The sequence below is a fragment of the Mesorhizobium sp. B2-8-3 genome, assembly GCF_006440815.1.
In the GTDB taxonomy this organism is placed as follows: domain Bacteria; phylum Pseudomonadota; class Alphaproteobacteria; order Rhizobiales; family Rhizobiaceae; genus Mesorhizobium.
Map to the genome: position 1 here is coordinate 107,461 of NZ_VFTW01000011.1, position 54,254 is coordinate 161,714.

59 protein-coding genes, 2 pseudogenes and 1 riboswitch (2 of these 62 only partly in view) are annotated in these 54,254 nt (G+C 64.1%); of the genes and pseudogenes, 34 read left to right on the forward strand and 27 right to left on the reverse strand.

From position 1 onward, the window contains the following. On the forward strand, positions 1-71 hold the 3' portion of the coding sequence (locus FJ418_RS18030) for a hypothetical protein (protein ID WP_140644856.1). The gene continues 166 nt to the left of window position 1, outside the view; the window shows 71 of its 237 coding nt (coding positions 167-237); its start codon lies beyond the left edge, outside the window; its stop codon occupies positions 69-71. Positions 72-152: 81 nt separating this feature from the next. Here FJ418_RS18030 and FJ418_RS18035 read toward each other — a convergent pair whose 3' ends face one another. Beyond that, on the reverse strand, positions 153-1,370 hold the full coding sequence (locus FJ418_RS18035) for a TadE/TadG family type IV pilus assembly protein (protein ID WP_140867806.1): 1,218 nt from the start codon (positions 1,368-1,370) through the stop codon (positions 153-155). A 281-nt stretch (positions 1,371-1,651) separates the two neighbouring features. Between FJ418_RS18035 and FJ418_RS18040 the strand changes: the two genes are divergently transcribed. The 4 genes from FJ418_RS18040 to FJ418_RS31965 all read left to right on the forward strand — a co-directional run bounded on the left by FJ418_RS18040 (position 1,652) and on the right by FJ418_RS31965 (position 5,303). Next, the gene (locus FJ418_RS18040; protein ID WP_140867816.1) at positions 1,652-2,911 is read left to right on the forward strand and encodes a pilus assembly protein TadG-related protein; all 1,260 of its coding nucleotides are present in this window, start codon (positions 1,652-1,654) and stop codon (positions 2,909-2,911) included. Positions 2,912-2,916: 5 nt separating this feature from the next. Further along, positions 2,917-3,357 (forward strand): TadE/TadG family type IV pilus assembly protein, encoded by a 441-nt coding sequence (locus FJ418_RS18045; RefSeq protein WP_140644854.1) that lies wholly within the window; start codon positions 2,917-2,919, stop codon positions 3,355-3,357. Further along, a complete protein-coding gene (locus tag FJ418_RS18050) occupies positions 3,347-3,757 on the forward strand; it encodes a TadE/TadG family type IV pilus assembly protein (RefSeq protein ID WP_140867818.1) in 411 nt (136 codons plus the stop codon). Before FJ418_RS18045 ends, FJ418_RS18050 begins: the two co-directional genes overlap by 11 nt. Positions 3,758-4,478: 721 nt before the next feature. Continuing rightward, positions 4,479-5,303, forward strand: a complete 825-nt coding sequence (locus FJ418_RS31965; RefSeq protein WP_181166983.1) for a hypothetical protein — start codon at positions 4,479-4,481, stop codon at positions 5,301-5,303. A gap of 647 nt (positions 5,304-5,950) precedes the next feature. Here the strand turns inward: FJ418_RS31965 and FJ418_RS18065 are convergent. Continuing rightward, entirely contained in the window at positions 5,951-6,493 is a 543-nt protein-coding gene (locus tag FJ418_RS18065) for a J domain-containing protein (RefSeq protein WP_140652213.1), read from the reverse strand. A gap of 510 nt (positions 6,494-7,003) precedes the next feature. Between FJ418_RS18065 and FJ418_RS18070 the strand changes: the two genes are divergently transcribed. Then, positions 7,004-7,411, forward strand: a complete 408-nt coding sequence (locus FJ418_RS18070) for a hypothetical protein (protein ID WP_095820511.1) — start codon at positions 7,004-7,006, stop codon at positions 7,409-7,411. 270 nt (positions 7,412-7,681) lie between these two features. On the opposite strand, the gene FJ418_RS18075 is transcribed toward FJ418_RS18070, so the two are convergent. Together FJ418_RS18075 and FJ418_RS18080 are read right to left on the reverse strand one after the other, a co-directional pair. Continuing rightward, a complete protein-coding gene (locus FJ418_RS18075) occupies positions 7,682-8,029 on the reverse strand; it encodes an exopolysaccharide production repressor protein (protein WP_226891896.1) in 348 nt (115 codons plus the stop codon). Between the two features lie 274 nt (positions 8,030-8,303). After that, complete coding sequence (locus tag FJ418_RS18080; protein ID WP_140867820.1) at positions 8,304-9,200, reverse strand: DUF1236 domain-containing protein; 897 nt, start codon at positions 9,198-9,200, stop codon at positions 8,304-8,306. Positions 9,201-9,449: 249 nt separating this feature from the next. On the opposite strand from FJ418_RS18080, the gene FJ418_RS18085 reads away from it, so the two are divergent. Together FJ418_RS18085 and FJ418_RS18090 are read left to right on the forward strand one after the other, a co-directional pair. Beyond that, complete coding sequence (locus tag FJ418_RS18085; RefSeq protein ID WP_140703587.1) at positions 9,450-9,749, forward strand: DUF1236 domain-containing protein; 300 nt, start codon at positions 9,450-9,452, stop codon at positions 9,747-9,749. Between the two features lie 215 nt (positions 9,750-9,964). Continuing rightward, positions 9,965-10,186, forward strand: coding sequence for a hypothetical protein (locus FJ418_RS18090; RefSeq protein ID WP_140645521.1), 222 nt, complete (start codon positions 9,965-9,967; stop codon positions 10,184-10,186). A 285-nt stretch (positions 10,187-10,471) separates the two neighbouring features. Here FJ418_RS18090 and FJ418_RS18095 read toward each other — a convergent pair whose 3' ends face one another. Continuing rightward, entirely contained in the window at positions 10,472-10,822 is a 351-nt protein-coding gene (locus tag FJ418_RS18095; RefSeq protein ID WP_140645399.1) for a DUF982 domain-containing protein, read from the reverse strand. Positions 10,823-11,035: 213 nt separating this feature from the next. Between FJ418_RS18095 and FJ418_RS18100 the strand changes: the two genes are divergently transcribed. From FJ418_RS18100 to FJ418_RS18120, 5 genes are all read left to right on the forward strand, one after another. Continuing rightward, on the forward strand, positions 11,036-11,335 hold the full coding sequence (locus FJ418_RS18100) for a DUF1236 domain-containing protein (protein WP_140645400.1): 300 nt from the start codon (positions 11,036-11,038) through the stop codon (positions 11,333-11,335). A 131-nt stretch (positions 11,336-11,466) separates the two neighbouring features. Then, entirely contained in the window at positions 11,467-11,676 is a 210-nt protein-coding gene (locus FJ418_RS18105) for a hypothetical protein (protein WP_140645401.1), read from the forward strand. A gap of 119 nt (positions 11,677-11,795) precedes the next feature. After that, entirely contained in the window at positions 11,796-12,041 is a 246-nt protein-coding gene (locus FJ418_RS18110) for a DUF2934 domain-containing protein (protein ID WP_140645402.1), read from the forward strand. A 372-nt stretch (positions 12,042-12,413) separates the two neighbouring features. Then, the gene (locus FJ418_RS18115) at positions 12,414-12,914 is read left to right on the forward strand and encodes a porin (RefSeq protein ID WP_140645403.1); all 501 of its coding nucleotides are present in this window, start codon (positions 12,414-12,416) and stop codon (positions 12,912-12,914) included. A gap of 19 nt (positions 12,915-12,933) precedes the next feature. After that, positions 12,934-13,434, forward strand: coding sequence for a porin (locus tag FJ418_RS18120; protein ID WP_181166984.1), 501 nt, complete (start codon positions 12,934-12,936; stop codon positions 13,432-13,434). A gap of 6 nt (positions 13,435-13,440) precedes the next feature. Here FJ418_RS18120 and FJ418_RS18125 read toward each other — a convergent pair whose 3' ends face one another. Both FJ418_RS18125 and FJ418_RS18130 read right to left on the reverse strand, forming a co-directional pair. After that, positions 13,441-13,650 carry a hypothetical protein gene (locus tag FJ418_RS18125; RefSeq protein WP_140854987.1) on the reverse strand — a complete coding sequence of 70 codons (210 nt, stop codon included), beginning with the start codon at positions 13,648-13,650 and terminating at the stop codon, positions 13,441-13,443. A 149-nt stretch (positions 13,651-13,799) separates the two neighbouring features. Beyond that, positions 13,800-14,144 (reverse strand): hypothetical protein, encoded by a 345-nt coding sequence (locus tag FJ418_RS18130; protein ID WP_140867823.1) that lies wholly within the window; start codon positions 14,142-14,144, stop codon positions 13,800-13,802. Between the two features lie 221 nt (positions 14,145-14,365). Then, a riboswitch (TPP riboswitch) is annotated at positions 14,366-14,478 on the forward strand. Here FJ418_RS18130 and FJ418_RS18135 point away from each other — a divergent pair. From FJ418_RS18135 to FJ418_RS18150, 4 genes are all read left to right on the forward strand, one after another. Beyond that, on the forward strand, positions 14,469-15,077 hold the full coding sequence (locus tag FJ418_RS18135; protein WP_140867825.1) for a YkoF family thiamine/hydroxymethylpyrimidine-binding protein: 609 nt from the start codon (positions 14,469-14,471) through the stop codon (positions 15,075-15,077). (Overlaps the previous riboswitch by 10 nt.) Before the next feature lie 274 nt (positions 15,078-15,351). After that, positions 15,352-16,137 (forward strand): ABC transporter permease, encoded by a 786-nt coding sequence (locus FJ418_RS18140; RefSeq protein WP_181166986.1) that lies wholly within the window; start codon positions 15,352-15,354, stop codon positions 16,135-16,137. Further along, positions 16,134-16,907: an ABC transporter ATP-binding protein gene (locus FJ418_RS18145; RefSeq protein WP_140867827.1), complete on the forward strand. Its 774-nt coding sequence runs from the start codon at positions 16,134-16,136 to the stop codon at positions 16,905-16,907. The genes FJ418_RS18140 and FJ418_RS18145 overlap by 4 nt, the downstream gene beginning before the upstream one ends. Continuing rightward, the gene (locus FJ418_RS18150) at positions 16,904-17,920 is read left to right on the forward strand and encodes an ABC transporter substrate-binding protein (protein WP_140867829.1); all 1,017 of its coding nucleotides are present in this window, start codon (positions 16,904-16,906) and stop codon (positions 17,918-17,920) included. Before FJ418_RS18145 ends, FJ418_RS18150 begins: the two co-directional genes overlap by 4 nt. Before the next feature lie 56 nt (positions 17,921-17,976). Here FJ418_RS18150 and FJ418_RS18155 read toward each other — a convergent pair whose 3' ends face one another. The 3 genes from FJ418_RS18155 to FJ418_RS18165 all read right to left on the reverse strand — a co-directional run bounded on the left by FJ418_RS18155 (position 17,977) and on the right by FJ418_RS18165 (position 24,115). Next, the gene (locus FJ418_RS18155) at positions 17,977-18,681 is read right to left on the reverse strand and encodes a hypothetical protein (protein ID WP_246683098.1); all 705 of its coding nucleotides are present in this window, start codon (positions 18,679-18,681) and stop codon (positions 17,977-17,979) included. A gap of 89 nt (positions 18,682-18,770) precedes the next feature. Beyond that, positions 18,771-23,288, reverse strand: coding sequence for a tetratricopeptide repeat protein (locus FJ418_RS18160; RefSeq protein WP_140867833.1), 4,518 nt, complete (start codon positions 23,286-23,288; stop codon positions 18,771-18,773). Positions 23,289-23,482: 194 nt separating this feature from the next. Further along, positions 23,483-24,115, reverse strand: coding sequence for a LexA family transcriptional regulator (locus tag FJ418_RS18165; RefSeq protein ID WP_140807477.1), 633 nt, complete (start codon positions 24,113-24,115; stop codon positions 23,483-23,485). A gap of 80 nt (positions 24,116-24,195) precedes the next feature. On the opposite strand from FJ418_RS18165, the gene FJ418_RS18170 reads away from it, so the two are divergent. The 5 genes from FJ418_RS18170 (at position 24,196) to FJ418_RS18190 (ending at position 26,927) form a co-directional block, all read left to right on the forward strand. Continuing rightward, entirely contained in the window at positions 24,196-24,477 is a 282-nt protein-coding gene (locus tag FJ418_RS18170; protein ID WP_140831732.1) for a hypothetical protein, read from the forward strand. Next, a complete protein-coding gene (locus FJ418_RS18175) occupies positions 24,474-24,770 on the forward strand; it encodes a hypothetical protein (protein WP_140867835.1) in 297 nt (98 codons plus the stop codon). Before FJ418_RS18170 ends, FJ418_RS18175 begins: the two co-directional genes overlap by 4 nt. 87 nt (positions 24,771-24,857) lie before the next feature. Beyond that, on the forward strand, positions 24,858-25,706 hold the full coding sequence (locus tag FJ418_RS18180) for a GcrA cell cycle regulator (RefSeq protein ID WP_140867838.1): 849 nt from the start codon (positions 24,858-24,860) through the stop codon (positions 25,704-25,706). Positions 25,707-25,983: 277 nt separating this feature from the next. Then, positions 25,984-26,580 carry a DUF6456 domain-containing protein gene (locus FJ418_RS18185; RefSeq protein WP_140867841.1) on the forward strand — a complete coding sequence of 199 codons (597 nt, stop codon included), beginning with the start codon at positions 25,984-25,986 and terminating at the stop codon, positions 26,578-26,580. A 116-nt stretch (positions 26,581-26,696) separates the two neighbouring features. Next, complete coding sequence (locus tag FJ418_RS18190) at positions 26,697-26,927, forward strand: hypothetical protein (RefSeq protein ID WP_140867844.1); 231 nt, start codon at positions 26,697-26,699, stop codon at positions 26,925-26,927. A 195-nt stretch (positions 26,928-27,122) separates the two neighbouring features. Here FJ418_RS18190 and FJ418_RS18195 read toward each other — a convergent pair whose 3' ends face one another. The 4 genes from FJ418_RS18195 to FJ418_RS18210 all read right to left on the reverse strand — a co-directional run bounded on the left by FJ418_RS18195 (position 27,123) and on the right by FJ418_RS18210 (position 29,801). Next, positions 27,123-28,397 (reverse strand): DUF763 domain-containing protein, encoded by a 1,275-nt coding sequence (locus FJ418_RS18195; protein WP_140867847.1) that lies wholly within the window; start codon positions 28,395-28,397, stop codon positions 27,123-27,125. A gap of 110 nt (positions 28,398-28,507) precedes the next feature. Continuing rightward, a complete protein-coding gene (locus FJ418_RS18200; RefSeq protein ID WP_140867850.1) occupies positions 28,508-28,837 on the reverse strand; it encodes a hypothetical protein in 330 nt (109 codons plus the stop codon). 128 nt (positions 28,838-28,965) lie between these two features. Beyond that, positions 28,966-29,310 carry a hypothetical protein gene (locus tag FJ418_RS18205; protein ID WP_140867853.1) on the reverse strand — a complete coding sequence of 115 codons (345 nt, stop codon included), beginning with the start codon at positions 29,308-29,310 and terminating at the stop codon, positions 28,966-28,968. A gap of 176 nt (positions 29,311-29,486) precedes the next feature. After that, a complete protein-coding gene (locus FJ418_RS18210; RefSeq protein ID WP_140867856.1) occupies positions 29,487-29,801 on the reverse strand; it encodes a hypothetical protein in 315 nt (104 codons plus the stop codon). Positions 29,802-30,622: 821 nt separating this feature from the next. On the opposite strand from FJ418_RS18210, the gene FJ418_RS18215 reads away from it, so the two are divergent. Further along, positions 30,623-30,976 (forward strand): cupin domain-containing protein, encoded by a 354-nt coding sequence (locus FJ418_RS18215; protein WP_140867859.1) that lies wholly within the window; start codon positions 30,623-30,625, stop codon positions 30,974-30,976. A 51-nt stretch (positions 30,977-31,027) separates the two neighbouring features. Here FJ418_RS18215 and FJ418_RS18220 read toward each other — a convergent pair whose 3' ends face one another. The 4 genes from FJ418_RS18220 to FJ418_RS18235 all read right to left on the reverse strand — a co-directional run bounded on the left by FJ418_RS18220 (position 31,028) and on the right by FJ418_RS18235 (position 34,517). Beyond that, on the reverse strand, positions 31,028-33,013 hold the full coding sequence (locus FJ418_RS18220) for an acyltransferase family protein (protein WP_140867862.1): 1,986 nt from the start codon (positions 33,011-33,013) through the stop codon (positions 31,028-31,030). A gap of 139 nt (positions 33,014-33,152) precedes the next feature. Further along, the gene (locus FJ418_RS18225) at positions 33,153-33,374 is read right to left on the reverse strand and encodes an alkylphosphonate utilization protein (RefSeq protein WP_140867865.1); all 222 of its coding nucleotides are present in this window, start codon (positions 33,372-33,374) and stop codon (positions 33,153-33,155) included. A gap of 86 nt (positions 33,375-33,460) precedes the next feature. Beyond that, positions 33,461-33,946, reverse strand: coding sequence for a RidA family protein (locus tag FJ418_RS18230; RefSeq protein WP_140867924.1), 486 nt, complete (start codon positions 33,944-33,946; stop codon positions 33,461-33,463). Positions 33,947-34,295: 349 nt separating this feature from the next. After that, the gene (locus FJ418_RS18235; protein ID WP_140652165.1) at positions 34,296-34,517 is read right to left on the reverse strand and encodes a hypothetical protein; all 222 of its coding nucleotides are present in this window, start codon (positions 34,515-34,517) and stop codon (positions 34,296-34,298) included. A 243-nt stretch (positions 34,518-34,760) separates the two neighbouring features. Between FJ418_RS18235 and FJ418_RS18240 the strand changes: the two genes are divergently transcribed. Then, positions 34,761-35,693: a hypothetical protein gene (locus FJ418_RS18240; protein WP_140867868.1), complete on the forward strand. Its 933-nt coding sequence runs from the start codon at positions 34,761-34,763 to the stop codon at positions 35,691-35,693. Between the two features lie 1,080 nt (positions 35,694-36,773). Then, positions 36,774-36,896, forward strand: a complete 123-nt coding sequence (locus FJ418_RS32575; RefSeq protein WP_263497842.1) for a hypothetical protein — start codon at positions 36,774-36,776, stop codon at positions 36,894-36,896. Between the two features lie 275 nt (positions 36,897-37,171). On the opposite strand, the gene FJ418_RS18255 is transcribed toward FJ418_RS32575, so the two are convergent. Both FJ418_RS18255 and FJ418_RS18260 read right to left on the reverse strand, forming a co-directional pair. Then, on the reverse strand, positions 37,172-37,399 hold the full coding sequence (locus FJ418_RS18255; RefSeq protein WP_140645428.1) for a hypothetical protein: 228 nt from the start codon (positions 37,397-37,399) through the stop codon (positions 37,172-37,174). 472 nt (positions 37,400-37,871) lie between these two features. Further along, positions 37,872-38,801, reverse strand: coding sequence for a LysR family transcriptional regulator (locus FJ418_RS18260; protein ID WP_140867871.1), 930 nt, complete (start codon positions 38,799-38,801; stop codon positions 37,872-37,874). A gap of 133 nt (positions 38,802-38,934) precedes the next feature. Here FJ418_RS18260 and FJ418_RS18265 point away from each other — a divergent pair, with 133 nt between their 5' ends. Continuing rightward, the gene (locus FJ418_RS18265) at positions 38,935-40,422 is read left to right on the forward strand and encodes an MFS transporter (RefSeq protein ID WP_140867874.1); all 1,488 of its coding nucleotides are present in this window, start codon (positions 38,935-38,937) and stop codon (positions 40,420-40,422) included. A 282-nt stretch (positions 40,423-40,704) separates the two neighbouring features. After that, positions 40,705-41,016, forward strand: coding sequence for a hypothetical protein (locus tag FJ418_RS18270; RefSeq protein ID WP_140710823.1), 312 nt, complete (start codon positions 40,705-40,707; stop codon positions 41,014-41,016). Positions 41,017-41,115: 99 nt separating this feature from the next. Here FJ418_RS18270 and FJ418_RS18275 read toward each other — a convergent pair whose 3' ends face one another. Beyond that, positions 41,116-41,958 (reverse strand): slipin family protein, encoded by an 843-nt coding sequence (locus FJ418_RS18275; RefSeq protein ID WP_140867877.1) that lies wholly within the window; start codon positions 41,956-41,958, stop codon positions 41,116-41,118. 177 nt (positions 41,959-42,135) lie between these two features. Between FJ418_RS18275 and FJ418_RS18280 the strand changes: the two genes are divergently transcribed. Then, positions 42,136-42,399, forward strand: a complete 264-nt coding sequence (locus tag FJ418_RS18280; RefSeq protein WP_140867880.1) for a hypothetical protein — start codon at positions 42,136-42,138, stop codon at positions 42,397-42,399. On the opposite strand, the gene FJ418_RS18285 is transcribed toward FJ418_RS18280, so the two are convergent. Next, positions 42,379-42,882, reverse strand: coding sequence for a hypothetical protein (locus FJ418_RS18285; protein ID WP_246683100.1), 504 nt, complete (start codon positions 42,880-42,882; stop codon positions 42,379-42,381). The two genes, FJ418_RS18280 and FJ418_RS18285, sit on opposite strands and share 21 nt — an antisense overlap. A gap of 104 nt (positions 42,883-42,986) precedes the next feature. Here FJ418_RS18285 and FJ418_RS32710 point away from each other — a divergent pair. From FJ418_RS32710 to FJ418_RS18305, 4 genes and pseudogenes are all read left to right on the forward strand, one after another. Beyond that, positions 42,987-43,350 (forward strand): annotated as a pseudogene (locus tag FJ418_RS32710) (zinc-binding dehydrogenase); the annotation flags it as partial. Between the two features lie 331 nt (positions 43,351-43,681). Beyond that, positions 43,682-44,641: an AraC family transcriptional regulator gene (locus tag FJ418_RS18295; RefSeq protein ID WP_140652146.1), complete on the forward strand. Its 960-nt coding sequence runs from the start codon at positions 43,682-43,684 to the stop codon at positions 44,639-44,641. Between the two features lie 354 nt (positions 44,642-44,995). After that, positions 44,996-45,691, forward strand: coding sequence for an outer membrane protein (locus tag FJ418_RS18300; protein WP_140710829.1), 696 nt, complete (start codon positions 44,996-44,998; stop codon positions 45,689-45,691). Between the two features lie 245 nt (positions 45,692-45,936). Then, on the forward strand, positions 45,937-46,767 hold the full coding sequence (locus FJ418_RS18305; protein ID WP_140645436.1) for a hypothetical protein: 831 nt from the start codon (positions 45,937-45,939) through the stop codon (positions 46,765-46,767). A gap of 58 nt (positions 46,768-46,825) precedes the next feature. Here the strand turns inward: FJ418_RS18305 and FJ418_RS18310 are convergent. The 4 genes and pseudogenes from FJ418_RS18310 to FJ418_RS18325 form a co-directional block, all read right to left on the reverse strand. Continuing rightward, positions 46,826-47,056 (reverse strand): annotated as a pseudogene (locus FJ418_RS18310) (VOC family protein); the annotation flags it as partial. 134 nt (positions 47,057-47,190) lie between these two features. After that, on the reverse strand, positions 47,191-49,488 hold the full coding sequence (locus tag FJ418_RS18315; RefSeq protein WP_140867883.1) for a xanthine dehydrogenase family protein molybdopterin-binding subunit: 2,298 nt from the start codon (positions 49,486-49,488) through the stop codon (positions 47,191-47,193). Continuing rightward, complete coding sequence (locus FJ418_RS18320; protein ID WP_140867886.1) at positions 49,485-50,468, reverse strand: xanthine dehydrogenase family protein subunit M; 984 nt, start codon at positions 50,466-50,468, stop codon at positions 49,485-49,487. The genes FJ418_RS18315 and FJ418_RS18320 overlap by 4 nt, the downstream gene beginning before the upstream one ends. Beyond that, a complete protein-coding gene (locus tag FJ418_RS18325) occupies positions 50,465-51,004 on the reverse strand; it encodes a (2Fe-2S)-binding protein (protein ID WP_140867889.1) in 540 nt (179 codons plus the stop codon). Before FJ418_RS18325 ends, FJ418_RS18320 begins: the two co-directional genes overlap by 4 nt. A 485-nt stretch (positions 51,005-51,489) precedes the next feature. Here FJ418_RS18325 and FJ418_RS18335 point away from each other — a divergent pair, with 485 nt between their 5' ends. Next, positions 51,490-52,086: a TetR/AcrR family transcriptional regulator gene (locus FJ418_RS18335; RefSeq protein ID WP_140867930.1), complete on the forward strand. Its 597-nt coding sequence runs from the start codon at positions 51,490-51,492 to the stop codon at positions 52,084-52,086. Positions 52,087-52,187: 101 nt separating this feature from the next. Next, positions 52,188-53,018, forward strand: coding sequence for an aldo/keto reductase (locus FJ418_RS18340; protein ID WP_140867895.1), 831 nt, complete (start codon positions 52,188-52,190; stop codon positions 53,016-53,018). Positions 53,019-53,107: 89 nt separating this feature from the next. Here the strand turns inward: FJ418_RS18340 and FJ418_RS18345 are convergent, their stop codons facing one another. After that, a protein-coding gene (locus FJ418_RS18345) for an alpha/beta fold hydrolase (protein ID WP_246683101.1) crosses the window boundary here: on the reverse strand, positions 53,108-54,254 show its 3' portion. Its footprint extends 449 nt past the window's final position; the window shows 1,147 of its 1,596 coding nt (coding positions 450-1,596); its start codon lies beyond the right edge, outside the window — the gene reads right to left on this strand; it ends in the stop codon at positions 53,108-53,110.

Genomic DNA, 54,254 nt, shown 5'->3' on the forward strand with positions numbered 1-54,254 from the left:
TCGCGCTCGAGCGCGGCTGCGCAGTGCTCTTCGACGAGCAGGCGGGCGCGGATATCATAGGCGAGTTGTGATCTTCCCTAGAAGCAATTCCAGGAAAGGCGCGAGCGGTTTTCCGTCCGGAATTGCGTTCAAAGGGATGACGAGATTGGCGTTCATTTCGCCAGGGTGATCATCCGTCCCGCATACATAGCGCGGTTCCCAAGCTCGGCCGTGCAATCCGATTTAACGGCGGAGCTCCCCGTCATTGCGACAGTGTCGCCGACCAGCCGCAGGCAACTGCCCTCGGCGTTCATGTCCGAATTTCCGGCATAGGTGATGGCAGCGTCCGGGGCGTAGATGAAACCGCTCACCACCGAGCCGGATCCGCCGTTCAGCGTCAGCGCCTGGGTGTTGCCGCGCGCCTGGTAGATTGTGATGCCGGCGTAGGGGCCGCTGGCCGGCGGCGACAGGTTCACCTGCTCGTTGGCGTTGATGATGAGCTGCGAGTTCTCCATCAGGAAGATCGTCACGCCCTGGCCGCTCAGGCTGCCGTTGCCGCCTGGCTTTATGGTGACGTTGCGCATGATGTAGGTGCCCGGATTGAGGGTAATATTTCCCGACAGCGTCTTGTCGCAGTAGGTACCCGGCGAAAGCGTTATTGTCTTGCCGTTCGGCACGGGCAGGCAGAGCGTGTAGGGAGGCGGAACGACGTCGGCCAGCGGATCGAACGAGGCATACTGGTTTTCCTGCGGCGCGCCGCAGGAAAGGGTGGCGCTGGGCGGCGTCAACCCTTGCGTGCCGCCGACTGTCGAGACGCAGCCAGCGCTGACGATCGCCGAGCCACCCCGGCTGACGGCGTCGGCGGCGTCCGAATTGGCCGCGATCACGCAACCGCTCATCGCCACATTGGTGGAGCCCTGCAGGCTGACCGCGCCGTCGGCATTCTGATCGAGCGCGAGCACACAGGCCTGCGCGCCAGGCTTGATCTTGACCGAGGCGGAGCGCGTCGCCGGCCAGGCCGGCATGCCGGGGACGAAGGCCGGTCGGCTGATGCTCGACGACACCGAAATGAAGTAGGCTCTCGGATCGCCGCTGGCCCCGGCCTGGAAGGCGGCGACGCTGCCCGCATATTCCTGCGCGTCGGCGGTGCTCATATTGGCCGCGAAGAAGGTCTGGCCGAGTTGCTGCACGTCGCTCGCCGACATGCTCGCCTGGTATTTCGTACCGATTGCAAGGTCGGCCGCGTCAAGCGAATTCTGCAACTGCGCGGCGTCGTCGCTGGTGCCGATCAGGTTGATGGACCCTGCCAGGGCAAGCATCAGCGGCACCATGGCCACCGCGGTCGCGACCGCGAAGTTGCCGCGCCTCGAAGCCCAGAAACGTGCAAACATGGAAGTCCGCCCTCGTCGTATATGCGAAAGTGATAGGCACGCTGTCTCTACGGGCGATTTCCAAAAAAGATAAAATGCGGAAAGTGCTAAAATATATGGTTTTACTAATGGTTACATCTTAAGTCTGAGCGTTTCTGGGGCCTTAAGTCTTAGTGTGCGCGGCGCAAGGCGGGGTGGCGGCCCGATGCAGTCCTAACAGCGCAAGTCGAGCGAAATAATTAGGCATTCGTTCATATGATAATGATGACGTAACGGCTGGGATAGCTTGGGTGCGCTCGGCCATGGCCTTTTCAGGTCGGTTCATCAGAAATCTTTTTTCTGGACTGGTCTCTCGATGCTTTTGCGAAGGCAAGGGCGGCAATGTCGCGACCATCTTCGCGCTGACCCTGCCGGTCGTCATCGGCGGCGCCGGGCTCGGCGTCGAGACCTCCTATTGGTACTATTCGAGCCTGAAGCTGCAGGCGATCGCCGACGCGGCCGCCTATGCCGGCGCGTTGGAAAAGATCGCGGGGTCCGACACCGCCACCATCACCGCCGCCGCCACGACATCGGCCGCCTCGAACGGGCTGGGCGGCGGCACCATCGTCGTCAACACCCCGCCGGCGTCCGGGCCGAACACGGCCAAGAAGGCGGTCGAGGTGATCCTCAACCAGAACCTCGACCGCATGTTCACCTCCATCTTCACGCAGACCAAGGTGCCGGAGCAGGCGAGGGCGGTGGCACTGATCACCGACGCTTCGAAGGCCTGCGTGCTGGCACTCAATCCGTCTGCCTCGCAAGCGGCGCTGTTTTCCGGCAGCACCAGCGTCAAGCTCACCGGCTGCTCGGTCATGGCGGATTCGCTCGCCAACGACGCCATCAAGGTACAGGGATCGGCCTCGCTCAGTGCCGACTGCCTGATCACGGTCGGCGGCGTCGTGCTGAACAATCCGGTGACGATGGACCCCGAGGTTTGCAAGGCTCCGATCACCCAGGCGCTGCCGGCCTCTGACCCGTTCGCCAGCCTGCCGGCGCCCGCAGCCTCTAACCAGTGTCAGCCCGTGAACAGTGGCAAGTCAGCACAAATATTGCAGCCCGGGACCTACTGCAGCGGCATGAACCTCAACGGCAATATCACGCTTTCCCCCGGTGTCTACGTCGTCCAGGGCGACTTGAAGATCAATGCGGGTGCCGTCATCCAAGGCAGCGACGTCACGATCTTCATGGCCGGCAGCAACACCATCAGCATGAACGGCAACGCCACCGTGACGCTGGCCGCCCCGACCACGGGCACCTATTCCGGCGTGCTGTTCTACGGCGACCGGACAGGGACGGCGGCGCAAAGCACTTTCAACGGCACCGCGACTTCGCTTTTGACCGGCGCAATCTATTTTCCCAGGCAGCAGGTCAATTACCTTGGCAATTTCTCGGGTAAGAACGGCTGCACCCAGGTTGTTGCCGACACCGTTCAGTGGTCGGGCAATTCGACCATCAACCAGGACTGCTCGAGCCTCGGGATGAAGGACATCCCGGCCGCCCAGTCGGTTGCGGTGGTCGAGTAGCGGCCATGCGGCTACGGGCAATCCGCTTCGGCAGGGACCGCGCCGGCATCGCCGCGGTGGAGCTCGCGCTGGTGATGCCGGTGCTGTGCGCCGCTCTTCTGGGCGTCTTGGACGGCTGGTCCTACGTCACCAGCTCGCTGGCGATGCGGGCAGGGGTGAAGACGGCCGCCAACCTTGTCATGGCAGGCGGCACCGACGACAGCGCCACCCAGGCCGCGGCGCTGGCGAGCTGGGAACACAAACCGGACGATGCGGCGATCGCGGTGAGCCGTGCCTACAAATGCGGAACGACCGTGGTCACCTCGACCACCATCTGCAGCGGGCCGAAAGTGCCCTCGGTCTTCGTCCAGATCCAGGCGTCGGGCACCTGGAAGCCGCCTTTCATCTTCGGCGTCTTCCCGCGCGACACGTCGATCGGTCATCTGCAGGTGGTCCGTGTCCGCTAAGCAAAGACGTCAAGCATTTGTCGGCGACATCTCGGGTGGCGCCGGTCTTGAGTTCGCGCTGGTTGCGCCCTTCCTCATCATGCTGCTGTTCGGCATCTTCGCCTTTGGCTGGTCGATGAACAACACCTCCAGCGTACGCTATGCGCTTGAAGCCTCCGCGCGCTCCCTGCAGCTCAACAACACGCTGACGCAGGCCGACATCCAGGCGGTCGCGACGCAGAAACTGCAGGCGCTGGGCCTGCAGAACGTGAACGTCACCATCACCACCGACCCGGCGAGCGGCGGCTTCCGCATGGCGCACGTTAACGCCAGCTACGCCTTCGTCATCAGCTTTCCTTATTTCAGCGATTATCCGATCAGCTATACCACCTCGGTGACCGTGCCGCTGGTCGGCGGCTAGAAGGTCGATCGCCGCCCAGTATCAAGCTAGAACATTAGCGATCTCTAAATCGCGTAAGTTTCGCGCCAGCCCGGAGTGCTAAACTAGGAATTTGCCTGTCATCCATATCGGGAGCGCAGCCATGACCTCTGTTGTTGGAAGCCAGCACGGCACCGGGCAAGAGTGGCGAAAGCGTTGGCCACCTTGCAAAGGCCTCGGTTTGCGAGACGGATGACAGCGAGCCGAACACGCAAGGAAAAGCCGCGTCCCGGATCGCTCGGATGGATCTGACGGTCCTTTCCCCGACCGGTTTAGGTGAACACCAGGAGCCGGGCGCCGCGGTAGCCGCGGATCAGGATGCAGGCGACACGCAAGCCTCGGATCCTTCGCTTTAGTCGCGTCGCGCCGGGCGCATTTCTGGTCGACCGGGCCCTGGTTCTCGCGCCGGGCGGACGTTCCGGGTTTGCACGGTTTCGCCCGGGCAGGAATGTCCTTGGGACCATGGTCTGGCGAGACAAGGGCCCTCATTGTTCCAAACGGCCCAAGCGCGCTCGGCCCTTTGTATTTTCGTTAAATTTCAATGTGTTAACACGCTATCTGGCGGAGATCGCCGGGCCGCGGCGGCCATGCTCTCATTTCGCGACCGCAATTGCTTAAAGTTTATCCGACGCCGTTAGGAAATTCTCATAAGAGGCTGCCTAGCGGTTGGGCCATGACGACGATTCATCTGCGGAGAAGCAAAATGACATTGCGAAAGACACTTCTGGCATCTCTTGCCATTCTGGCGCTTGCCGCGGCCCCCGCGCTTGCCGACGCTGGCGGCAATGGCGGCGGCAACGGCCATGGCGGCGGTAATGGCGGCGGCAATGGCAATGGCGGCAATGGAAACGGCGGCGGCAATGCCGGCGGCAACGGCAACGGCAACAGCGGCGCCTCGCACGGCAAGTCGGCTTCGGCTCCGGGCCACAACAAGGGCACCGACAGCGCCTCGGACGACAGCGCGTCCGACGACAGCTCGACCGACAACACGACCACGGCCGCCACGTCGAAGGAGAAGAACCTTCACGCCAAGCTCGGCCGGTTGAACTCGCTGAAGCGCAATCTGAGCGCCTACGAGCATTCCAAGAGCAAGAAATTCGCCGGCGTCCAAGCTTACGTGACTCAGGCCGCGGCGGCCAAGAACGCGCAGGCCAAGCTCGACGCCGCGAACGCCCAATTGACCACCGACCAGAGCAAACTCGCCGACCTCACTCAGCAACTCGCCGATCTCAACGCGACCGACACGACCGGCTTCACGCCCGAGCAGCAGGCCGCTCTCGATGCGCAGGTTGCCGAGGTTCAGGGGCAGATTGACGCCCAGAACACGGCAATCACCGCCGACAATCAGGCGGTCACCGATGCCCAGGCCGCGGTTGACAACGCGCCGCCTCCCACTGACGCGTCCTTGGACGCGGCCCTTGCCGAGATGGCCAACAAGCCGGTCGACGCTGACGTCACCGCCTGGGCTAAGGACACGCTGGCAGGCAAGATCGACGCGCAAGCCGCCGCCACGGCGACAACACCGTAAGGCCGGGCGAACCGACCAGAGGGTGAACGAAAAGCCGCCGGGCCCGCCCGGCGGCTTTTTTGTCGGTATGTCGCCGGCCGCGATTTCAGAAAGAAAATGGCTCGCCTCGGTCGAGACGAGCCAAAGCGGGAGCCGCACTGTTGGTGTCGGCTCCCGCTACAGGTTGCCACCTGATTTCACGAATGCTTGCTTTCCTGGGCGATGAAAAGCATGGCGCCGGCCTGGCGGAGAGGATGTTCGGGTATCGCTGACGGCTTTCGCAAAATGTCGTGTTACGATACACTTATCGTTGGGATGACAGGCCGGCAACAACTTTTGATGTTCGAACTCCAGCCACGCGGGATTGCTTCAAACAAGCCGTTGGCGGGGGCGTCCTCGTAATCACCCTCGACGGGTCGGCACCGGCCCAATGCGTCGGCACGTCAGACCTCGGTCACCTTGTATTCGGCGAAACACAACGCCAATGTAACTCTGCACTCCTCTTCTTGCCCGTCATGGTGCATGGCTTAGACACCGCCGCCCCCGGCGAGCCGAGCCCAGATATGGGGAGTTGAGAAGATGACAGTCGATTCCTCAGGGATGTAGCTGTTCCTTCATCGAGCCCGCCACTGGTTCAGGCGCCAGTCGGCGGGCTTTTGATGGTCGGCCTAACTCGCGTGATCGAGCAGGCGGGTGGCGTCGGGGCGATCCCGGCCCTGTTTGGCCCCGGCGTGATCGATGCCTTCCACGGTGATCGCGAACGTCCCGTTCTCGGTCCTGCCGATGAAGCCCTTCGCCTTGAGGTACCACAGGTGGAATTCCAGGTGCTCGCGAGGGCAGCCCGACAGGCGCTCGAGCTCGTCGTCACCGATGCCCGGATTGTTGACGTCCCGCCGGCGCCTCACATAGAGGAGCGACAGCAGATTGGCCTGGATGACGGTATCCCTCTCCATGCCGCCGCCGTCGCGGGCTCCTTCCGTGAGTTCGTGACGAAGGCCAAGATGCTCCCGGTAAAGGATGTCGTACTGAGCCCGTTTGACTGGGTCCCGCAGCGTATTATGGGCTTCCACGATCTCGCTGAAGCGCGCTTCATTGCCTGTTTCCCGATTGTCGGGGTGGTAGCGCATGGCAAAGTAGCGGAAAATCCGCTCGATGGTCTCAGAATTGGCGTTCGGGCTTATTTCCAGAAGTTCGTAGTAGTCAATGAACATGTAATCGTGCTTCCGAAATTACGGAAACCACCCCCGTCGCCAAGCATTGCTCAAATGCTGCGGACGTGCAAGGCGCATCGCCTTGCCGTGCTGCACCATCGGTTCTGGCAGAAGGATGGGACGCTGAAGCCCATGCTTTCACCCGCCGGCTGAAAAAGGGGCGACGTCCTGTCTGGTAGTGCCTTGGTTCCGATGGCCGATCGGCAAGGGCTTGCGCTGTCAAGGTCGGAAAACCCTACCGTGTCAGTCCGCTATAGCGGTGGAATAAATTCCGGGTTCTGTTACGTTAGCGCCGTTTGAAATTCAGGTGGCAACCTGGATGGGGCCGACCTCAAGCCCGGCTCCTTTTTGGCTCGCCTCGAAAGAGGCGGGCCATTTTTTTGCAAAGCCGTCGACATCTCGCGGCTTTCGCCCGAAGCCCCACTGACTTAGGTACGCCATGGCTAATATGGCTTGCAGGATGTAGACTTCGCAGAGTCGGGTTTACAGAGGCATTGGGAGGACAACAAAATGCCACGGGTATCGGAGCTTTTCTTCAAGACGGCCATCGTCTTTCTTATTCTGGGCATCGCCGCCGGGCTGCAGATGGCGATTTCGGGCGATCACGGTGCCTTTCCGGCGCATGCCCACATCAACCTTCTTGGCTGGGTCACCAGCGCCATCTTCGGCGGCTACTATGCACTCAACCCGGCCAAGGCCGAGCGCCGCATCGCGATGATCCATTACGGCCTCTATACGGTCGGCATCGTGATCATGCTGCCGGCGCTCTACTGGATGCTGGCGGCAGGCCATCCGGAGATCGAGCCGGTCGTGGCGATCGGCTCGCTGATCGTCGCCGCTGCGGTGCTGGTCTTTGGCTTCGTCGTCTTCTCGTCTTCGGAGACGGTGCGCTCGGCTTCGCCGGCCACCGCGCGTTAACTCGGCGAACCACAGGATTGCAGCCGGCTCGGACCACGGTTCCGACGGCTGCAAGCCGGCCGTTTGCGTTGCGCCGCATTGACGTCGCGAAAGCCGGCCGGCCGGCGACGATACAAATTGATGGCGCCTCGGAACTCTGGCACCGAGGCGTAGCCCGGTCCCTGCGTTCGAGCGGAGAATGCGGAGCGCCGGCTATTGTGGTGCGACGACCTCTCGAAAACGAAAAGACGGTCGGTCAGCAGCCCGGCCGCAAAGCGCCGCTCAAAGCGATTAAGGCAGCAGTTTCGGGAACAGCCACAAGATGAGAGCGTGGATGATGCCGTCGCGCTCGAACGGGCCGGGTATCTTGGCCGGTGCCGAGCTTGCGTCCGCCTTGCGTTCGTCGGTCACGCGGGTCTCGCCATGCACGAGCCAGAGCACGGCCACGAAATAGCCGGCCTGCAGAACCACTGCCGCCAGGAATGTCCAGCCGATCGCCATCCAGACAGATCCCGTGGAGGCGTAAGTCCAACCGAGGATCACCAGAAGCGTTGCCACCATTCCCACAAGAAACTGCGGAAAATACATCTGCCCATCCGAGCGCCGCGGCCACATTCGGTCGTCGACGATCTCGCCCATATCTCTACCCATCTCGACCCATGCACCTTTTCCTAGTGGACCGCAAGCTTGAACGATTTGCCGGCGGGCCCATCGCCCTTTCGTCCGATCCGATAGGGACTAGGGACGCAGGACTTCCGGTGTGACAACTGGGAATTGCGCCAAATCGTTCCCGAGGCTCAACATTCAACGCATGCCTAATGAACACGCGCAGGCGATTGCCCGTGTGTTCGGTTGTCTCTGCACGCAAAAAGGCCCGCCGCGTGGCGGGCCCTTGTCTGTCCTGCTATCCGGATCAGGTCAGGATCAGCACGATCTTGTAAGTGTCGGGGTCGACGATGACGATACGTCCGTCGGCCAGCACGAAATACTCGTAGGATTCGTAGGCAGGCACGATCTTGACGATGCGCGCCGGCAGGCGGTGCAGACGCACCTTGTGCCGCGGAACCTCGACGCCGACAGAGATGTCGAAGCTGACGTCGCGAACCGGTTCGACCCTGGTCTCGTGAATGATCTGCGTGACCTGCGTCTTCTGCTCCACCGTCACGTTGTTGATCGAGGCCGTCTTGTTCTGGTCGGTCTCGACATTGGTGTTGCCCTGGGCGTTCTGTTCGGTGTTGGTACCGGTCTTGCCCTGCGCGTTCTGCTCGGTCTGCATCTTGGTGTTGCCGCCCTGAGCGTTCTGCTCGGTGGTGGTTGTGCCGGACTTACCCTGGGCCTGCTGATCGGTCTGGGTCTTCGTCTTGTTCTGGGCATTCTCCTCGGTTGTCGTACCGGTCTTGCCCTGCGCGTTCTGCTCAGTCTGCATCTTGGTGTTGCCCTGAGCGTTTTGCTCGGTGCTAGTCCCGGTCTTGCCCTGAGCCTGCTTCTTTTTCTTCAGCTGTGTATGGTCCTGAGCATTCTGGTCGGTATTGGCGCCGGCCTGACCCTGGGCCTGCTCATCGGTCTTCATCTTGGCCGTGCCCTGGGCCTGCTCTTCGGTGTTGGCGCCGGCCTTGCCCTGAGCGTTCATCTCGGTCTTCGATTTCGTCTCGCCCTGAGCCTGCCCGCCGGCCTTGCCGCCCTTTTGACAATCGGCCGTGCCGGCCGCGCAATTGTCGCCGCCGCTCGGCTGTGCGGATTCGGTCTGCGCCATCGCGGCGCCGCAACCGACGCCGAGCGCGATCATACTTGTGATAAGCAGATGTTTCATGGGATTTCTCCTCGGAAAATTCGGTCCCTTCACTAGGAAAACCCGGCCCGAAAAGCATTGTTCCGAAATTGCCGCGCCGCGCGCCGGTGACGTTTCTTCGGACGTGCCTGTGACGTTCCCCCGAAAATGGTGTCGGCGAATTTTTTGCAGGAACAAGGCTTGTCGGCCGGCGTTACGCACATTGCCTACCGGCTGTGAAATCGCAGGCGCAGCGTGAGAGGCAATCTATCCAAATCAAGGAGAAGATCGATGAAAATGCACCTCACAACCGCAGCCGCGGGCCTGCTGCTTCTGGCCGGCATCGGCGCCGCCGCCGCCGAGGATGTTATTATCCAGCCCGAACAGGAAACGGTCATCCGCGAATATGTGCATAAGCAGCCGCTGGCGTCGGTCAAGCTTCCCGGCGTCAAGCTCAGCATCGGCAGTGTCCTTCCCGACACCGTCGAATTGCACGAGGTACCGAACGTCAAGTACCGTTACGTCGTCGTCGACAATCAGACGGTCATCGTGGATCCCGGCACGCGCAAGATCGTCCAGGTCATCCAGTAGGATCATTCGCAGCTGAGTTGACGGCCCTGCCGCCGGCTGCGGCCGGGCCGTTAACCAGTATTAATTCGTTACCATATGCTAACGGAACCTTCGTTCCGGGCCCGCGTTGCCGCTGCTGTGTTCGAAATTGCCTCATAGAGAACACAAGCATGCGCAGGATGCGGGAATCGGGCGGCGGCGAAACAGGCACGGGTTGGGGGAGGAGACTGACCAACATGTCGAAACGAGAAATCGGAACATCCCGTTCGCTCGGGATGCGTGTCGCCGATCTCAAAGCCAGGATGCGGGACGCCCGGATCACCGAGCATGAGATGAAGACCTTCCAGAAGGTCGCGGCCATCATGGGGGGCAGCGAGGGCTCCCTACGCATAGACGCGGACGATCTGATCGCCGCGTCCTTCGTCACCGAGGCCCCGGGCGAATCGGCACCGAGCTGACAGCGGCCTCCAGCCGAATCCCCGATCGATCCAGTCGACCTCCAGCCGCAAGGCGGCGGTCTGCAGGCAAACGGATGCAACGGACGTCAGGGCGCGCCCGGTTGCTCCGGGATTCGCAGGCCAAATCCTGAACTTGCGGTCAAGGCCAATGCGCACGGCGTCTTGGTGGATGGTCGTCATACGCGTTGTGAGGCGTGATCAACAGACGCTGCCGCTCCAGCGGGCGCCGCTGGCCCTGTGGGCGTCATGCCCGACGCTGCCGACCGGCCTTTGCCCAGCGAGGGACTATCCAGGCACGTGTCGGTTCTGTGCCCTGCTTTCGCGTACCCGGCTTCGCCTGATCTTTGCTTCGCGCAGCACCGCGACCGGATCGGCGCCGGTCCATTCGATTCCGGCCTTCCGCGCGAAGACCAGGAACGCCTGCCGCGCCTTGTCGAGATCGATCTCTCCGGTCCGCGCCGCCTCACAGGCGCGGAATGCGTTGGCGTAGCTATCGCCCCGCGTGGCCTGCGGCCATTCCTTGAGAAAGTTCTGCATCCCGGTGAGCGTGGCGATCTCGCGCTTGAAGCCGGCGCCCACGGCAATGGCCACGGGGGCCCGAAGTTCGATGTCGCTTCTGATGGGACCTTCTTGCATGACTGCGGCATCCTTTGATTTTCAAAGACTTGGGCAGTTTCAATGCCTTCCAATGCGGAGCCGATGCGAAGGTTCCGCCAAATCAATTAGTCGTGGCTGACGGAACAACACCCTGCCGGCGGCGTTTGCCCCGGGAGCTCCCATGTTCGACCTGCCCGTGTTTCCGCCCCGCGGAGGCCAGGCGGAGCTCAACAACGCAACAGGAGATAAACGATGAAAACCACCCTCATTCCAGCTGTCGCCGGCCTGGCTCTGATGGCCGGCATCGGCATCGCGGCCGCGGACGAGGTGATCGTCACCCCCGAGCAGCAGACCGTGGTCAGGGAATATGTCCACAAGCATCCGATCGCCTCGGTCAATGTGCTCGGCCTCGAGCTCGGCGTCGGCTCGACCGTGCCTGACACCGTCGAGCTGCAGCAGGTTCCGGACGTCCAGTACCGCTATGCGGTCGTCAATGACCATACGGTGCTGATCGATCCCGGCACGCGCCGCGTTGTTCAGGTGATCGAGTAGATTTAGTCCTGAAAGAGCCCGATCCTCTCCCCGGAGCATCGGGGAAGGATCGGGCTCTTCTCGTATCCGGGCATAAGGCCTAAGATAAACAGCGGTTTGGGAGGCAACGAAGCGCGGAAGGAGTCGTTGCCATGCATCATCCACACGTCGAATCACCTGACATTGCCCGCCAAGTCGACAGGCTGCTGGCCGAACGCGGCGATGGGCTGCTGTCGATCAAGCAGGCGGTCGCGCTGCTGCGCGAGCGCACCGGAACCGATCGTTCCGACGCCGACCTGGCCGGACTGATCGTCAAGAAGGCCGCGTATCTCGGCATCGCGGTGCTTTCCGACGAGAAGTGAGCCATCACCGGATATTGCTTCAAGATGCGTTTGCGCGCCGCGTCTACACCCAAGACGGCACGCGAAAATTCGGCTAATGTTTGGCTGGGGAACAGTCCCAAACCGTAGGAGGCGACAAAGTGACGGACGACAGGCACGAACGCATTCGCCAACGCGCGCACGAGATTTGGGAGCAGGCCGGCCGGCCTGAAGGCGCGCATATGGAGCACTGGGACCAGGCGACGGCCGAGATCGATGAGGCGGGCAGGCCGAAGAAAGCCGCCAAGAAGGCCGCTGCCGCCAAGGTCGAGAAGCCGAAGGCCGCGAAGGCGGAGAAGCCTGCTAAGGCCCCCAAGGCGCCACCCAAGTCGAAAGCCAAGGGCTGATCGCGTCCTAAAGGATTACGGGCAGTCGTCAGACCATCTGCCGCATAGTTGACCCACCGGCGACGGCGACCTGCAAAGCCGCGGCCTGCGCCAGCTGCGCGGGCCCACATCGGCGAGCCTGCCGGGCAGATCGCCCGGCATCGCTTGATATTAGAGAGTGTTAATAAGCCTCGACGTCATAGCTCCAAACCATCGGGGAATTACTGATCAGGTTGAACTGTTTACTGTAGCTGGGCTGCAATATGTGTTCAATAGATGAAATGCTCCCAGTAAAAGTCAGGCATTGAGCGGAAGGCGCAGTTGACTCCGCGCGCTCGCATGCGCCTTTTTCATGCGAGGCTTTCTCTCAACATCCAACTTCGGGGATCAGGCATGCGGGGTATCAACCGTGTCATTTCATTTGCGTTTCTAGCTGTGGCGGGCGGTCTCTCTGCGCCTTGCCAGGCGGCGCCGGTCGAGTACGTCAGGGTCTGCACGGCTTATGGCGCGCAATACTATTACAGTCCCGGCACCGCCACCTGTATCAATGCCAACACGGGCGAGACGCGCAGCTTGACGGAGGACGGTGTGGTCGACGGCAAGACGGCGTTGGCGAGCAAGGTCGACGACATTGACCGCCGCGTCCAGCGCGCCTTCGAGGGTGCATCGGTGGCCTCGGCGCTGGCCGGCCCGGACCTGGTGCAGGGCGAGCATTTCGGCGTGCGCGTCAACTGGGGCAATGCCGGTCAATCCAACGCCATGGGTGTCACCGGCGCGGCGGTTCTTGGCGAGGGCTTCATGTCTGGCGGCAACGGTCGGCTGGCCGGCGCCGCAGGCGTCGGCTTCTCCGGCAAGACGGTCGGCGGCAATGCCGGCCTGCAGTTCACCTGGTAAGCGCGACCGGGGGCAATCAATGTTCAGATATCTTCTTGCGCCGGCGATTCTCGGCGCGGCAACGCTCCTTGCGGCGCCATCCCAGGCGGCAGTCGCGTATGTCAAGATCTGCTCCGCCTATGGAGCCAATTACTACTATAGTCCGGGCACGGACACCTGCATCAATGCCCAGACTGGCGTGACCAAGAAGCAGGTCGACGACGGCAATGGCGGCGAGATGACCGAGGTCGGTAAGACGGCGCTCGCGGCCCACGTCGATGACATCGACAACCGCATCACGCGCGCCTTTGAGAACGCCTCGATCTCGGCCGCGCTCGCAGCGCCCGATCTCGTCCAGGGCGAGCATTTCGGTGTGCGCGTCAACTGGGGCAATGCCGGCTATGCCAATGCCTTCGGCATCACGGGCGCCGCGGTGCTGAGCGAGGGCTTCGACCATGGCGGCCGGCTGACCAGCACGCTCGGCATTGCCTTCTCCGGCAGCCAGGTCGGCGGCAATGTGGGGCTGCAGTTCAGCTGGTAGGGGAGGCTACCGTCTCCCCTGCTTTCCGGCGTATTGCGCGACCGCGCAAATGAGGGCCAGCGCCGCCATATCGCAGGCGGTCCGCGACGGCGACGGTCCCCTGGCGAAAAGCACCGCGTCCGCGACGGGGATCGTCAGGCCATGCTTTCTGGCGAATGACGTGACTTCGTAGGGCTGGTCGTCAGGCTGTATGCCGATGTCGATACGCTGGTCCATCAAACGAGTTCCTCCCTGGTACGCGGCTTTACCCTCCTTCGCCTGAGACGAATTTAACCACCCGCCGCTCAGCCGCGTCCACCAATTGCCAATTGTATGAAACGATGCATTTTTCGACGGGCGGCCCAAGGGTTGTAGGGGGAGCTCCCTCACCACGCATCGCTCGACCGGGCAAACCTCATGCCGGCCGCGATCATCGCGCTTTCGCATTCGCTGATCAGCCTGAGATTGCGCAGATACCGCGCCACCGTCTCCGGGAGCCAGGCGGCGCAGGCCTCGACATAGGCGCGGCCATGCACCAGCGTGCCGGTCGAAAGCCGCTCGTCCTTCTCGGCGATCACCTTCAGATATTGCCGGATGAAACGGATGTCGTCGGCGATGTCCTGGCTGGCCATGCGCCAGGCGCCGGCAACGCGTTCGCGCTCGGCGAACGGCAGTGGCGAGAGCAAACGGCGGGAGAGGTCGGCGAAAGCGCCATGGTTCGCGGTATTCAAGCAAGTCCCCTCAAGGGAAGGGAAATATCGTACTTTATGTACGAAAAACAATCAAGCCGGATTCGTACAATTTGAACGACACTGCGGTTGCGATACCGCGGTTATAAGAAATCTGCGAAAATCTTATAACCCGGCATCTCCCTTAGGGAGATGGGGCTCTTGGCCCAATTGGCCTCGCAAAAAAAACCGCTTTCCCATTCGCTCGAACAGTGCTTTAACGCGGCCATCCACAGGGGTGCTCCGTACGGTCGGGGCTGAGATGGCGGCGGCAAGCCTCCGGACCCTAAAGCTGATCTGGATAATACCAGCGGAGCGAGGCGGGCCATGTTTTCCGGCGCACAGATTTCCCTTTATCCCATGGCTGACGATTTCGTCGGCGTCATCCTCGGCGCGTTGGGCGCGCTCGATCCTTACCGCGACAGGCTGAGGATCGAGACCGACGATATCTCGACGCTGCTGGTCGGGCCGCCCGAAGTGCTTTTTCCCGCCATGCGCGACCTGCTCGTCGCGGCGGCGAAGAGCGGCAAGCACTGCGCGCTGTCGGCCGCGGTCTCGCGCGGCTGCCCCGGCGAGCCGGACGACCCGATCTGCCGCTCGGACGAGATCGGCGGCCCGGCGATTCCGCTCGAGGAGCGCAAGCGCGCCGCGCTCCGCGCCGTCGAGGCGACGCCCTCGACCGACCAGCCGGTGGCGGCGCAATTCTCGCTCTATGTGATGGGCACCGGCGACCACATGGACGAGATCTATGGCTGCATCGACTTCCTGAAAAACTCCGGCGTCTTCGACCGCTCGAAGAATTTCTGCACCAGGCTGCGCGGCGATGCCGGCGCGGTGTTCGCCACGCTCGCCGAAGCCTTCTGCCGCTTCGGCCCCGGCGCGGGCCACGTGACGCTCGACATAACGATTTCGGCGAACAGCCCGACCGCGGTTTGAGCCGCGTAGCGCTGCCGAGGTAGATGTGATGGCTGTTTCGTTCGGTTCTACGCCGCAAGAAGAGCCTTCGGCGATTGGCGAAAGCCGGGATGCCGTCCAATCTCCCCCCTTGCGGGGGAGATGCCCGGCAGGGCAGAGGGGGGTGCTGTCCCGCCAGCCTGTCAGTCGTTCGCGCCCTGTCGCGCAAGAGCTAGAAGCCGGCGTTCCTTCACACCCCCCTCTGGCCTGCCGGCCGCAAGGGGGGAGATCAGCCCTTGCTTCCGCCTTCGCCAGGATCTTCCCCGCCGCCATCGCTTTCGCTCTTCTCCTCATCGCCTGGGAGCTCTACGCCCGCCTCGGCGGCATCGCGTCCACCGTGCTCCCCGCGCCCTCGCGCGTGCTGGCGCAAGCCTGGGAGAACCGCTCGGCACTTGCCGACAACACGCTGCCCACCATCCGCGCCACGTTGGCGGGCTTTGCCTGCTCGCTCGTTGCCGCCTTCATCCTCTCGGCGCTGGTCGACTTCCTGGCCCCGTTGCGCCGGGCGCTGTTCCCGCTGCTGATCGCCAGCCAGACGTTGCCGCTGGTGGCGATCGCGCCGCTGGTGGTGCTGTGGTTCGGCTTCGGGCTGCTGCCGAAGATCCTGCTCGTGGCGCTGGTCACCTTCTTCCCGATGATGGTGGCGCTGGTCGAAGGCTATGCCGCCACGGCCAAGGAGATCAGCCAGATGCTCGCCGCGATGGGAGCAGGGCGCTGGCGCATCTTTTGGCTGGCGCGGCTGCCGTCGGCGCTGCCCTATTTCTTCGCCGGACTGCGCATCTCCATCACCTATGCCGTGGTGGGCGCCATCTTCGCCGAATATGCGGGCGCCGCGAAGGGGCTCGGCATCTACATGCTCAGCGCCAAGAACAATTTCCGCCCCGACCTGGTGCTTGCCGCCGTCGCGGTCAGCTCGGCGCTGACGCTGGCGCTGTTCGGCCTCGCCGTGCTCGTCCAGCGTCTCGCCATGCCCTGGGAAAATGCAGAGGGCGAAAGGGCGGGGCGCGACGGCGACAAGCCTGTCGGGGAGCGCCGGCCATGACCCGGCTCGAGCTCCGCGACGTGCGAAAGAACTTCGGCGCGCTCGAGGTTCTGGCCGGCGTCTCTCTCCATGTCGGCGCGGGCGAGTTCGTCTCGATCCTCGGTCCTTCCGGCGCCGGCAAGTCGACATTGTTCCAACTGCTCACCGGCGCGATCCGGGGCGAGGGCGAGATGCGCTTCGACGGCGCGCCGCTCGATGGCGCCCGCTTCGCCTTCATGCCGCAGCGCGACGCGCTGATGCCGTGGCGGCGCGTTATCGACAATGTGGCGCTGGGGCTCGAAGTCCAGGGCATGAAGCGGCGCGCGGCGCGCGAGCGCGTGGCGCCGTTGTTCGCCGAATTCGGCCTTGCCGGCTTCGAGCGCGCCTGGCCGGCCGAACTGTCCGGCGGCATGCGCCAGCGCGCCGCGCTCCTGCGCACCGTGGTGCAGCAGCGCGACATGCTTTTGCTCGACGAGCCGTTCGGCGCGCTCGACGCGCTCACCCGCGCCGCCATGCAGCGCTGGCTGGAGACGATGTGGCGAAACCATCGCTGGACGGCGCTGCTCATCACCCATGACGTGCGCGAAGCAGTGCTTCTGTCCGACCGTATCTATGTGCTTTCGGCGCGGCCCGCGCGCGTGGTGCGTGAGGTGGCCGTGCCGCTGCCGCGCCCGCGCACCGAGAGCGCGGCGCTTGCCCGCGAGGCCGCGGCGATCGAGGCCGGCATCCTCGACACGCTGCTTGGCCAGTCCGATCCGAATTTCCGACCATCCGATGGAGAATTGAAATGACCGATCTGACCCGCCGCCAGGCGCTGTTTCTGGCCGCCGGCCTGCCTCTTGCCGGGGCCGTCACGCACGCCCGTGCCGCCACCCCGCAAAAGATCACGGTCGCGCTCGACTGGACCGTCAACACCAACCACATCGGCCTGTTCGTCGCCCGCGACAAAGGCTTCTATCACGACGCCGGCCTTGACGTGGAAATCCTGCCCTATGGCGATACCGGCTCCGGCACGCTGGTAGCCAACCGTGTCGCCGATTTCGGCATTTCCGGCTCGCTCGGCCTGTTCACCCAGAAGAGTGCTGGCGCCGACCTGAAGGCCGTCTACGCCGTCGTCCAGTCGGAGACCGGCCGCGTCGTCTTCAACGCCAACCGCGCGGCGATCAAGAGCCCGAAAAATCTTGACGGCCTGACCTATGGCGGCTTCGGCAGCGCCTGGGAAAACGCGCTGCTGCGGACCATCATCCGCCATGACGGCGGCAAGGGCGATTTTTCGACCGTGACGCTGGGGACGTCCGCATACGATGCGCTGGCCAACGGCTCGGTCGATTTCACGCTCGAAGTCTCGACATGGGAAGGTGTCGAAGCGGAACTGAAAGGCCTCAAGCAGCGCAGCTTCCGCTACGCCGACTACGGCGTGCCGGACGAGCACACCACGCTGATCGTCTCCAGCAACGGCTTCCTTAGCGCCAATCCGAAAGCTGCCGCCGCTTTCGTCAAGGCGACGCGGCGCGGCTATGCCTTCGCGGTCGATCAGGCGCTGGAGGCGGGCGAACTGCTGATCGCCGCCAACAAGGACACACTCGCCAACCCGGCGCTGATCGACGCCTCGCTGAAGGCGCTGAACGACGGCCATTTCCTGAAGAGTGCCAACGGCGCCATCGGTACGATGGACAAGGCGAAGATGGAGGCGATGGGCGGGTATCTGTTTGCCTCGGGGATATTGCTCGACGGCAATGGCAAGGCGTTGACCGCGAAGCCGGATATCGAGGCGTACTTCAGCAACGAGTTTCTGGGCGCCTGAGAGTACGAAGGAACGCGGTGTCGCGCCGGAACCCGTCCGGAAATCCGGTGCGGAGCCTAATTCTCAACGATGGCGCGAAGCAGCGCGGTTTTGATGTGCCACCCGGGTTCGCCATGCAGTAACAGGGCGGCCTCATAGAATCTCGCCATGGCCGGGCACAGGCCCGGGAAGTCCTGGTTGGCGTTCGAGATAGCCTCCATCTCGGCCGACGTGCCGCCGATCTTTGTGAAAACGTCGGCGACCAGCGACCAGTCCTGATCGCTGGGCACGGCCGCCGGTAGGCCGCTTCTTTTGGCGGCGCCGAAGGCGCGGAACAGCGTGGCGCCGATCCTGTCCAGGTCAGCCAGGAAATCGTGGCCGGGCGCACTGATCGCGTCCGGCCCGTTGCGCAGGTAATTGTTGCAGGTGGCCGGTGTTTCGCGCGCCATGACATGATTGAGCATGTCGAGTTGCGCCGAAAGCGCTTCCGAAGCGTTGCTGTCGGGGGTCGTAGGTAGGAGTGGCGCATATCTATGCCTGAGATCGGCGACCGCCTGTCTGCTGATATCGCGCACTTCTGTTTGGCTTCCGGCCTGGGCCGCGGCAGTGATCTTGCGCAGCATCGCATCGTAGTCGTCCGGAAATTCGCGGGCGATAGCCTCGAATATCTGGAGATCCTGCTTCCGGATCTCGGCATCGATGTCGGCGGTGGTCAGCGTCTGGGGCGGCATCTTTACTGACTGATAGTGGTGATCTCTGCCGCTGCCGAACATCGTTGGCATCACTTTAGTCCCAACGATGCTTACGGAGACGACCGCCGCGACTTGCAACCATTTCCAAGATGACATCCGCCCGCGCTCCGACACCCTGCTCACTCTGCCCCAAGGCTCAGCACCTTCTTGCGGTCGGCTTCCGCACGCTTGCGGTCGCCCTTGGCTTCCCACACAGCGCTACGCGATTTGTATGCGCCAGCGAAATTTGGCCTTAACTTGATCGCTTGGTTGAGGTCGGCGATGGCGCCGTCATAGTCCGCTTTGCGGGCGCGGATCGTGCCGCGGCCGAAGTAACCGAAAACGTTATTGCGATCGAGTCTAAGAACCGTTTCGAAATCGCTGAATGCCCCTGTGTCTTCGTGGTGCTTCATGCGGAACATGCCCCGACCGGCATAGATCCTTGCGTTCGTTGGATCGAGACGGACGGCGTTTTCGTAATCCGCCGATGCCCCGTCATAGTCCCCCTGGTAGCTGAGGACGCGGCCGCGATCGCTGTAAGTGTCACCGATGTCGGGGCCGATAGTGATCGCCTGGCTGAAATCGGCGATGGCACGGGCATAGTCGCCCTTCGTCTCCCAAAGGATGGCGCGCGCTACATATGCGTCTCGGAAGGTGGGGAACAGGGCAATCGCTTTGCCATACTGCGCGATGGCGCCGTCATAGTCATCCCTGCCGTCCAGCACTTGTGCCTTGTTGAAAGCCGCCCTGGCTCCAGGCGGAATGCCACCCGCCGAGGTCGCCGCTCCGCTCTCGATCTTGCCTGACGTCTTTGCCTTCGCCGCCGCCGCAAGCTTGAGGCCCTTGCGGGCGAGGCTCATCTCCGGATCGAGCTTCAGCGCCTGGTCGAAATCGGCGATCGCCCGGTCATAGTCACCCTTGGCAGCGAAGGCGCCGCCGCGCCCGAAATAGGCCTGCGCGTCATTGGCGTCGAGCTCGATTGCACGGCTCAAATCGGCGATGGCGCGATCCGGTTCGTTCTTTTTGGTCCACGCGACGGAACGGCCCATGTAAGCGTCCGAGTAGTCAGGGTAGAGCCCGATGACCTTGTTGTAGTCCTCGATCGCCGCGTCGTATTTGCCTTTGTCGACAAGCGCGATGGCCCGTCCGACATAGGGCGAGGCATCTTGCGGATCGAGCGCCATCGCCTTGTTGAATTGGGCGATCGCACGATCATATTGGCCCTTGTAGTAGAAGGCGTAGCCGCGATCGACCAGAGCGTTTAGCTTCTTCGAGGATGGCGCGATCGCGTTGCCGCCGGCACCGCCTTTCTTCTGCGTGGCCATCGCTGCTTTGCGCGCGGCGGCGTAGTTTGGATTGTGCGGGTCTAGTTTGGCAGCTTGGTCGAGGTCGGCAATGGCATCGGCGTAGTTTTTGCCGTCGGCTCGCACCATGCCGCGTCCGTAGTAGCTGGCGGCGTCTTTCGGATCGATCTCGATCGCCGCTGAAAATGCCTCGATCGCTCGCTTCGGGTCTCCCGTGGCGTACCAGGCCGCTCCGGAACAGAAGAAAGCGCCGCTCGCTTTCGGGTCGAGCCTGATGGCTTTGATGCAATCGTCAAGCGCGCCGTCCGCGTCGCCCGCCGCGGCCTTGGCCAGGCCACGGCGCATGAGCGGCGCGGCCGCATCGGGAATAATGGCGATGGCCTTGTCGTAATCGGCGATCGCGCGGGTAAAATCCTTCTTGCCATCAAAGGCCCTGCCACGGCTGAAATAGGCGAGCGGGCTCTTAGGATCGATCGCGATGGCCTCTTCATAGGCCTCGATCGCTTCGTCATACTTTCCTTCGTGCAAGAGGCTGTCGCCGTTGGCCACGGCGACGAGGACGCGGGGATCACTGGTGTCGATAAGCTTCGCCAACTTCGGATCGGCAAGCGAAAGATCGTCACTCGCACCAGGCTTGACCGCAGACGGGGTTTCTGCTAGCGCAACTGCGGTGGCGCTCTGTTCGTTCGCCGTAATGTCGGAGCCGTCCGCTTTGGTCATGCCATCGGCAGGCTCTCCGCTGACGTCCGCCGCTGCCTTGCGGGCTACGGCATAGTCACCATTGCCGGGATCGAGCTTGAGCGCCTGATCGAAATCGGCGATGGCGCCGGCATAGTCTTTCCGATCCGCCCGCACCATGCCGCGCGCGTAGTAGCTGGCGTCATGCCCGGGATCGATCCCGATCGCCACCGAATAGGCGGCGATGGCGCGCCCGGTGTCGCCCTTGGCGTGCCAGGCCATGCCTTTGCAATAGTGGGCGTCGCGCGCCTTCGGGTCGAGCGTCGCTGCCCGATTGCAATCGGCAAGCGCGCCCTCGACATCGCCGGACGTCACCTTGGCGAGCCCCCGGTGAAAATACGCGGCGGCAAAATTGGGGGCAAACTGGATGACCCTGTCGAAGTCGGCGATCGCCTGGCCATAATCGCGTATGGCGGCCCTGGCCCTGCCGCGGCCGAAGTAGCCGAAGCGGTTGTCGGGTTCGAGCGCGATCACCACGTCATAGGAGCCGATCGCCTTGTCGTATTTGCCCATGTCCAGCCAGACATCGCCTTCCAGGATCGCTTGGAGCGCGCGCTGGTCTTTTGTCTCCAAGGTCTTTGCTGCCAGCGTGTCGTCCGTAGCCGCCAAATTCGGACGGACGATTTGTGGCTTTGGAGCAGCGGCCGCCGCCTTCGGCTGCTCAGGGTCCTGCGACGGTTCAGTTTTGCCCTCATCGCCGGCAGCCTGCTCGTCGCAGCTTGCCGACCGTGTGGAATCCAACTCCACGGCGCGCCGGCAATCCGCCGCCGCGCCGGCGTGGTCGCCCTTGAGCGTCCTGGCGCGGCTGCGGCCCAGATAGGCGTCGGCATTGTCGGGGTCGAGGCTGATCGCCTTGTCGAAATCGAGCAGCGCGCCGTCGACGCCGTATTTCGACAACCGCATCTGGGCGCGCTCGAGCAGTGTCTTGGCGGTCGCCGGATCCCCGTTTGGCTGCGTAGCGGTCGGCTGTTGGCCAGGCAGATTTTCCCAACACGTGCCTGCGCGTTTCCGATCGAGTTCGACCGCTCGCCGGCAATCGCCGATGGCGAGGTCGAAATTGCCGACGAGTGCCTCGGCGATCGAGCGGTTGTAATAGGCGTCTGCATTGTAGGGATCGAGGCCGATGACAAAGCTGAATGTATCTATCGCGCCCTTGGGGTCGATCTGCATCGCCTGCAACCCCGATTTGAGGTTCCAAGCAATGGCGGCGGAGTTATCCTGCTTGGCATATAGTTGCGGCGGCGCATATGTGGGGGGCGGGACAGGCTTGGCCGGCTGCGGCTCAGCGGGGACTGGGACATCAGCCTGATTGGTCGCAGCGCTCGGCGACTGCAGCACGGGTTGCCCGTTCGCCCTGCTCTTGCTGATTTGGACGCTGAGCCTTTCTTTGCGGTAGTCGGCGTTGGCCGGATCGAGCGCGATCGCTTTGTCGAGGTCCGCAATTGCCTTGTCGGAATCCTTCGCCTCCCAGACGACTGCCCGCTCGAAATACGATTTTGGATCGTCGGAGCTGATGGCAATCGCTTTGTCGAGGTCGGCAAACGCCTCTCGTGAATTGCCGATCTGGGCCATGGTCATGCCGCGCACGCGGTAAGCTTGGGCGTTGGCCGGATCGCGGCGAACGGCTTCATCCAGATCGGCGATAGCGCGGGCATAATTCTTCTTTGAGGCCCAGCTCTTGCCGCGGTTGAAGTGGAAAGCGGAACTTGCTGGATTGAGCCGGATCGCCTCGTCGAATGCGGCGATGGCGCGGGTATGGTCGCCCTTTTCCTGCCACTCTACTCCAATCGCATTTTGAGCAGAAGCTGGGTTTGGGTCGGTCGCGCCGTCGCCCGGCTCACCGAAAGCCTCGACAATCAGTCGCGTGCAATCGCGCCCCTTGTCCGCATCGATATTGGCGATGCGCTTGCAATCGGCCTTGGCTCGCTTGCGATCACGCTCGGCGATCGATGAGCGGGCCCGGTCTAGGTAAGGAGCGATAGGGTCAATACGGACGCTCTCCGCTTTGTCGTAGTCGGCCTGGGCTCGCGCTGCGTCGCCCTTGTCTTCCCACACAACGCCGCGCACGCCATAGGCCATTTCATTGGCGGGATCGATGTCGATCGCCTTGTCGCAATCGGCGATAGCCCGATCATGCTCGCCTTTCTTGTTGAGCGCCCGCGCGCGATCGGCATATCGGCTTGCGTCATCCGGCGTAAGCGCGATCGCTTTTGTGTAGTCCACGACGGCCCGGTCGAAATCCCCTTTGCTCTCCCAGGCGATGGCGCGATTGGTAAATGCGCGGACGTAAGTCGGATCGAGCGCGATCACCTCGTTCATATCGGCGATGAGGTGGGCAATATCGTTCCTCTGTGCATAGGCCAGGCCGCGCACAAAATAGGCGCTTACGCGAAGATCAGGCACCTCGCCTCTGTCCTCGGCGATTGCGGTGCAGGCGGCAACCTGCCGGTCGGCGGAAACTTTGCTCTCGCTGAAGCAAGTGTTGTAGTCTTTGCCAGCCGCGAATGTTTTGCCGCCGAAAGCACCAAGCACAACCACCCCTGCCAGCGCCAGGAGCGGCCCGCGCGAAAGCCAGGCAACAAACGCGCGCATCAGCGCGCCGGTGCGGCGTGACATGATTGATCCTCCCCCCGGAGTGATCGCGACTGTTCTCGCGGATGCCTATATAGTTCTGTTTTTGTTCCCTAATGCAAGCAGAAATTGCGGTGGCTGCATTTATGCCCTTGGGGTGGGCCAAGTGGCGCTTGGCGAGGACCTTGCGAGAGGGAAGCAAAGCAGCGCCTCAGCTTGGCGGCATCGCTCCCAACGGCTCACATATCGATCATCGACCGCTTCACTCGCCCGATGATGGTGATCGCGCCCTCCAGCTCCGGCGGCGGGATATCCATATAGGACGCCGGCTGGAAGGGCGGGTTGTCGTTCGGGCGGTAGCGCTTGTAGGTGGCACGTCCCGTCTCGTCCGAGATCACGTAGCAGCCATTGGTCACCAGCCGCTTGTCGCGCAAATTGACGAAGATGATCGAATCCGGCGGCGAGATCTTGTTCATCGACGAACCGTCGACGCGCAGCGCGATCCATTCGCCTTCCTCGAGGTCGGCGGTGGGGATGGTCGGATAATCGGAGAGGTTGACCACGCTGTCCTGGCTGCCGAGCTCGCCGGCGCTGATCCACGACACGATCGGCACGTCGACGGTGACGGGCGAGGGCATGAGGCTGACGGGCGCCGCTTCCGCGCCATCGGCATTGAACAGGAGCCAGCCGGGGTCGACGCCGAACAGCCGGCCGTATTTCTCCGCCGCTTTCCGGGACAATGGCCGGTTGCCGTTCTCATGGCTGATCAGCGTGTTCTTGTTGATGTCGCGCAAGGCCCGCGCCGCGTCGCTGGGCGAAGCATAGCCGGCCTGGGCGCGTGCCTGCTGCAATCTGTGCCGTGAATCCATCATCGTACAAAATGCCTGAAAATAATCGTCCAAAGTGTACGATTTTGCTTGCGCGTCATTCGTACATAACGTACGCTTAGCGCATGATCGTACATTCCGCAAGCTCTTCCGCATCGCCCGCCGGCGGATCCGCCCAGCCCGCCGACATTCCGGAGCTTATTGATTCCTGGCAGAGCATCGGCGCCTTCGCCGCCGATGTGGGCTGCGGCTACGAGGCGGCGCGGCAGATGCGCCGGCGCGGCCGCATCGCGCCGCAGCACTGGCCGCATGTGGTGGCGGCAAGCCGCAGGCACGGCATCGCCGGCGTCAGCTACGAATCGCTGGCCGGCCGCGCCGCGGCCGCCATGCAAGGGGAGGCGGCATGAACGCGCCTCCCTCGATCCATGAATTCCAATCGCCCGGACCGTCCTCCTCCCCGGTCAAGGCGCTTTCCGGGGCGCTTGCCCCGGATCCGGTCGAACCGCCCGCACCCCGGTTCACCGGAGCGGCCGGAGCCGTTCCTCCCCCGGCTCCGGCCGCCACTTGTGGCGGCGCATCCTGTATCCGCACCGAGGACGGAACCGTCATCCTGTTCGACCGGGCGACGGGCCTTGCGGTGTCGGGCCTGACCCGCGCCGCGGCCGAGGCAGCGCTGCTTCGGCTGACCAGCACCGCCTGACTTCAACCGATCGCTGACCTGACCGCGGCCTCGCGGCCGAACCCTGGCGCTCGTCCGCGCCTTCGACAAGCAAATGGAATGAGAAGAATGGCAGCCGCCTACACGCAAAAGGAAATCGACGAGATCGCCACCTGGCTGAAGGAGGGGCTTTCGGCCTCGCGCATCGCCGGCCGCTTCAGCGCCCTGCGCGGCGCTCCGGTCTCGCGCAACGCCATCATCGGCATCGTCCACCGCAACACGGCCCTGAGCGCCATCGGCTTCGCTAACCCCAAGGGCGGCCGCGCCGGCGGCAGGCCAAGGAAGCATGCCGCACGGCCGGATCGCCCCGGCCGGCGCGCCAGGGTGGCCGCTGGAGGCGTGACGCTCTCCGAACCTGCAGCGCTTGCCAGATATGCCGAGCTTGTAGAAGGCGCCGGCGCTGAAGCGCTTGATCTCCGCCTAACTGGGGGCGATGCCCAGTCCACCCTCCGCAGCCGCAGCGCAGCTGCTACGGAGGACGGGCGGGACAGAGGGGAGCGCTGTCCGGCCGACCTCTCAGCCTGTGGCATCACCACACAAACGGACGCCGTCACCGCCCGCGCTCCCAAGCCAAAGAAATCCAAACCCCGCAAACCCGCGCGCATGCTTCCGCCCGCCTGGCTCACCCCCGGCGGGCGCGAGAAATCCGAAGCGCAGCGCTACAATCTGCCCGCGCCGCCGCTGCCGGTAAACCCCGGACGCCAGCCGCATGTCGCGGCGATGCGTTTCCTCGACTGCCTGTTCGGCCGCTGCCGCGCGCCGCTCGATCTGGCGCTGCGCGAAACGCCGGAACACGATCCCGCCGGCGCGCGCCCGGCACCGGACATGCTGTGCTGCGGCCTGCCGACGTCGGCAACGCGCTCCTACTGCGCGCATCACCATGCCAGGTTCCACGGCCATCGCGGGAGGGGGATGTGAGAGGCGAGGCGTATCCGCGCTTGTGTTCTCGCCCCGCCGATGGCGCGGGGAGAGGTGTCCGCGAAGCGGATGGAGAGGCGCCGACGACGGCAGGACGAAACGCCGCGCGGCGAGAACCCGCTGTCGAGCTTGGCGCTCCACGAAAGGACCCCTCTCCGTCGCGGCTTCGCCGCGCCACCTCTCCCTACTTCGTGGGGCGAGGAACCTAGATCCATGCGCGAAGGAACTCAGCCTCTCCCGTTAGCCACCCACCCCGCCACCCACAAAGGACTGCTCCATGCCCCGCAAAGCCGCCAAGAAACCGCAACCCCCGAAACTCCCCAAAGGCGAGGCCGAGCAGGTGCGCATCCGCCGCGAGGTCGGCCACGACTTCGCGCTGAAGACTGACCCCTTCGGCCGCCAGCGCCTCACCACCGGCACTGCGGAGGCGCGGCGCGTCTATGAGGTGTCGAACGGCGGCTACACCTCCACCGGCGGCGTCGTGCGCCTGCGCAATGTCGACCCGCTGGTGGGCATCACCTCGCTCAGCCGGCAGCAGCGCGAGGCAGGAGGGCGCTTCCGCGACGACTTCGAGCGCAGCCAGCGCGAGGGCCTGCAGCCACAATCCTGGAGCGAGCGAGTCGATGGCGGCCGGATTGGCGGCGGCGTCCCCGACCGCGTGCTGTCAGCCGGCCGAGCCTATGCCCACGCTGCCGCAGCGCTCGCCCATTGGGAGGTGGCGGATGTGGTGCGCAAGATCTGCCTTGAAGGCCAGTCGGTGAAGGCCACCGGCGAACGCAGCGGTGAGGGGCGCGACGTGGTGGTGAAGCTGTTGAAGGTGGGGCTGGACCTGTTGGCGGTGCACTATGGGATGATGGGGAGAAAGGCGGGGTGAATATTGAGCATCATCTTTACTGAGGAATAACTACAGAGCTACATTGCTGCTGCTGAATTGGCGCGGGACAGCTATACATATCGTGCGCAAGCATCATGAGACGCTTGGATTGACCAATGAAATATCCCGACGGCACCCTTGCCAGACTTGGCGACAAAGTCCTCGTCTGGGAAGGGAACGAAGGCGTCGTGATCTGCTCCATGGATACTGACGAATATTTCGAGGAGTACCCCAAGGAAGCCTTCGGCTATCTGGAACAAGGGATCATGGTCCTGTCCGAAAAGGCGAGGCTGATCCACTACGTGAAGCCCGAGGAGGGAATGCAGCTGATCGAGCGGAAGAAGTAACGCCCGCCGAAGCAATTCCAGGCACAACCGCTTTGCATCCCAAGATCACTGACGTTCGGCGCCGCCCCTCATCCGCCCTTCGGGCACCTTCTCCCCGTAAACGGGGCGAAGGAAGAGGCGCAGCGCCGGCGACAGCCTCTTTCTCGCCGTTCACGGGGAGAAATGCCCGACGGGGCAGCGCTGACCGAACGCTTCTCAAGCTCCAGTCTTGTCTGCCTTCGTTGGCTCCTCGCCACCCTCCGGCTTCCCCTCCCACCCGAACACGCTCCGCCCGCCCAGCAAATGCGACTGGTCCATCTCGCCGGCGACGATCTCCTTCAAGCTCGGCCCCGTCACGTAGCATTCCATCCGGCGTGACTCTCCATCCAGCCGCCTCAGCGCCTCCAACTCCTCGGTTCGTCCGAGCTTTGCCTTGCTCACCGCCGATTTCAGCACGCCGATCGTCTCGTCATAGACCTTCAGCGGCACGGGGAAGGGGTGGCGGTCCTTGCCGCCATGGGCGAGGGAGAAGCGGGCCGGGTCGGAGAAGCGAAAGGGTGCGCCATGCACCACTTCCGAGACCATGGCCAGCGCCCGCACCGTGCGCGGGCCGACACCGGGAACCAGCAGCAAATCAGGAAAATCCTTCGGGCCGCTTTCGATGGCCGAGGCGATGTTGCCGTGCAGGCGGCGCATGACGATGTCGCTCTCGCGCACGTCGTGATGCGTCGGCATGACGAGGTTGGGCAGCAGCGGCTGCGCGGCGGGCTCGGGTTCGGGCCGCGGTTCCAGCACGGCAAGCTCGGTGAGGATCTTTTCCGGGCTCATGGTCTTGAGCAGCTCGATCTGGCCGCCGCGGGCTTTCTCTGCGCGACGGTCGGTGAGGTTGACGATCTGCCCTTGGGCCTCGCCCTCGATCGCCGCATGCGGCTGGTCGACGAAGCTGGTCAGCCCTTCCGACAGCCAGTGATAGCGGCGCGCCTGGCGGGCGTCGCCGTTCATGCCTTGCTGCACCACCACCCAGCGCCCGTCATCGGTGACGATGAAGCCGTGCAGATAGAGGTCGTAGCCGTCCTGCACGGCGGCGCTGTCCACCTTGGCGACGAGCCGGCTGGCGATGGCTAAAGCCTCACCGTCAAGCCCGACGCGGTCGCCGATGGCCAGCAACTCGCCGGGCGTCTTGCGCGAATGCGCACCGCGCCCGCCGCAGACATGGATGCCGAGCTCGTTGCTGAGCGGATTTAGCCCCCGCTTCAGCGCGCCGATGACCGAGGTGGTGATACCGGAAGAATGCCAGTCCATGCCCATCACGGCCCCAAAAGACTGGAACCAGAAGGGATGCGCCAGGCGCCGCAAAAGCTCGTCGCGGCCGTAATGGTGGATGATCGCTTCGCACAGCACGGCGCCGAGCTTCGTCATGCGCTCGCCCAGCCATTTCGGGACCCGCCCGCCATGCAGCGGCAGGTCGGCGCTGCCGCTTCGCTGCGTCACCTTTCGTTCTCCTTGAACCGGCGACTTAGATGGCATTTCGGCGGGGATTTGCAAGCGGCTGATCTCCCCACAGGGGGAAGATCAGCTTGTCGGTGTGCGGCCGCTGCTACCTACCTGCGCCCGTAGAGCCTGTGGTGGTGCCGGTAATGATGCCTGTGGTGATACCGGTGGGGATAGACGTAGTAGTGTCTGTAATACCGATGGTACCGGTAGTGCGGATAGCGGACCACGTAGCCGGGATAATAGTCATCATAGTAGCGCGGGCCGTAATAGCGGCCGCCGTAATCGTAGAACGGGCCGCCATAGAACGGGCCGCCGTAGAACGGATAGCCGCCAAACGGTCCGATACCGAGGCCGAAGAATCCCTGAGCGTCTGCCGGCGCGACCGTGGCCACCGCCGACGCGAAGGCGATTGCGGAGGCGAGTAGAAGCTTTTTCATGGCAACCTCCTCCTGAAGGTTCGCATCGACAACGCTTGGCGCGCCGAAAGGCTGCCAAGGAACTGGCGCGCCTGCCCGGAAAATCATCGGGATTTGAAGTCGCATTCACCCGCCGGCGGTGGACATGGCTAACCGCAGACGCGCACCTGCCGCATGAACCGATGGTCATGACTGCGGGTTCTTACCATTTCGATCCGGCAATGGCGGCGGGCGTGTGCGGCATTCGGCGCGGCGACATAGAAGGCGACATAGAAGCTGTCATGGTCGTCATGCTCACCGGGGGCGTAGTTGAGATAGGGGCCGCCCCAATAGGAGCCATAGACCGGCACGGAGCCGTAGCTGTCGTAAAAATCGCCGAATGGGCCGTAGTCGAAATAACTGCCGCCGAGGAATACATTGCCTGCATCCGCAGGCATGACGGTGGTCGCAGCCGAGGCCAGGGCGAGCAGCGAGGCAAACACGAATTTGCGCATGACAAGCCTTCTCCTGAGGTTCGCCATGATAACGCGCGGCCCCCCGAAAAAGTCCGGCCGCGTCGCGCAATCAGCAAAATTTGAAGGCTTTGTGAGCGCCTGGAGCCGCCCCGAGGCGGGATCGGCCATCGCGCGGGACGCCAGAGGCGGTTCCCGCGCGATCCACGTTGGCTCGCTTAGTAGCGGCTGTAGCCGTTGCCGCACACCCGCACTTCCTCCACCACGCGGTGGTGGCGGCGCCAGTGGGTCACCAGTTCGGTGCGGCAATGATGGCGATGATAGCGGTGGTGGTAGCGCACCACATAGCCGCCATTGTCGTAATCGTCATTGTAGACGTGGCGGTAGTAACGGTGCGGATAATACCCGCCATAATAGTCGTCATCATAGCCCGGCCCGATGCCGATACCAAGCTGAACGCCGCCGGCGCTGGCCGGCGCGATCGCGAACGCCGAGGCGATGGCGATCATCGAAGCAAGCAGAAGCTTTTTCATCGCTGCCTCCTTGAGTTTGCAGGACGCCCCTTCGGAAAGACAACGGTTTCGAGCGGTGCATGTTCCCGAAAACCGTCGGGTTGCCGCCCTTGGACAAGGCACTAGCCGCGGCGCCAGCCGCTTGGTCCGGCGCATTGCTGCCTCTCCGTAAGGCAATGAGCTCAGATATTTATTAGCGTATCTGCAACCGACCGGGCCGCGGCGCATCGCACGCCGGCGAAATATCTCTGATCATTGCCAGGCAACAGGCAGGCTCGATGGTGTGCTGCCCGCCACCTGCATGGTCGGCAAGCCTTCGACCGCGACCCAGCCCGACAGATCGTCGCCTTCGGCAAGGTCGACGCGGTGACCGGCGCGCTTTCGAACAAGGCGGCGGTCACGTTGAAAACCCCCACCGCCGCCGCCGCCAGCCGGCGCGCCGGAAGCAATTGCAGGCCGCGGAGGAAGGGCGGGGCGACCGCCAGTCGGCATGACAATGAAGAAAGAAAACTCGCCGGGCTTGCCCCTGGTGCCCAAAGCCCACACGCCCGGCGAGATTTAAGACCTGATCCCCCGATCAGGACCGGCGGGAGGACACCGGCAATCTCTTTATAGCAAGGCTGATGCCAGTCCCGAAACGGGACAGTGATGCTCAATGCCGCAAACTCTGTGCGACGCCTGTTAAGTGTTGCTAATATGCCACGGCCTATCGCCTCAGCCAGCTATCGGTTCCGTAGGCATCCGTCGCCGCTTCGCCTCGCATTGTCGCATCGCCGCGTGCACCGCATGCCGCCATCGGCTATCTCATCCCCAGCCAATTCCGGCGACCCCAGGAGCATCCGATGACCAGACCCACCATTCTCAAATTCGGCCCCGTCGAGCATGCCGAAGGCGGCGACCTGCCGGGCTGGATCGCTGTCGAAGGCTCGCCGACCATGCAGACGGCCGTGCAGCACACCACCGAAGACGGCAAGGTGATGTCCGGCACCTGGCGCGCCTCGCCCGGCACCTATCACGCCACCTACACTGACTATGAATTCGTCCACATGATCGCCGGCCGCATCATCATCACCCCCGACGGCGGCGAGCCGGTCGAGGTCGGTCCCGGCGATGCCTTCGTCGTCGAGGCCAATTTCAAGGGCACCTGGAAGATCCTCGAGCCGGTGACCAAGCATTTCGTCGTCGTGGTAGAGTAGGGGCTGCGCTGAACCTGCTGATCTCCCCCACGAGGGAGGAGATTGACAGCTTCAGCGCCCCACCTTCGAGATCACCCTTTTCTCCACCTCCGGCTCCAACGATTCCGCGAATGGCGTCGCCATATGGTGCTGGTCGCGGAAGGCGAGCTTGCCGTCGATGAAGACGTGGCAAATGGTGGCGCTGCAGAAGCGGTCGGTGAGGTCGACGTAAGCGGCGTTGGGAATGCTGTCGACGATGTCGCGTTCCACCGCCGCCATGGCGTCGTTGGCGGCGTAGGCGCGCGTCTGGTCGCAGCGCGAGGGCGTCTCGTCCCGCCACAGCGCCCGCGCCACGCAGGTGTCGACATTGGCGTTGTTGAACGGCACGTCGCGGATGAAGGCGATCTTGAGCCCCGCCTTGCTCAGGCTGGTGAGGGTGGAGCGCAGGCCGGCCCGCCAGTCGGCGTCCTGGCTCCGCGTGTCGCCGCCGCGGCCGGCCATTTTGCGGCCGCTGGTCAGCGCCAGCTCCGAGATGACCACCAGCGCCGGTCTCGCCTCGATGATCTCGGCGATCGCCTGCTCGCGCCAGCGGTCGCACTCGCTGTAGGGACGCTTGAGCTCGGACGACCAGACGCTGATGCGCGAGGCGCGGCAGGAATTCTTCAGCCAGGTCACCACCCGGTAGCCATTCTTCCGGCCCGCCTCGATCAGCGGCGTCGACCAATGGTCGGCATGGGAGTCGCCGAAGAGGGCGATCAGGCGCTGGCCATCGCCGAACACGCAAGGCTTCGGCGTCACGCTCTGGTAATCCTGCACGCAGCCGGCTTTGGCCCGGGCCGTCGACGGTTCGGCGGCGCTGGCTGCGATGATGCGCTGTTCCGGATCGAGGTCGTGCACGGCAAACCTGGCACTGCCATAGGCGGCTGCGACGCCGGTGCCGGTCAGGAGGAGGGCCGGCACCAGCGCCCGCGCCGCACTGGCCATCAGCCAGCCGTTGCGACGGATCGGGTTCTCGATGAGATGATAGCTGAGAATGGAGAGCGCCAGCGTCACCGCGAGGCACAGCAGCCGCTCGGCCGGCGTCAGGTCCGGCGCCAGCATGCCGGCATAGACGATGACCGGCCAATGCCACAGATAGAGCGAATAGGAGAGCTTGCCGATCCATTGTAAGGGCGGCAGCGCCAGGGCGGCATTCACGCAGTTCCATTCGGAATTGCGCGAGCCGTCCCTGGCGCCGGCCGCTCCCGCCTTGAGCAGAAGGACCGTGCCGGCTACCGGCAGAAGCGCCAGAAAGCCGGGGAAGGGAGCGTCCTCGCTGAAGGTGAGATATGCGGCCCCGATCATCGTCAGGCCGGTCAGGCTCAACGCCCGCCCCAGCAGCGGGCGCTCCTGCAACAGCCGTGCCGGCGCCATCGATACGAGGCCGCCGGCGGCAAATTCCCATGCGCGCAGCGGCGAAAAATAGAAGGCCCAGGGCTGCGACACGCTCGTCAGCCAGGCACAGGCGATGAAGGAGACGAGGCCGACGGCGCCGATCGCAATCATGATGGCGCGCTTGCCGGGCTTCATCCAGGCGGCCAGCAGCAAAAGCGCCGGCCAGGCAAGATAGAATTGCTCCTCGACCGACAGCGACCAGTAATGGATGAACGGGTTGCTCGTGGCGTCATTGGCGAAATAGTCGAACGACCAGCGGATCAGCCACAGATTGATCATATAGGCCGAGGCGAACATCGCACCCTTGGAATAAAGCGCCTGCTCCTCCGGCGACAGGATGAGCGCGCCGGCGCAGAGCGTCGCGGCGATGACGAAAAGCGCCGCCGGCAGCAGGCGCCGCGCGCGCCGGGCGTAGAAACGCAAAAGGTCGAGCCGGCCGGTCTCGGAAATCTCGGCGGCGAGATGGCGAGTGATCAGATAGCCCGAAATGACGAAGAAGATGTCGACCCCGGCAAAGCCGCCGGGCAGCGCGGTGAGGCCGAAATGGAAGGCGACGACGCCCGCCACGGCCACCGCCCGCAAGCCTTCGATGTCGGGCCGGAAATCCTGCGCAGGTGTTGACACGAATACGAACCTCACGATGCTTGTTCGTATCCCGCCTCCCTAAAGCCTCGGCCCTAGGCGCCGATATCGCAATGCAACAAATCTAACGCGGTGCAACATAAGGGGAGGGCGAGGGCGGCCCTCCCGATCTCCCCTGCCATCACGCCTTCTTCAGGAACTCTGTCTTCAGCACCAGGCCCTTGACCTGCTTGGTGTTGCATTCGATCTCGCCGGGATCGCCGTTGAGCCGGATGTTCTTCACCAGCGTGCCGCGCTTGATCGTTTCCGACGTGCCCTTGACCTTGAGGTCCTTGATGAGGGTCACGGAGTCGCCGTCTTTCAGCGGCGTGCCGTTGCTGTCTTTCGCGATAGGGTCCGTCATGGCGGGTCTTTCATCGGTTGGATGGCCTCGGCCCGCCTATCGCGCCGACCACGGCCTGGTCAAGCTGCGCTGGAACCAAGGGAGGCTCACCCCCCAATCATCACTTCGGCCTCGATCTCGACCGGGAAATTCAGGGGCAGGGCGGCGACGCCGATGGCGGTGCGGGCGTGACGGCCGATCTCAGGGCCGAAGACCTCGAGGATGAGCTCCGAAAAGCCGTTCATCACCGCCGGCGTCTCGGTGAAGCGCAATGCCGAATTGACCATGCCGTGCACGCGGCACCAGCCCGTGATCCGTTCGAGGCTGCCGAGCTCGCGTTTCAGGCTGCCGAGCATCGACAGCCCGACCTTGCGGGCCGAAGCCCGCGCCTCGTCCAGCGACACGCTCTCGCCGACCGCGCCGAACGGGCCGGCAAGCGAGCCGTCCGGCTCCTGCGGCCCGTGGCCGGAGACATAGGCGCGGTCGCCGCGCACATTCACCCAGGGAAAGGGCAGCACCATGCCCGGCGGCAGTTTCAACGGCGGTGGCAGTACGATGCCGAGCGCGGCAAGCTTTTCGTCGGCACCCGGCATGGCACGGCCTTCCTTCTCGCACAGCGCCATTGCGGCGCCGTTGCCGAGCTTTCCGGTTCGCTGGCCCTTCGTCAAGAACGGCTTGGATCTGAAGAAGAATGATCTGGGGCGACTGGCCGGAAGCCTGACCCGCGCGGATCGTGGCCTTGCATCCGCGCGGGCAGGCGCCGCCCCCGCCGGCGGCGCCAAGCCCCCAGCCGTCAGGCTGGCGGCTGTTGGTTCGGCCGTCCGGCCGCTGCTTTTCCCCGCCGATCCCGGATGATGAACCGGCTATGGGTCCCCGGGATGGCTACCTTTTGTCTTACGCGGTAGCGGACCAAAACCGTCGAGCACGGCTTCCGGAATTGCTCTAGAAGTGAAGGTCCAGGGGCTGCGGATAGGCTTGGCCCGGTTCGGCGCCCTTCGACGTCAGGCCGGCCGAAGGCACGATGCCGCCGGTGGCCGTCTGATCGAGCGGCTGCCGGCTCTTCTCGGCGCCGGTCTTTGTTTCGGTCAGCGGGATTTTCGTTTTGGCTTCGGCGGCTTGCGACAGCGCAAGTGCCATAACAAGCGTGGATAGAAGGATTTTCATGGCAGCTCCCTGGATTCACCCCGAAGCGACCCTAGCGCCGCTTGTCTCGTCGCGAAGGCCACGCGCGCGGAACACTGTGGAATTCTTTGGAATTCCAGTAATATTAGTGGATGGAAAACAAACGCTGCCGCCGGGAATGGAGATTGTTTGCCGGCGCGCTAGCCAGGAGCGTCGGAGAAGCTCGGCGATTCCCGCCGGAACGCCGAACTGCTTAGGCGGCCAAGAACATCGGGGACCTTTTGCATGGCGCAGCAAATCGCGCAAAAACTAAGGCTGACTTCGGCCTTGCTGGGAACGGTGACCCGCAAGGACCTGGCGGCGGCGTTCCGCGCCGTCAACCCGAACACCGCGTTCGATCTCGGCCGCGCCGACAAATGGTTGCAAGGCCGCGCGCGGCCGCGACAGATGAGCGTCTATGACGACTGGGCGAGGCTGCTCGAACTGGAGCAGTCCGGCGCCTGGATCGCCGAGAGCGAGCTACCGGCCTTCACCGCCGCCATCGCGGCCCGCCACGGCGTCGACAGCGCCGAGCTGGAGCGACGCGCCGGCATGCAGTTCGATGCCTCCTCGCATGACGAGCGCGGCGCCGGCTCCGGGCTTGCCGGAACCTATGCATGCTATTCTCGCGCCTGGTCGCCCTATTATCGCGGCCAGTTGATCAAGGGCCGCCTGTCGATCGAGGCCGGGCCAGGCGTGCATGGGCTGACGGCTACCTATGGCGAGACGTTGCCGACGGGGCACTTGCAGCTCGTCGGCCCGGTGATGCCGGCAAAGCGCGGTGTCTATCTGCATCTCAAGGATGTCGGCGGCGACACGCAGTTCTTCCTGTGCCTGTTCCCGCAGACACAGCCTGTCAGCGTGCTCGGCGGCTATATGTGCGGCTCGGCCGTCATTGGTCCCGAAGCGCAGCCCTCGCTGACCCGGATCCTGCTGGTGCGGCTGCGCAATGCGGCAACCGGCGCCGCGACATGGGGCGGGTACCTGCCGGCCGGCGGTTCGATTGCCGCCGACCTAGTAAGCCTCGGTATCGGCCTGGAACATCCGGAAGCGGTCGACCGGCAGCTCGACCAGTTCCTTGACGCCTACAGCGATGACGGCGCTATCCAGATTCCACCGGGAGAGTTCCGCGCCATCCTCGACGTGTTCGACCGCCATTGGCTGCAGCACTCGGGTTGACCTAACGCGGTCGTAAAGTTCCATCGGGGGCGGCGCCGGATGTTGCCGGCAGCCCGCACGGTTATGGTCAGCCCTCATTGCAGTCGATCACGCGAATGTTCTTTGACGCGAATCCGGTTCGCGTTACCGCTACGCGCGTAAAAACCGGGCAAAGGGGCTTCCCATGAAGAAGACTTACGAGAAGCCGGTGCTGTCGAAGCGCCAGAAGCTGTCGAGCGTCGTCGCGAACGCCTCGAATCCCGCGCCGTAAACACAGGCGCACCGATCACATTGACTGGCGAGCCTATCGGCTTGCCAGCCAAATTTACGCGCTCGCCGAATTATCCTTCCGCCAAATTTATCCCTCCGCTTGACGCGGCGGACGCCGGCCATATCTTGCTGTCCTGATTTCATCGTCGACCGGGCCGAGACAGCCGATGAAGAAGCCATATCGCAAACCGACGCTTGCCAGACGTGACAGGCTTTCGGCGGTGACCGCCGCAGTGCCATCCTCGGGCTTCACGTTCTGAGTTTCTCAGGAACGCGCCGCAGGCTTTGATCGGTTTTAAGCAAGCACTTTTAAAGCTGAAAGCTGGACCGGCCAGGAGCGGGCGGCACACTTCGAAGGTGCCCGCCCGTCCGGCGCCGCCGCCAAGCTGCTGAAACCCCGTCCGTCCCCAACAGCAACGGTCATGGCGTGACCAGTGGTTTGCGGAGTGCCATTGGCGCGGTGTCCTGTCAACGCCGCCGGCGAGCGGCCCGGGAGCGCCTTTTAGCCGCCTTTTCGTGCCCGAAGCACGCTTTGCGGTCATGCCGGGGCCAAGCCAAGAAGCCCCGAAATAGCGGAATTCCGGGCTTTTCCGATGCCCACCAGGCCGCGCCGCACGTATATGCCTATCCGCTTGAATAGGCTGATTTTTCGCCGGCCGGCATGTCACTTCGACCCCGACTTTTTTTGGGTGCAATTCGGCAGTGCAGCATTGGCGCCCGGCGAAGACGGGTCTCGCCGTTGAAAACGACATCGGACCCATTTGTGTGCCATTTCATGATCCGCTCATGAAAGACGTGATAGAATGTCGCCAACGAATGGGGGAAGTTGCGATGGCCAATCGGTTGTTCGAGGTTCTTGCCAGACGGCGGTCATGGCTGGATCGGGTCGCATTGGGGCTGCTTGTCTTTCTGGCGACCCTGGTCGCCGCGCTGATGGGCGGCGCCAGCACCTGAAGCAATTCCAGGAAAAGTGCGTAGCGGTTTTCCGTCCGGAATTGCGACCAACAACAAGCAATTCCAGGAAAAGTGCGCAACGGTCTTCCGTCCGGAATTGCGACCACCAACAAGCAATTCCAGGAAGAGTGTGAGCGATTGGGCTCAGCGACTTCGCCGTAGCCTTCCGTCGGGAATTGCATAAAGAGATAGGGCGTTTCGCCGTTTCCGTGAAACGGTGAACGCCCTAAAAGCAATTCCGGGAAAAGTGCGAAGCGTTCAAAGCCACGGATCGCCTATTTCCTCTGTCCGATTGCTTTGAATTCGAAGATCGTGGGCCTGAGCCTGACCGGCCTCGGCCGCTCGGTGAGGTCGACGACGCGGACCCACCTGTCGGCGCCGGCACGCAACGTTACTTTCCGGCCAAGCGCCTTCTCAGCCGCCTCGAAAGGCGTCTTGGCTTCCGCCGAATGCACCGCGACGACGGCTTCGCCGTCTATTTCCTCGACGCGATAGGTTTTCATGCGCGTCTCCAGGGCGCCCGCCGTTTCGCTTCTCGCGCAAGCGCCTTTTATATTAGAAATGGCGAATAAAATGCAAGATTCCCACGCCCGGCCATCAGCTGATCGGGGAAGCCTGTACATTGGAGGGCGCGCTGTAGCCGCGCAGGCCGGTTCCGTTGCAGGCCCGGCAGGAAACCAGTTGTCCCGGGCAATTGTCGTGCAATGCACCCGAGGGGCAGCATGTGCCGTTCGACGCCACCTGCTTCCCGCACTCGAACACCTTGCCGGCGCCCAGGCACCGGGGGCAGGCGAACTTCCTGAATTCGCTCAAGCGAGCCTCCGGCTGTTTCACAGGCGCCCGGGAACGCGCTGATTGCGCCGCGGTTCCATGACAGACGCGGTTTGTCCTGCGTGCGATAGTATACATTAGTTATGGCTAATATTTATAGGGATATCGCCTGCAACGCGCGGTTGGTTCCGTGGGGCCGGCGTATCAGGGCAAGGGTTCCTCGCCGTGGTGAAAGGAGGGAGAGGAAAGGCGGCACACCTCTTTCACCAGCCCGCGCAGCCAGCGATGCGCCGGATCGGCATCGAGCCTTGGGTGCCACAAGAGCGAGATCGTCAGCGCGGCGAGCTTCACCGGCAGCGTGAAGGTGAACAGGCCCTCGCGCAGGGTGCCGGTATAGCGCTCCGGCACGGTGGCGATGAGGTCGGAGCCGCGTGCCAGCGCCAGTGCCTCGGCAAAGCCGCCGACCACGGTCGTGACTTTCCGCGTCAGCCCGGCGCGTTCCAAGGCGTCGTCCACCGGGCCGCGGTCGAGGCCGCGGCGCGAGATCAATATGTGTCGGCCGGCGGCGAAGCGGTCGGCGGTGATGCGGCCTTCGCTCAAAGGATGGCCGGCGCGCGCGACGCCGACGAAGCGGTCGCGGAACAGCGCCTGCGTGCGTATCTCGGGTCCGGTCGAGCCGCCGATCACGCCGGTCTCCAGATCGACCGCGCCCCCGCGCATCGGGCCGCTGTCCTTGTCGGGCTTGGGCACGAAGCGCAATTGCACGCCCGGCGCCTCCTCGGCCACGCGGGCGAGCAGCGCCGGACCGAAATTCTCGACGAAACCATCGCTGTTGCGGAGCGTGAAGCTGCGGTCGAGCCGCGCAAGCTCGAGCCGCTCGGCCGGCCGCAGCACCGCTTCGGCCTCCGCCACCAACCGGCCGACCTCGGCGCCCAGCTCGATGGCGCGCGGCGTCGGCACCAGGCCGCGTCCGGCGCGCACCAGAAGCGGGTCGCCGGTTGTCTCGCGCAGCCTCGCCAGCGCCCGGCTCATCGCCGAGGGGCTAAGCTTCAGGCGCCGCGCGGCCTTGGCGACGCTGCCCTCGGCAAGCAGCACATCCAGCGTGACGAGCAGGTTGAGATCGGGTCGCGACATGGTCCAACCATAGCATGGATCCCTCAAACGGACATGGCGTTTGATGCACTGTTCAGGTGCAAGCGCTGCGTGTTCCGCCATGTCAGCCGCGCGCTTATCTTCCCCGGCAAGTTCAACCGACGGAGAAGAAATCATGGCCGACATCGCCGAAACCCGCGCCGCGCCTGGAAGCCATTCGGCGGCTGGCGCGCTGGCCAGCCTGTCGCTTGCCATGCTCGTCTCCTCGCTCGGCACCAGCATCGCCAATGTCGCGCTGCCGACGCTGAGCCTGGCCTTCGCGGCGTCCTTTGCGGCGGTGCAATGGGTGGTGCTGGCCTATCTGCTCGCTATCACCGCGCTGATCGTCAGCGTCGGGCGTCTCGGCGATCTCGTCGGCCGCCGGCCGCTGCTGATTGTTGGCCTGGCGCTGTTCAGCGCCGCCTCGTTTGCCGCCGCGCTCGCGCCGTCGCTGGCCTTTCTGATCGGCGCCCGCGCCGTGCAAGGCCTGGGCGCGGCGGTGATGATGGCGCTGACAATGGCCTTCGTCGGCGAGACGGTGCCGAAGGAACGCACCGGCAGCGCCATGGGTCTGCTCGGCACCATGTCGGCGGTCGGCACGGCACTGGGGCCTTCGCTTGGCGGCGTGCTGATCGCCATTCTCGGCTGGCGCTCGATCTTCCTCGTCAACGCCGGGCTCGGCGCCGTCGCGCTGCTCGCCGCCTGGCGCTTCCTTCCAGCGGCGATGCCCGCCAGCGAAGCGGCTGGCATCGTCCGCCGAGCGATGCCGGACGGCAAAGCAGCAGGTATCGTCCGACGAGCGACAGGTGTCCGTGGAGAGGCGAGGGGTCGTTTCGATATGCTGGGCACGCTGCTGCTTGCCGCCACGCTTGCCGCCTATGCGTTGTCCATGACCATGGGGCGCGGCCATTTCGGCGGCCTGAACATCGCGCTGCTCGGCGCGGCCGCGGCCGGCGCGGTGTTGTTCGTTATCGTTGAGGCCAAGGTGGCGTCACCCGTGGTCAAGCTCGCGCTGTTGCGCGACCGGGTGCTGGCGCCGAGCCTCGCCATGAACGCGCTGGTTTCGACGGTGATGATGGCGACGCTGGTCGTCGGCCCCTTCTTCCTGTCGCGCGCCTTGGGCCTCGGCGACGCGGCAACCGGGGCCGTGCTGTCGATCGGGCCTGTCGTCTCGGCACTGTGCGGCGTCATTGCCGGGCGCGTCGTCGACCGCCTCGGCGCGGCGGCGATGGTCACCGCCGGGCTGATGCTGATGGTCGCCGGCTGCGTCGCGCTGGCCGCCCTGCCAAGCCTCTTCGGCGTTGCCGGCTACGCGGCGGCGATCATACTGCTCACTCCGGGCTACCAGCTCTTCCAGGCGGCCAACAACACAGCCGTCATGGCCGATGTCGACAGGAACGAGCGCGGCGTGGTGTCGGGCATGCTCAGCCTGTCGCGCAATCTCGGTCTCGTCACCGGCACGGCGGTGATGGGCGCGGTGTTCGCCTTCGCCGTGGGGACGGGGAACATCGCGGCGGCGCCGCCTGAGGCGGTTGCCGGCGGAATGCGGTTCACCTTCGCCGCGGCGTCGATGCTGGTGGTGGTCGCAGCGGTGATTGCGGTGGCTGGACGAAGGAGCGAGTGATCTTCCTTGGACCTCTCAAGGGAGAGATTCCAGCCTTCCGTGATCGCGTAATTTCGCCGCCGGCCGCGAAGACTATCTTTGCCTTGCGGCGGTGCCCATTCCGCCTTCGGCCGGTGCCTCGGCTACCCCAACGGACCCCATCCACTGCGGCACCGGCCCATCCTCCCACCTGATCTCGATCGAGCGCCGGAAGCGGATGGCGATGTCCGCCTTGCCCCGGAACCAAAGCGGCGGGCAGCGGTTTACCGGCGAAGGGATGATTCAGAAATTAGGAAAAGAGCAATGAAAACAGTGCTTCTTGCTGCCCTGGCGCTTTTTGTCGCCGCCCCCACCGTGGCTTCCGCGGCCGAGGCCGATATCGTCATCGGCACGCATCACAGGCATCATTACCACCACCGCCCGGCGGTCATCATCAATGAGGAAGGCCACCGCCTGCATCACCGCCATCACGGCACGGTCGCCTTCTATGACAATGGCGAACGCGGCTGGCGTCACCGCCATCACCGCCGTGACGACACCGTCGTCGTCACCGGTTCGATCGGCCACCGGCACCATCATCGTCCGGTCGTCGTCGAGGGCGGCTCCGACTACTGAGGTTCCATCGATCATCGAAGACAAATCCGGTCCGGCTGGCGCGTCATGGCGCATCAGCCGGACCGGATTTTTATGATGCGTCGGGAGGATGCAATCTCCCTACGCTGCGCTTTTCAGCACGCCGGCCTGAACCAGTGCCGCTGCTGGGTTGAGGCTGTCCACCAGCCCGGTCGGGATCAGGATGGTGGCGCCTCGCTCCTTGGTCGTCTCATAGATGATGTTCATGGCGCGCAGTTGCAGCGCCGCCGGATGGTCGGCATAGGTGGTGGCGGCCTCGACGAACTTGGCCGCGACTTCGGCCTCGGCTGAGCCCAGGATGACGCGCGCTTCCTTCTCCCGCTCGGCCTGTGCCTGGCGCGACATGGCGTCCTGCAGCGCCACGGGGATGGCGACGTCGCGGATCTCGACCGACATCACGGTGATGCCCCATTGGGCTGTCTTGGCGCCGATGACGTCGCGCAGATGCGCATCGGCGGCCTGGCGGTCGGCAAGCAGGGAGGAGAGCATCGAGGAGCCGATCATCTCACGCAGCGAGGTCTGCGCCACGCGGTCGATCGCCTCGCGGTAGTTTGTGATTTCCAGCGCCGCCTGGCGCGCGTCATGAACGTGCCAGAAGATGACGGCGTCGACATTCACCGGCACGGTGTCCCTGGTCAGCGCCTCCTCGGCGTTGAAGGCGGTGGTCTGGATGCGCTGGTCGATGACCGCCACGACATTGTCGAGGACCGGGACGATCATGAACAGGCCGGGACCGCGCACGCCCAGCAGATTGCCGGCGCGCAGCACGACGAAGCGTTGCCAGGTGTTGGCCATCTTCAGCGAGGCGGCGATCAGCGCCGCGATGACGAAGAACGGCGCGCCCGCCCATGGCCCGGCCAGCGCGCCGACACCGGCGCCGATGAGCGCAAAGACAGCGGTGAGGAAAAGGGTGATCGGATTCATCACAATAGCTCCTTGGTCGCGGCCTTTGTGGGTCGCGCGATGCCGCAACGGGCCTCGCGAGGAGCGTCGGCGGCCCAGGATGGACCACCTTGCCGGCATAACTCGGATCGATCACGCTTGTCGCGAGGGCAATCATTGCCGGCGCGAGTCATATGGTGCGGGATGGAAGGTTTCGCCATGGGGCTGGCCACCGACGCGCAACCGCATAACAACCGCCAGTGGCTGCGCGACATCCTCGAAGCCGTGACGGTGACCGGCGAGCAGGTGGGCTTTCCCGAGGGCCACGAGAGGGAATGGATAGATGCGGTGGTCGGCGCGCTTCACACGCCGGGCGAGCAGCAGATCAAGCTCTTCGATGGCCGTTCCAAAGCACGGCGTGAAAAGCGACGGAACGCGCGGGCGCCGGCGCGCGCTCAGGCATCAGTCCGCCTCGCCGCCTGAACCCTTGCCGCACGCTGCCAGCACCTTGCCGATTGCGGCGCCTGAGCCTTTCAGCGGAAAGCTGATCTCGCCATATTTGTCGTCGGAAACCGCCACCTCGCCCTTGCCGCGCAAGAGCGCCAGCAGCGGGTCGGAAGGGCCGGAGAGGTCTGCCGTGAAGTAATTGTACATCGCCTCCAGCACGAGCTTTTTGGTCACGCTCTTGCCTCCGGCCTTGAAAGTGAAGGAGCCGCTGATGCCGGGCTCGAGCTGTCCGCCGCCGGCGCCGAGATCATAGCTCAGCACCGGCCTGTCGAAGCAGGCCAGCATCAGATACGCATCGCCCTTCGGCCCGCCGCACACCGAAGCCGTCATCACGCTGCCGCCCTCGTCTTCTTCCATCTTGGCGGACCAGGCGCAGGAGGCGGCATGGGCGGGCGCTACGGCCAGCAGGGTGGCCGCGATGGGAGCAGCCATGATGAATTTTGCCAATCCGTTTTGCATGGTCGCCCTCCGAGACATGTGGCGACCATACAGGACTTATGATGGCGTGGCATCCTCGGGAATGCGAAGGAAATGGCGCTTAACACCTTTCCGAAGCGCGGATTGCAGCCTCGACCTTGCCGAGCGCCGGCACCACTGCCTGGAACGCGCTCCGTGCCGCCGATGTCGGGCCGGGCTCGGTCGTCGTGCTGCTCGGCACGGGCGGCGTCTCGATCTTCACGCTGCAGCTCGCCAAGGCGGCCGGGGCCACCGTCATTACTTGGTCCTCGGACGAGAAGCTCGATCGGGCCAAGGCGCTCGGCGCCGATCACCTGATCAACTACCGCGCGACCCGACTGGGACGGCAAGCTGCTGGAGCTGATCGGTCGTCGACAAGGTGTTTTCGCAGAACGAGGCAACCGAGGCCTACACTCACATGGCCGCCGGCGGCCTGCATTTCGCAAGCTGGTGTTCGGGTTGGACTGGTAGCCGACGTTGGAGATTGGCGAAAGAGAATGGGCGACTGATCTCCCCCACGAGGGATCCCACGTGGGGGAGATTGGCGGCTTTGCCGCCGGCTCCACAGCCTGGATCCGCTTTCCGCTACGATCGGCAGGGCGCCGCCGATTCGAGCTGACATTTCCGAGTATTCTTGAAATTTTCCGATCGGGTCGATGAAATTCGGGTGAGTTCTTGTCCAGAACAGCAACGGAATTGTCCTGGCATGCATAGATATTTTGCGGCTCTGGACAAGATGTGAACTGGTCCAATACGGTGCCCGTCCAAGTGAAGACGCGCGCGCAGAAAGGCCAGGTTGCTCTTGAAAAAGAACGTCTTCTCGTCGCTCGACCTGCCTGGGCATCTCGACGACCGCGCGCGCTTCGCGCTCTGGCAGGACATCCACGTCGCCGAGATATGGTCGGTCGAATATGCCATCGCGGCCAACCAGCCATTCGCGGCCGAGATCGAAGCCACGCCCGTCGGGCCGGTGGTGCTGGGGCAGATGGCCGGAACCATCCGGCATGCCAGCCGCAAGGCCCGCAACATCGCCGACGACGGCCGCGACGGCTATCTCCTCTTGATCAACCATGGCGACACCAGGCTGAGCGGCGCCCAGGCCGGCCGCGACTACAGCGTGGGCAAGGGCGAAGCCGCGCTGGTATCTGCCTCGGAGGCGCTGGAAATGAGCGGCGGCGACAGCAATGTCTGGGCCAACATCGTCGTTCCGCGCGAGATCCTGGAGAGTGCCTTCGCCCATGTCGAGGACCGGCTGGCACTGACCGTGGCGGCCGACAATGAGGCGCTCGGCATGCTCAGGCGCTATTGCAACTTCCTGGAAGCTGGTCCGGCTCTGGTGTCGCCGGACCTTGTCACCCATGCCACCGAAACGATCGTCGATCTGATCGGCCTGGTAACCGGCGCCAAGGGCGAGCCCGCCGAGCTCGCTGGCATGCGCGGCCTGCGCGCGGCAAGGCTCCAGGCAATCCTCGACAAGATCAGGGACAATTTCGCCGATCCGTCCATCTCGGCCCAGCGCGTTGCCCAGCAGTTGCGGCTCTCGCCCCGCTATGTCCATGACCTCTTGCAGGAAAGCGGGGTGAGCTTCGCCGAGCGCGTTCTCGAATTGCGCTTGCAAAGGGCCCATCGCATGCTTTCCGACAGGCGCAACGACCGTATGCGCATCAGCGAGATCGCGCTGCTGAGCGGCTTCTCAGACGTCTCCTATTTCAACCGCTGCTTCCGCCGCCGCTTCGGCTCGACGCCGAGCAGCGCCAGATAGTTCGCCGGCCAGGGCTAGCGCGTAGCAATGCTGATCTCTGTTTGCGCGAACAGGTAGGAACCCGGCCTCGCGCCGGGTTTCTTGCTTGTGCCGGAAACGAAAAAACGCCGGCCGACGTGAGCCGGGGAGGCGCCAATGCCGCGGTCGCCGGGAGTGAGCGCGCGCCTGTCGGCTGATGCCGAACTGCCACACTGGCCGGACATGCGCGGCAGCGCTTTCCGGGACAATTCCAGTGCGGTGCAGCCCAAGACGCGGGCTGCGAACAATGCAACATCGGGGCTCTTGACGTTAACTGGATCCCGCTGAGCATTTCGGCAGCGGGGTAGCGCAACACCCTGGGGGCAGCAAACAACAATGAAAACGATTCTTCTCGCTACGGCCGTTATTCTCGCATCTGTCGGCATGGCGCCCGCGGCGGACATCAATGAAACCTTGCCCATTGCCGCCGATTACCACTGGTCCGGGCTCTATGCCGGCGTTCACTTCGGTTACGCTGCCGGAAAATCCAATCTCTTCATCTCTGGCGGTGGTATTGGGGGCACCGATATTAACGCTCCTGTCGATCCGGACGGTTTCATTGGCGGCATCCATATCGGCTTCAATCAGGAGATGGCGAACCGCTTCGTGCTCGGTGTTGAGGCGGACATCGCGTACAGTAACGTCGAAGGACTGACGACCCTTGCCAATGGCGGCAGCACTATTCTTAAGAGCGAGCTCCAGTGGTCGGGGTCGGCGCGGCTGCGCGCCGGCTATGCGTTCGATCGGACGTTGCCTTACATCACTGCGGGCGTGGCCGCGGCCAAGTATGAAATTATCGGCATCACCGGCACCTCCAGTGGTGACATACCGCTCCACGACGACACCCATGTTGGCTGGACGGTTGGAGCCGGCGTCGAGCACGCCTTCACCGATAAATGGATCGCTCGGGTCGAGTACCGCTACTCCGATTTCGGCAGCAAGGCTCTCTCGATCGCATCCGGTCTTCCCACGGCGACGAGCGTCGATCTCAAGACGCACGATCTGCGGGTCGGCCTCAGCTACAAGTTCTGATCCGACAGACCGCACGAAACCCTGGCCTCGCACCGGGGTTTGCTTGTGGCGGGGGGAAAGGCGACAGGAATGAGCAGGCCGGTCGGCTGGTGGCCGGATGGCCACACTGGCGCGTCAAGTGCGGCAGCGCTTTCCAGGACAATTCCGCTGCGGTCCAGCCCAAGACGCCGGACGGCGAACAATGCAAGACCGAGCCCGGCATTCGTCCGGACCGCAGGACGCATATTCGAATTCGGGGGCTCCTAATGCATCGCTTTTCAATCATCGCTGCGTCGCTGGTCGCCACGACGTTCGCGTACGCCGCCGACGCACCGCAGCCGCTGGCCGGAGAGACGGTGGTGACGCCGCATATTTCCGGCTACGGCGAGATCTACCTGGGCGGGCTTCGCTTTACCAGCATCGGCGACACCGTGCACGCCGCAGGGGGCGCCGCCCGCGTCAACATTCCGTTCGCCCAGCGCTGGAACTTCCAGGGCGACCTTACCTATGACCGGATCTGGGACGACGATTTCGCTCATTGGGGCGGCGTTGGCGGCGCGATCCACGGATACTACCGGGACCCCGACAGATTTGCCGCCGGTGTGTTCGCGACTTATACGTCGGTGGACTTTGGCGATTTCGACGGGAAGGCGAGTTCCTGGGCGGTCGGTCCGGAAGCCCAGATCTACTTTGGCAATCTTACCCTTTACGGCCAGGCGGCCTTTGGCCGGGCAAACGAGGATTCCCTCAACTCCGACCAATGGAACGTCCGCGCCGTCGCACGCTACTTCGTCCAGGATAACCTTCGCCTGGATGCGGAACTCAGCTTCAGCAGAACGGACCAGGGGGTGAACCTGGACGTATCCGGCGGCGCTCTCCAGGCCATGTACCGGTTCAACGACACACCGTGGTCAGTGTTCGCGCGCTATCAATTGGAGCAGATGAAGATCGGTTCAACCGACCTCGGCGAGACCCACAAATACCTGGTGGGCCTGCGCGCCTCCTTCGGCAGCAAGTCGCTGTTGGAGGAGGATCGCAACGGCGCGGCCATGGACACCTACCGGCCCAACGAGGTGAAGAATTTGAGCGTGAAATGATCGGTGCCGCCTACATCGCGTGGGGTGCTGTTCCGCTGTCTTCCGGCGACAAGCACCCTCACCGGACCGGCTGAAACAGCTCCGCCAGATTGCCGGACGGATCGATCAGCAATATCTGCGATCCGCCTGGACCCGGGACGATTTCATTGCGGAAGCTGAGACTCGCCGCCCGCAACCGGTCAACCTCCTCCGCAAGATCCTCGACGATCAGATGGATGCGGTTCCAGCCTCCAGGGCCTGGCCGCTTGCCGTCGGGCATTGGCCGGCCCGCCGAACTGGTCGGACTGTTGTTGCGGGTTCTGTCATCGCCCCAGCTGTTTCGTTGCCAAAGCAGGTTTCTTCGATCTGGTGGAAGGGCCGACCGCGAGGTCGTCGGGATTTGGCGAAAGCGACGGAGCCGTAGCCTCTACCTTGAGCGGAAAATTACTCGATCAATTTCTCCAGCGTGATCGGCAAATCCCTTATCCTCTTGCCCGTCGCATGGAACACTGCGTTGGCAATCGCCGGCGCGATGCCGACGATTGCCAGTTCGCCCACGCCCTTGCCCCCAAGGGCGGAGGAGTGCGGGTCGGGGATGCCGACCGAGATCGTCTGGATGTCGGGGATATCGGCGTTGGTCGGCAGCATGTAGTCGGCGAAATTACCGTTGACGATGCGGCCGTGGCGGCGGTCGACGATGCCTTCTTCGAGCAGCGCCTGGCCGATGCCCATGATGATGCCGCCCTTCCACTGGCTTTCCGCCAGCTTGGGGTTGTAGAGCCGGCCCGAGTCCAGCGCCGACACGACGCGCGACACGCGCACCGTGCCGAAATCCTCGTCGACGCGCACCTCGACGAAATGCGCGCACCAGGAATGGCGCGAATAGTCGCCTTCGGTGTGCGGGATCGACATGGCTATCGTGGTGTAGTTCTTGTAGCGCTCTTCCGGCGTCGTGCTGGCCGGCAGCGTGTCGCCCTTGGCTTCGATCTGGTCGCGGCCGATCGCCATCATGAACTCGGCGATCGACAGCTCCGGCCCTTCGCCACGCGGCGAGGCGATGCGGCCGTCCTTTACCAACAGTGTATTTGCCTGCAGCTTCTGGAAGGGCGAGCGCGGGTCGGAAAGCGCCAGCCCGATCAGCTCGTCCAGCGCCTGGCCGGCCGCCTTGTAGACGGCGCCAGTCATGACGCCGGCAAGCCGCGAGCCGCCGGTGACACCGGCGCGGGCGAAGTGCGAGTCGCCGAGCTTCACCGACACATGCTCCACTGGCACGCCGAGCGTTTCGGCCGCCGTCTGCGCCAGGATCGTGTAAGTGCCCTGGCCCATGTCGATGGAGGAGCTTTCGACCTCGACCGAACCGTCGGCCATGAGCTTCACCACCGCCTCGCCATGCGCGCGCCGCACCGGATAGGTGCCAGCCGCCATGCCCCAGCCGATGAACTGGCGGCCGTCGCGCATCGAGCGTGGCTGAGGCGAGCGCTTGGCCCAGCCGAAGGCTTCGGCGCCGGCGGCAAAAGCCTCGCGCAACTGGCGTGTCGACCATGCCTTCTTCGCATGCGGATCCTGTTCGGCATAGTTGATCAGCCGCATCTCCAGCGGATCGATCCCGAGTTCATGGGCGAGCTCGTCGATGGCGCATTCGATGCCGAAGGCGCTCGGGTTCTCGCCCGGCGCGCGTTTTGCTCCCGGCACCACCGTGTTGACCCGCACGACATTCTGCTTCGAGGAGAAGTTAGGCGTGGCGTACATGATCGAGGTGACCGAGCCGAGCGGTTCGACCCACATGCCGTCGACGGCCGTTTCGTTGACGCCGCGATGCACGATCGACTGGATCCTGCCGTCTCTGTCGGCGCCGATGGCAACGGTCTGCCGCGTCGCGGCGCGGCCGCCATAGGACGTGAAATTCTGCGGACGGTTGAGCACCAGCTTCACCGGACGTCCGAGCATCCTGGCGGCAGCCGCCGCGACCGCGCTATGGGCGAGCGCCAGCGCCTTGGAGCCGAAGCCGCCGCCGATATAGGGCGAGACCAGCCGCACATTCTCGAACGGCACGCCGAACCACTCGGCATAGGTGCGCGCCATGCCGTCGAGCCACTGGCTCGGCTCCCAGATGGTCAGCTCCTCGCCCTCCCACCGCGCGATCAGCCCATGCGGCTCCATGGCCGCCTGGAATTCGCGCGGCGTGTTGTAGGCCACGCAGACGCGCACGGGTGCGGCGGCGAACGCCGCCTGCGCGTCGCCCCATTCCTTGGTCATGGCGTCGATCGGGATACCGTCGCCGGCCTTGCCGTCGCTCAGGTCGACGATGGCCGGGCTCTCGTCATACCAAACCTTGACGAGTGCGGCCGCCGCCACCGCCTGCTCGAAAGTCTCGGCCACCACGGCCGCGACATGTTGGCCGGAAAAGGTGACCTCGCGCACGAGCGGCGCGTAGGTCGGCTGCGACGGCGGGTTGCCGAGCCAGTCCGATGCGCCCTTCAATTCCATAATGGTGTCGGGCGTCAGCACGGCAAGCACCCCCGGCGCGGTCTCGGCCGCGCGGGTGTCGATGGCAGTCACCTTGCCTGCCGCGATGGTCGCGCCGACCAGCACCGCATGCGCTAGCCCCTCAAGCTGCTGCTCGAAGGCGTATTTCGCTGCGCCCGTGATCTTGGCCGGGCCGTCGACGCGTGACAGGCGCCCGCCAACCGCCTCGAGGCGCGCGCTGTCGGACGCGGCGTGTTTCATGTCATGAACGGTCATGCCGTCTCTCCCAATTTGAGGATGGCGCGCGCGATCACGCGCGGCGCCAACGCGATCTTGTAGTGGTTGGCGCCATGGTCGACGGCGCCCTGCATGGCGAGCTCGCTCGCCTCGCGGATCATGTCTTCGTCGAGCGGCTTGCCCTTCAGCGCCTCCTCGACGGCGCGTACGCGCCACGGCTTGGTGGCGACGCCGCCGAGCGCGACGCGGATGTCGCGGACGGTGCGGCCATCGCCTTCGAGCTCCAGCCCTACTGCTGCGCTGGCTGCGGCGAATTCATAGGACTGGCGGTCACGCACCTTGATGTAGGTCGAGCGCCGGGCTGCGGCCGAGCCGGGGATTTCGATGGCCGTGATGACCTCGCCGGGGCGGATGTCGTGCTCCTGTTCGGCGGTTGCGCCAGGGGCGAGGAAGAAGTCCTCGACCCTGAGCTTGCGCTCGCCGAGATCGACCTCGGCGTCGAAGGCGACGAGCGCCACCGCCAGATCGCCCGGATAGGTGGCGATGCAGGCTTCGCTCACGCCGAGCACCGCATGGCCGCGCGTCACCCCGCCGATCGCCGAGCAACCGCTGCCCGGCGCGCGCTTGTTGCAGGCCGGGAAGTTTTGCGGATCGCGGAAATAGGGGCAGCGCGTGCGCTGCATCAGGTTGCCGCCGATGGTCGCCATGTTGCGCAGCTGCGCCGAGGCCGCCTGCCACAGCGCCTCCGACACAGCCGGGAACAGGCTTTTCACCTCGGCATTGTCGGCGACATGGCTCATCTTCGCCAGCGCGCCGATCACCGCGCGCTCGGCGGTGACATCGATGGCCTCGAGCCCCTCGATGTGACTGATGTCGATGACGGTCGAAGGTTCGGCGACGCCGCATTTGGCAAGGTCCACCAGCGTCGTGCCGCCGGCCAGCAGCATGGCGCCGGGAAGGGCGGCGGCGTTGCGCGCGGCTTCCACACTGTCGGCGCGAAGGTAGGAAAAATCTCTCATGAGCGCAGCTCCTGTGCGGCCTGGCGGACGGCGGCGACGATGTTCGGATAGGCGCCGCAGCGGCAAAGATTGCCGGCCATGTATTCGCGGATCTCTTCGTCGGAGCCGGCATGCCCCTCGCGGATGCAGGCCACCGCCGACATGATCTGCCCCGGCGTGCAGTAGCCGCACTGGAAGGCGTCCTGATCGAGGAAGGCGGCCTGCACGGCGTGCAGCGTGCCGTCCTCGTCGGCGAGCCCTTCGATGGTGGTGATCGAGCGGCCCTCGACCTGGGCCGCCAAGGTCAGGCAGGCAAGCACGCGCTCGCCGTCGACATGGACGGTGCAGGCGCCGCACTGGCCCTGGTCGCAGCCCTTCTTGGTGCCGCTGAGATGCAGCCGGTCGCGCAGCGCGTCGAGCAGCGTCACGCGCGGCTCGACGTCGAGCGCATGGTCGCGGCCGTTGATGGTGAGGTGGAGGGAAAGCGTGGTGGGACTGGCCTTGCCGTTCAAGACGTGGCCGTCTTCGGGAGGATCGATGATTGTCTGGCTGGTCATAGGGCGTCGGGCTCCGATTGCTGGACGCTAGGCGGATGGAAATGGGGCTTGGGAGGAGAGGGGCAAGGGTAACGGAAGCCTGGACGCGACCTTCGCGGTCGTCATCATCGGACTTGACCCGAGGATCCATACCGTGACGTTTGCCGAGAAACGCGGCAGGCCAGAATTCTGCACCGTAGCCGCGCTCGCAGGGTATGGCATGGATCCCAGGGTCCGCGCCGCGTCGCTTCGCTCCTTGCTTCGCCCTGGGATGACGAACTCGCGGGCGGGTTCGTCAACCACAGGCCTTGCAGAAGGCGCCGCCCGTCTCCAGCGGGCAGGGAAAGCTTTCCGTCCTTGTCTACGTGACATACCGCTTCCCCTGGTTATATGATAAAGCCACTCCACTAAAACGGAGGTGCCTCCGTTTATTTAACTGGGGTCTGGCCAGTCATGGTTCAACCCCCCATATTGCGTTGGTGGAGAAAAAAGTGCCCGACCGGGAAATGACCGCTGAAGCGACGCGCGATGCGCAGCCGCCGAAGCCGTTGCGCGCCGATGCGCAACGCAACCGCGACAGACTGGTCGAGGTGGCGGCGCAGACTTTCGCGAGCGACGGCGTCGATGCCTCGCTGGAGGAGATCGCCAAGCGGGCGGGGGTCGGCATCGGCACGCTCTACCGCCATTTCCCGACGCGCGAGCATCTGGTCGAGGTGGTCTACCGCCGCGAGGTGGAAGGGCTCTGCCAGGCGGCTGACGAACTGGCGCGCGAGCATCCGGCCGATGTCGCGCTGGAGCTCTGGATGCAGCGCTTCGTCGACTACATCGCCACCAAGCGTGGCCTCGCCACCAGCCTGCGCCTATTGCTCACCACCAATTCGACGCTGTTCTCCGATACGTCCGGCCGCGTCTCCGGCGCCATGCGAGGCCTGATCGAGGCCGCCGCCGCCTCGGGGAAAATCCGCGCCGACGTCGACGCTTCCGATGTGATGCACGCGCTGGGCGGCATCTACTCAGCGCCGAACACGCCAGACTGGCGAGAACGGTCGGGGCGGCTGGTGAAGCTTTTGATGGATGGGTTGCGGTTCGGGGCGAGGGGCTGAGGCGCCTCAGCTGCCGGCGGCGCCAGCTCCACCCCGACTGGCATTCCCCAACCCACGGCCTACATAGTCGGCACCACCCTCCCTCCCAAAAGGATTCCCCCATGTCCGAACAGCTCACATTGAACGACGGCGCCGCCATCCCCCAGATCGGGCTCGGTGTGTGGCAGGTCGATCCCGACATCACCGCCAAGGTCGTTCGCTGGGGCGTCGGGGCCGGCTACAGGCTGATCGATACCGCCGAGGGTTATCGCAACGAGGAAGGCGTCGGCGAGGCGATCCGCGCCGCCGGCGTGCCGCGATCCGAACTCTTCATCACCTCCAAGCTCCGCAACGGCGCGCATCAGCGTGACGCAGCGCTGCGCGCCTTCGACGATACGATGCAAAAGCTCGGCATCGACAAGATCGACCTCTTCCTCATCCACTGGCCGGTGCCCAGCCAGAACAAATATGTCGAGGCCTGGAAGACGCTGGTCGAGCTGCAGAAGGCCGGCCGGATAAAATCGGTCGGCGTGTCGAACTTCAATCAGGACCATCTGGAGCGCATCATCGGCGAGACCGGCGTGACGCCGGTCGTCAACCAGATCGAACTGCACCCGCGCTTCCAGCAGCGCGACAAGCGCGAGTTCCACGAGAAGCACAACATCCATATCGAGAGCTGGAGCCCGCTGGGCAGCGGCCGGCTGCTGGCCGATCCGACGCTGGAGAAGATCGCGGAGAAGCACGGCAAGTCGGTGGCGCAGGTCATCATCCGCTGGCACTTACAGGAAGGGCTGATCGTCATTCCGAAGTCGATCCACCAGGAGCGTATCGCCGGCAATTTCGATGTCTTCGGTTTCGAACTCGATGGCGAAGATATGCAGACCATCCGTGGCCTGGATGACGCCGATGGCCGGACGGGACCCGATCCAGCCACGGCGGCGTTCTTGTTCTGAGGCGCTGCGCCCTATTGGTGCGGCGTCGGAAACCTCCAATCTTCCCACTGATGGGGAAATGAGCAGTTCTGCCGACGACATGCCGCCGCTCATCCGGTGAGCGCAGAGATGGTCTTTCGGGACGTCAATCCGGTGACGAAGCTTCGTATCTCGTCAACCAGGCGGTCGCAATCTTCACCCCAGATCACGTGGTCTCTGCCGGCCAGCTCGACGTATCTGGCTCCTTGGATGTGGGTTGCCAAATAACGCCCTTCCTCTGGGCGTACCCAACGGTCGTCCGTCCTCTGCACGACCAGCGTCGGGACGCAGATCGCCGGCAGGATGTCGCGAACGTCGACTTCGGTACCCCAGCGCCAGAGCGCGATTGCATCGGCGGGCGAGGCCGAATTCCGGAGATAGGCGGCGAACCATTCGCGTTCGACCATGTTTTCGATCAGGCTCGGCGCTGCGTTGCTCATGTCGGCGGGCTTGCCCCATTGCCGCTCCACGGCCGCTACATCGTCGTCCACCTGCGCTACAGTTCTTGCCCAGGGATACTCTTTTGACCAAGTGCCCTTGGCATAGGTTCCGTTAAGCACCAACGCGGACGTACGCTCGGGATAGGTGGTGGCGAAAAGCATGCACATCGGACCGCCCTCCGAGCTGCCGAACAACACCGCTCGCGTGGAGCCGACTGCGTCCAGTACCGCACGCACATCCTCCATGCGCTCTTCCAGCGTCGGCAGGCCGACATTGCGGTCGGATAGACCGGTGCCGCGTTTGTCGAATCGGATCAGCCGTGAAAAAGTGCCGAGCCGCTTGAGCACATGCGCGAAGCGCGGCGAGCCCCAGGCAAGGTCGAGATTGGAGACCCAGCCGGGCACGTATATGAGGTCAATCAGCCCTTCGCCGGTCACCTGATAGGCAATGTTGATTCCTGCCGATTTGACGTAATGGGTGGTCGGTGGCATCGGCTCGCCGCCGGGAAGGCTCCCACCGGCATTTGCCCCCGAACCGGCCGCCGGCTCGGCGGCCGCAACCGGACGCTTCGAGTAGGGCGATGAACTCATCCGGCGAGTCCGCAGAGCCTCGTACAGTTGGCGCGTTTCCAGTTCTGGCGGCAGCCCGAGATCTCTCTCCAGCGCCTCACGGCAGAGCTCATACTGTTTGAGAGCAAGGTTGATGCGGCCCTGCGCGGCATAGGCCCTCATCAATGCCCGGTGGATATCTTCGCGCAGAGGCTCCATTGCGAGCAGT

Excerpts from the sequence above, each read along its gene's own strand:
- FJ418_RS18035 (WP_140867806.1), bottom strand. The coding sequence starts at position 1,370 with ATGTTTGCACGTTTCTGGGCTTCGAGGCGCGGCAACTTCGCGGTCGCG.
- FJ418_RS18040 (WP_140867816.1), top strand. The coding sequence starts at position 1,652 with ATGGCCTTTTCAGGTCGGTTCATCAGAAATCTTTTTTCTGGACTGGTC.
- FJ418_RS18045 (WP_140644854.1), top strand. The coding sequence starts at position 2,917 with ATGCGGCTACGGGCAATCCGCTTCGGCAGGGACCGCGCCGGCATCGCC.
- FJ418_RS31965 (WP_181166983.1), top strand. The coding sequence starts at position 4,479 with ATGACATTGCGAAAGACACTTCTGGCATCTCTTGCCATTCTGGCGCTT.
- FJ418_RS18065 (WP_140652213.1), bottom strand. The coding sequence starts at position 6,493 with ATGTTCATTGACTACTACGAACTTCTGGAAATAAGCCCGAACGCCAAT.
- FJ418_RS18070 (WP_095820511.1), top strand. The coding sequence starts at position 7,004 with ATGCCACGGGTATCGGAGCTTTTCTTCAAGACGGCCATCGTCTTTCTT.
- FJ418_RS18075 (WP_226891896.1), bottom strand. The coding sequence starts at position 8,029 with ATGGGCGAGATCGTCGACGACCGAATGTGGCCGCGGCGCTCGGATGGG.
- FJ418_RS18080 (WP_140867820.1), bottom strand. The coding sequence starts at position 9,200 with ATGAAACATCTGCTTATCACAAGTATGATCGCGCTCGGCGTCGGTTGC.
- FJ418_RS18085 (WP_140703587.1), top strand. The coding sequence starts at position 9,450 with ATGAAAATGCACCTCACAACCGCAGCCGCGGGCCTGCTGCTTCTGGCC.
- FJ418_RS18090 (WP_140645521.1), top strand. The coding sequence starts at position 9,965 with ATGTCGAAACGAGAAATCGGAACATCCCGTTCGCTCGGGATGCGTGTC.
- FJ418_RS18095 (WP_140645399.1), bottom strand. The coding sequence starts at position 10,822 with ATGCAAGAAGGTCCCATCAGAAGCGACATCGAACTTCGGGCCCCCGTG.
- FJ418_RS18100 (WP_140645400.1), top strand. The coding sequence starts at position 11,036 with ATGAAAACCACCCTCATTCCAGCTGTCGCCGGCCTGGCTCTGATGGCC.
- FJ418_RS18105 (WP_140645401.1), top strand. The coding sequence starts at position 11,467 with ATGCATCATCCACACGTCGAATCACCTGACATTGCCCGCCAAGTCGAC.
- FJ418_RS18115 (WP_140645403.1), top strand. The coding sequence starts at position 12,414 with ATGCGGGGTATCAACCGTGTCATTTCATTTGCGTTTCTAGCTGTGGCG.
- FJ418_RS18120 (WP_181166984.1), top strand. The coding sequence starts at position 12,934 with ATGTTCAGATATCTTCTTGCGCCGGCGATTCTCGGCGCGGCAACGCTC.
- FJ418_RS18125 (WP_140854987.1), bottom strand. The coding sequence starts at position 13,650 with ATGGACCAGCGTATCGACATCGGCATACAGCCTGACGACCAGCCCTAC.
- FJ418_RS18135 (WP_140867825.1), top strand. The coding sequence starts at position 14,469 with ATGTTTTCCGGCGCACAGATTTCCCTTTATCCCATGGCTGACGATTTC.
- FJ418_RS18145 (WP_140867827.1), top strand. The coding sequence starts at position 16,134 with ATGACCCGGCTCGAGCTCCGCGACGTGCGAAAGAACTTCGGCGCGCTC.
- FJ418_RS18150 (WP_140867829.1), top strand. The coding sequence starts at position 16,904 with ATGACCGATCTGACCCGCCGCCAGGCGCTGTTTCTGGCCGCCGGCCTG.
- FJ418_RS18155 (WP_246683098.1), bottom strand. The coding sequence starts at position 18,681 with ATGCCAACGATGTTCGGCAGCGGCAGAGATCACCACTATCAGTCAGTA.
- FJ418_RS18160 (WP_140867833.1), bottom strand. The coding sequence starts at position 23,288 with ATGTCACGCCGCACCGGCGCGCTGATGCGCGCGTTTGTTGCCTGGCTT.
- FJ418_RS18165 (WP_140807477.1), bottom strand. The coding sequence starts at position 24,115 with ATGATGGATTCACGGCACAGATTGCAGCAGGCACGCGCCCAGGCCGGC.
- FJ418_RS18170 (WP_140831732.1), top strand. The coding sequence starts at position 24,196 with ATGATCGTACATTCCGCAAGCTCTTCCGCATCGCCCGCCGGCGGATCC.
- FJ418_RS18175 (WP_140867835.1), top strand. The coding sequence starts at position 24,474 with ATGAACGCGCCTCCCTCGATCCATGAATTCCAATCGCCCGGACCGTCC.
- FJ418_RS18180 (WP_140867838.1), top strand. The coding sequence starts at position 24,858 with ATGGCAGCCGCCTACACGCAAAAGGAAATCGACGAGATCGCCACCTGG.
- FJ418_RS18185 (WP_140867841.1), top strand. The coding sequence starts at position 25,984 with ATGCCCCGCAAAGCCGCCAAGAAACCGCAACCCCCGAAACTCCCCAAA.
- FJ418_RS18190 (WP_140867844.1), top strand. The coding sequence starts at position 26,697 with ATGAAATATCCCGACGGCACCCTTGCCAGACTTGGCGACAAAGTCCTC.
- FJ418_RS18200 (WP_140867850.1), bottom strand. The coding sequence starts at position 28,837 with ATGAAAAAGCTTCTACTCGCCTCCGCAATCGCCTTCGCGTCGGCGGTG.
- FJ418_RS18205 (WP_140867853.1), bottom strand. The coding sequence starts at position 29,310 with ATGCGCAAATTCGTGTTTGCCTCGCTGCTCGCCCTGGCCTCGGCTGCG.
- FJ418_RS18210 (WP_140867856.1), bottom strand. The coding sequence starts at position 29,801 with ATGAAAAAGCTTCTGCTTGCTTCGATGATCGCCATCGCCTCGGCGTTC.
- FJ418_RS18215 (WP_140867859.1), top strand. The coding sequence starts at position 30,623 with ATGACCAGACCCACCATTCTCAAATTCGGCCCCGTCGAGCATGCCGAA.
- FJ418_RS18225 (WP_140867865.1), bottom strand. The coding sequence starts at position 33,374 with ATGACGGACCCTATCGCGAAAGACAGCAACGGCACGCCGCTGAAAGAC.
- FJ418_RS18230 (WP_140867924.1), bottom strand. The coding sequence starts at position 33,946 with ATGCCGGGTGCCGACGAAAAGCTTGCCGCGCTCGGCATCGTACTGCCA.
- FJ418_RS18235 (WP_140652165.1), bottom strand. The coding sequence starts at position 34,517 with ATGAAAATCCTTCTATCCACGCTTGTTATGGCACTTGCGCTGTCGCAA.
- FJ418_RS18240 (WP_140867868.1), top strand. The coding sequence starts at position 34,761 with ATGGCGCAGCAAATCGCGCAAAAACTAAGGCTGACTTCGGCCTTGCTG.
- FJ418_RS32575 (WP_263497842.1), top strand. The coding sequence starts at position 36,774 with ATGGCCAATCGGTTGTTCGAGGTTCTTGCCAGACGGCGGTCATGGCTG.
- FJ418_RS18255 (WP_140645428.1), bottom strand. The coding sequence starts at position 37,399 with ATGAAAACCTATCGCGTCGAGGAAATAGACGGCGAAGCCGTCGTCGCG.
- FJ418_RS18260 (WP_140867871.1), bottom strand. The coding sequence starts at position 38,801 with ATGTCGCGACCCGATCTCAACCTGCTCGTCACGCTGGATGTGCTGCTT.
- FJ418_RS18265 (WP_140867874.1), top strand. The coding sequence starts at position 38,935 with ATGGCCGACATCGCCGAAACCCGCGCCGCGCCTGGAAGCCATTCGGCG.
- FJ418_RS18270 (WP_140710823.1), top strand. The coding sequence starts at position 40,705 with ATGAAAACAGTGCTTCTTGCTGCCCTGGCGCTTTTTGTCGCCGCCCCC.
- FJ418_RS18275 (WP_140867877.1), bottom strand. The coding sequence starts at position 41,958 with ATGAATCCGATCACCCTTTTCCTCACCGCTGTCTTTGCGCTCATCGGC.
- FJ418_RS18280 (WP_140867880.1), top strand. The coding sequence starts at position 42,136 with ATGGGGCTGGCCACCGACGCGCAACCGCATAACAACCGCCAGTGGCTG.
- FJ418_RS18285 (WP_246683100.1), bottom strand. The coding sequence starts at position 42,882 with ATGCAAAACGGATTGGCAAAATTCATCATGGCTGCTCCCATCGCGGCC.
- FJ418_RS18300 (WP_140710829.1), top strand. The coding sequence starts at position 44,996 with ATGAAAACGATTCTTCTCGCTACGGCCGTTATTCTCGCATCTGTCGGC.
- FJ418_RS18305 (WP_140645436.1), top strand. The coding sequence starts at position 45,937 with ATGCATCGCTTTTCAATCATCGCTGCGTCGCTGGTCGCCACGACGTTC.
- FJ418_RS18315 (WP_140867883.1), bottom strand. The coding sequence starts at position 49,488 with ATGACCGTTCATGACATGAAACACGCCGCGTCCGACAGCGCGCGCCTC.
- FJ418_RS18320 (WP_140867886.1), bottom strand. The coding sequence starts at position 50,468 with ATGAGAGATTTTTCCTACCTTCGCGCCGACAGTGTGGAAGCCGCGCGC.
- FJ418_RS18325 (WP_140867889.1), bottom strand. The coding sequence starts at position 51,004 with ATGACCAGCCAGACAATCATCGATCCTCCCGAAGACGGCCACGTCTTG.
- FJ418_RS18335 (WP_140867930.1), top strand. The coding sequence starts at position 51,490 with ATGACCGCTGAAGCGACGCGCGATGCGCAGCCGCCGAAGCCGTTGCGC.
- FJ418_RS18340 (WP_140867895.1), top strand. The coding sequence starts at position 52,188 with ATGTCCGAACAGCTCACATTGAACGACGGCGCCGCCATCCCCCAGATC.